Source organism: Providencia sp. PROV252, from assembly GCF_033676005.1.
Classification (GTDB): Bacteria; Pseudomonadota; Gammaproteobacteria; order Enterobacterales; family Enterobacteriaceae; genus Providencia; species Providencia vermicola.
On the sequence record NZ_CP096294.1, the window covers coordinates 4,317,552 to 4,374,184 of the forward strand.

Below are 56,633 nucleotides of genomic sequence, written 5' to 3' on the forward strand. Positions count from 1 at the left end.
GCAATGCTCACGTACTATTGTACGCTGCGCTTGCTGTGCGCTAGCCGCCTTGAATTTCACACTGCTCGCTCATGCCACTCGCTTGTGTGCTTGAAAAACACTTCAAGTTGAGATTTTTGAGAGACTCTCACATTGTTTAAGCGATAAACAATGTGCGTTGTTTTCAATTTTCAGCTTGTTCCAGATTGTTAAAGAGCATAATTGTTAAACCAACTATCTACATAATTGGCTTAATCATTATTGGGGACATCGTCTTTCACTCGATATCGGCGCAATTGGCGTCCCCTAGGGGATTCGAACCCCTGTTACCGCCGTGAAAGGGCGGTGTCCTAGGCCTCTAGACGAAGGGGACACGAAAATCACAAAAACTTTTTGCGCTTTTCATGTAAGCCCTATTCTTGCGAATAAGTCTCCCACGTATAGCCTATTGCTCTACTTTCTATCAGACAATCTGTGTGAGCACTTCACAAAAACACTTCAATGGTAAGGAGGTGATCCAACCGCAGGTTCCCCTACGGTTACCTTGTTACGACTTCACCCCAGTCATGAATCACAAAGTGGTAAGCGCCCTCCCGAAGGTTAAGCTACCTACTTCTTTTGCAACCCACTCCCATGGTGTGACGGGCGGTGTGTACAAGGCCCGGGAACGTATTCACCGTAGCATTCTGATCTACGATTACTAGCGATTCCGACTTCATGGAGTCGAGTTGCAGACTCCAATCCGGACTACGACGTACTTTATGAGTTCCGCTTGCTCTCGCGAGGTCGCTTCTCTTTGTATACGCCATTGTAGCACGTGTGTAGCCCTACTCGTAAGGGCCATGATGACTTGACGTCATCCCCACCTTCCTCCGGTTTATCACCGGCAGTCTCCTTTGAGTTCCCGACCGAATCGCTGGCAACAAAGGATAAGGGTTGCGCTCGTTGCGGGACTTAACCCAACATTTCACAACACGAGCTGACGACAGCCATGCAGCACCTGTCTCAGAGTTCCCGAAGGCACCAAAGCATCTCTGCTAAGTTCTCTGGATGTCAAGAGTAGGTAAGGTTCTTCGCGTTGCATCGAATTAAACCACATGCTCCACCGCTTGTGCGGGCCCCCGTCAATTCATTTGAGTTTTAACCTTGCGGCCGTACTCCCCAGGCGGTCGATTTAACGCGTTAGCTCCGAAAGCCACTCCTCAAGGGAACAACCTTCAAATCGACATCGTTTACAGCGTGGACTACCAGGGTATCTAATCCTGTTTGCTCCCCACGCTTTCGCACCTGAGCGTCAGTCTTTGTCCAGGGGGCCGCCTTCGCCACCGGTATTCCTCCACATCTCTACGCATTTCACCGCTACACATGGAATTCTACCCCCCTCTACAAGACTCTAGCTGACCAGTCTTAGATGCCATTCCCAGGTTAAGCCCGGGGATTTCACATCTAACTTAATCAACCGCCTGCGTGCGCTTTACGCCCAGTAATTCCGATTAACGCTTGCACCCTCCGTATTACCGCGGCTGCTGGCACGGAGTTAGCCGGTGCTTCTTCTGTCGGTAACGTCAATCGTTGATGATATTAGCATCAACGCCTTCCTCCCGACTGAAAGTACTTTACAACCCTAGGGCCTTCTTCATACACGCGGCATGGCTGCATCAGGCTTGCGCCCATTGTGCAATATTCCCCACTGCTGCCTCCCGTAGGAGTCTGGGCCGTGTCTCAGTCCCAGTGTGGCTGATCATCCTCTCAGACCAGCTAGGGATCGTCGCCTAGGTGAGCCATTACCTCACCTACTAGCTAATCCCATATGGGTTCATCCGATAGCGCAAGGACCGAAGTTCCCCTGCTTTGCTCCTTAGAGATTATGCGGTATTAGCTACCGTTTCCAGTAGTTATCCCCCTCTATCGGGCAGATCCCCATACATTACTCACCCGTCCGCCGCTCGTCAGCGAGAAGCAAGCTTCCCCTGTTACCGCTCGACTTGCATGTGTTAGGCCTGCCGCCAGCGTTCAATCTGAGCCATGATCAAACTCTTCAATTAAAAAGCTTGATGCTCAAAGAATGTTTACTGCCGTATGTCTTCTTACGAAAACATATTACCTATTAGTTCATATATATGAATTAACGTGTTAGTCACTCTTCAAGACTTAAAATCAAATATTTTTTTGATAGTGTCCTGTGAGTGCCCACACAGATTGTCTGATAAATTGTTAAAGAGCGTTGCAGCATTTCGTCGTGAAATTTGACCTTCTGGGTCGTTGCTGCGAGGTGACGTATATTACGTTTTTCTTTTAGAAAGTCAAGTGTTTATTTTCAACTTTTTCTTTCTTCACACCGTGTTATCACTTACTTTCTCAAGTTTGGCTTAAGGCTTTTATTTTCTAACCTCACCACCGAAGCGGTTTGCCGTGACAACGGATGCGCATTATAGGGAGGTGGCAGAATTACACAACCTTTTTTTTAAAAAAAAACACTGTTTGAGGATAAAATCACCACCTTGCCTTTTTTAGCCTCACAATGGTTATAAAAAGAGCAATTTTCCACCTATAATTCTTACTTTGACGTACTTATTTAGTACATTAACTCATAATAAGTTAACAAGTTACTTATCATTCTTTCTTTTTCATTTTTATGGCTATTGATATGAATAAACCTTTACGATCTTACTTGGGCATCTATCCTTCACTTGAACCACGAGTTTTTATCGATCCATCTTCAGTGGTTATTGGTGATGTACGATTAGCTAAAGATGTTAGTATTTGGCCTCTTTCCGTTTTACGTGGAGATGTTAACTACATTGCTATTGGTGCTCGTACGAATATTCAAGATGGCTCCGTATTACATGTGACACATAAATCCGCCAGCAATCCAGAGGGAAACCCACTAATCATTGGTGAAGATGTCACTGTTGGGCACAAAGTTATGCTTCATGGTTGCACTATTGGTAATCGAGTATTAGTCGGAATGGGTTCAATCGTAATTGATGGGGCTATAATAGAAGATGATGTCGTGATTGGTGCGAATAGTCTAGTTACTCAAGGTAAGCGTTTGGAATCTGGCTATTTATATATGGGCAGCCCAGCAAAAGCCATCAGGAAACTGACTGATGCTGAACTCGCGCATTTACGTTATTCCGCCAATAATTATGTTGAATGGAAAAATAATTATTTATCTTCTGATAATACGTAAATTCCATTTTCATCATCGAAGCCTTGTGCGATCAAGGCTTCGAACTCTTCTTCTACATCCCATCGATTTTGTTGAAAAAGTACTAATGCCGTTTCTTCTTCACCATATCGTTGAAATAAAAGAGCTTGCGAAATAGTGCATTCCGCAAGTAGACCGCTAATTAACACAGGGAAACACACCACCCCAGATGATTCATCCCATTCTTCCCTATCGGGGAATTGGATCAATTGATTCACCTTTTAATTCCTTATATAAAGCAGACAAAACAGGTGTAATTTCTGGTTGAACACCATGCCATAATTTGAACGAAAATGCGGCTTGCCCAACTAACATCCCAAGTCCATCAGCAATTTTTGTCACCTGATGTTGACGCGCAAACTCAAGGAAAGGTGTTAATGTTGCTTGATAAAACATGTCATAACAAGCAATTTTCTTTGTAAAAACAATTGGGTTAATCGCAGGGATCTCTCCACTAACACCTGATGACGTCGCATTTATAACCAGATCAAAATCTGCTGAGCCGATCTGTTCGAGCGCTTTTCCTCGGATCTTGCCTAATGAGGAGAACTCATTAACTAACGTTTCTACTTTAGAAAACGTTCTATTTGTCAGTGTGATATCACAACCAAACTCTAAAAGCGGTAATAATGCACCTCGTGTTGCTCCACCAGCACCGATGATGAGTACTCGACTATTTGGCTGCACAAATTCTAAACGTTGTAAGTCTAACAGTAACCCCATCCCATCTGTGTTATCACCAAGCAGTCGGTTATCATCAAGCTTCATCACCGTATTGACCGCACCACAAATTTGAGCACGCTCAGTCAACTCAGAAACAACTAAAAAAGCTCGTTCCTTAAATGGCAAGGTGATGTTTGCGCCTTTTCCACCTTGTGAAAAAAAAACGCCCAAACTTTCTTCAAAGTTTTCTATCGGTGCTAAAATTTTTTCATACTCAAGAGTAATCCCCGTTTGTTCTGCAAACATCTTATGTATAAACGGTGATTTACTGTGCTGAATCGGATTTCCAAAGACTGCAAACATTTCCATTAATATTATCCTTTACGATACAATTCGCCTGTCTTGGCATCCCTGATTTCAGATGGGTTCTGGCGGCCACCAACATTTCCATCAAGCACAGGCACCCTGTCATTAAACTGTGCAATAACCTCTTCAGTGGTTCTGCATGGCTCAAACCCGCTTAAATTGGCACTTGTTGATACCAATGGCTTACCATAATGACGACAAAGTTTTTTGACAAGTGCATGGTCGGTAACTCTCACGGCTAGTGTATCAAACCGCCCTGTTAACCATTTAGGTGTTGTCGCTTTAGCTGGAATAACCCATGTCACAGGCCCTGGCCATGTCGCGAACATCGCTTGTTTTTGCTCTTCCGTTAATTGTGCATCATCGATGTAATCTTTTAATTGCTCATAAGTATCAGCTATGAGAATCAATCCTTTTTCCCAAGGACGCTGTTTAAGGTCTAAAAGCTGATGAACTGCCGTCTCGCTATCAGGGTCACAACCTAAACCAAAAACAGCTTCAGTTGGATAGGCGATCACTTTTTCTTGTTTTAACGAAACAATAATACTTTCAATTGCAGGTGTAGATTCATTTGACATAGTTTTAACTCATTATTCTTCTTGTTGCTTACCGCAGCGTTTGCTGGCACAAAATAATCTTACTCCCAGTCCCCCTCTTTTTTCCATCAATAATGGATATTCACAAAACATACATTTACCAACAGTAGGCTTATTATTAAGAATAAACTGACAGTTAGGGTAGTTATCACAGGCATAAAAAGTCTTCCCAAAACGGGATTTTCTTTGGAGTAAATTGCCTTTTTGGCATTGTGGGCAAGGAACTTTTGTTTCATCTGGTTTATCTATGAGCTCAATATGCTCACATTCAGGGTAATGACTACAACCAATGAACATACCAAACCGACCTTGTTTCAATACCAGGTCATGCCCACACTGAGGACAAAGCTGCCCATCTAACACCTTGATAACATGACTTTCAATACTTGGCCTCAATGGGCGCATATAGTGACATTCTGGATAACTAGAGCATCCAAGAAAAGGCCCATGGCTACTATTACGGATCACCAGCAAAGAATTACACTCTGGGCAATATTCGTTTTTATCTGTATCAAAAGGCAATTGTTTCGACATTTTTTTCTCTTACTTTTAATCAATCAATTAACTTAGTCTGATATATCCACCAGAGCAGGAGCGAATCACACCATTAATTTCCATTTCTGTTAATATTGAAACAACTTGAGTAATCGGCATCTGAACTTGAGTCGCAATAGTATCCACTGGTGTAACTTGGTAGCCCACCACATCAAAAATTTTATTTTCAACCAAACTAAGCTTGGGAAGCGTGTCATTGTTCTTATAAGCATCGATGGGACGCTCAGATTGGACCCAATTTAGCCCATCCCTTAAATGCTGTAAAATATCCTCAGCATCCACTAATAAATAAGCGCCTTGTTGCAATAACCAGAGGTTACCACCAAATGCAGGATTGCCAAGAGGTGCAGGAAGCGTAAAAAGGTCACGATTTTGCTCAATAGCATAACGCGCTGTAATTAAGGAGCCACTTTTCATACCCGCTTCTATGACGACTACCACTTTACTTAACCCGCTAATAATTCGATTTCGTCTTGGAAACTGTTTGGGTAATGGTGGAGTATCTGGCCAGTATTCCGATACGAGAGCCCCATTTTCTTTTATTTGTTCAGCAAGCGCGTCATGTTGTTTCGGATAAATATTTTCCAAGCCACTACCCAAAACGGCAATAGTCACGCCATTGTTATCAAGTGCAGCCTTATGGCTTATCCCATCAATGCCTAACGCAAGCCCGCTGGTAATCGCCATCCCATATTGAACAAAATCCTTAACAAACTCCGTCGACCACTTTCTACCATAGTCACTCGCTTGCCGACTTCCAACTAAAGCGATTTGTTGCGTTGCAAGTATTTCTTTTCTTCCTACCACAAAAAGCAAAAGTGGCGGGTGATGGATCTGTTTTAATAAAAAAGGATAAAGAGGGTCTATAAAAGTAATCATTTGATTACTTTTATGCATTAACCATTGTTGTACTTTTTCCAATCGGTGCTTTGGCACATTAAGGAATTGTAGCCTTTGTATTTCGTTTAAACCACAGTGTTGCAAAGCCCTATTACTGATTTTACTAAGTTGTTTTAGCTCATTAATAATGCCTACTGCATGAATGGGTAATAACCGACTTACCAGAGACATTCTTAACCATATTTCTTGGAGGTTCATTTCGTCATCCTGACTGATTAGTAGATATGTTCCTCAGTGAACAAATCATAACCAATACTGTCAATATGCCCGAGAAATGTCTAGAATAAGCATTAATTCCCATTCACTTTTTGGAAACCGCTCGAAAAATTTATGTCAGTCTTAAACGTATTACATTATCCAGACGAGCGCTTACGCACAATTGCTAAGCCAGTCGAAAAAGTTGATGCGCAAATTCAACGCATTGTAGATGATATGTTCGATACCATGTACGAGGAAGAAGGTATTGGGCTCGCTGCTACGCAAGTCGATATCCACCAGCGGATCATTGTTATTGATGTGTCTGAAACACGTGACCAACGTTTAGTGATTATCAATCCTGAATTATTAGATAAATCAGGTGAAACGGGTATCGAAGAAGGATGTCTTTCTATTCCTGAGCAGCAAGGGTTTGTTCCTCGAGCAGAGCAAGTCAAAATCCGTGCATTAGATTATAATGGCGAGCTTTTTGAACTCGAAGCTGATGGTTTATTGGCTATTTGTATCCAACATGAAATGGATCACCTTGTTGGTAAGCTGTTTGTTGATTACTTATCGCCGTTAAAACGCCAACGTATTCGCCAGAAAGTTGAAAAGCTCGATAGGCTTAGAGCGAAAGAGGCAAAAAATAGCTAGTTTAGTGAATAAAAACAGGGAAATTAACGTGTCAGAACCATTAAAAATTATCTTTGCAGGAACGCCTGATTTTGCAGCAAAACATTTAGCTGCTCTTCTTGGAACCCAGCACCAAATCGTTGGCGTTCTTACTCGCCATGATAAACCTGCAGGTAGAGGTAAAAAACTAACGCCGAGCCCTGTAAAAGTTTTAGCGCAGGAACATGACATCCCTGTTTTTCAACCCATATCTCTAAGAGGCGCTGAAAATCAACAGTGGCTCAAAGACAGAAATGCAGATCTCATGATAGTTGTCGCATATGGTTTGATTTTACCCCAAGCTGTTTTAGACATTCCTCGCTTAGGCTGTTTGAATGTACATGGTTCCTTATTGCCTCGTTGGCGTGGAGCGGCACCGATTCAACGCTCAATTTGGGCTGGGGACGCTGAAACAGGGGTGACGATTATGCAGATGGATGCGGGATTAGATACGGGCGACATGCTGTATAAAGCTGTCTGCCCCATCACGCCGAACGACACCAGTGCAACCCTATATGAAAAACTCGCTATCACTGGGCCAGAAGCTTTAATTCATACGGTTAATATGTTATCTACGGGCCAATGTACACCAGAAAAGCAAAATGATGCTCTTGCCAATTACGCAGAAAAACTCTCTAAAGAAGAAGCTCGTATTGATTGGCAACAAGATGCGACTCATATTGAACGTTGTATCCGTGCATTTAATCCATGGCCGATGAGCTATTTTATGGTTCAGGAACAACTGATTAAGGTTTGGCAAGCTGAAGTGATTGAAGATTTACAAGGTAAGCAACCTGGCACAATCATTCGTGCGGATAAAAATGGGATATGCATTGCTACGGGGAATGGCGTATTAAATATCACCCAATTACAACCACCTGGCAAAAAAGCCATGAGTGCGCAGGACATACTAAACTCCCGCCGTGAATGGTTTACCCCAGAGCAAATTCTCGATTAACGAATCTGTAAACTGCCTGAAATATCAGGCAGTTTTATTTTAGTAACTAAAAGACCCATCTTCACTTATGAAAAACACATACAATTTGCGTAGTCTCGCTGCGACTGCAATTAACCAAGTTATCGATAATGGGCAATCATTAAGTACTGTTTTGCCTGATTTGCAACGTAATATCAACGATAAAGATAGAGCATTATTACAAGAGATTTGCTTTGGTGTTCTACGTTATTTACCTAAGCTTGAATGGTTTATTAGCCAATTAATGGAAAAACCGCTCACGGGTAAACAGAGAACCTTGCACTATCTAATTATGGTCGGTATCTATCAGCTACTCTACACACGTATACCAGCACATGCAGCATTAGCTGAAACCGTAAATGGTGCCGTCGCACTCAAACGCCCTCAACTAAAAGGCTTAATCAATGGTGTCTTACGTTCTTTTCAACGCCAACAGGTTCAATTAGAAGAACGGATCGCGAATAACAATAGCCAATACCTTCACCCGAGTTGGTTACTCAAGCGTTTACAAGTTGCTTATCCTAATGATTGGCAAACTATTGTTGAAGCAAATAATCAGCGCCCACCTATGTGGCTAAGAGTCAACTCCCAACATCATACTGCTGAGCAATATCTTGGTCTGTTAGAACAAGCAGAAATAACGGCACACTTGCACTCAACTCATCCCAGTGCTATCCGCTTAGAGGAACCTACCGCAGTCATAAAATTACCAGGCTTCGATGAGGGTTGGTCAACAGTACAAGATGTTTCTGCTCAAGGCTGTGCAGAACGACTTGAACCACAAAATGGTGAAAATATTTTAGATTTATGTGCGGCACCAGGTGGCAAAACAACACATATTTTAGAGCTCGCACCAAAAGCTAATGTACTTGCAGTTGATATTGATGAAACCCGTCTAAAACGAGTAAAAGATAATTTAATTCGTCTTAAGCAACACGCTACTGTCGTGCAAGGAGACGGTACACAGCCCGAAAAATGGGCTGATGGGCAGCAATTTGATCGGATTTTACTTGATGCACCTTGTTCGGCGACTGGAGTTATCCGTCGCCACCCTGATATAAAATGGCTACGTCGTGACTCCGATATCAATGAACTGGCAGAATTACAGGCTAAAATCTTAGAGGCTGTTTGGCCTTATCTAAAAGCAGGTGGTACTTTATTGTATGCGACCTGTTCTGTCATGCCTGAAGAAAACTGTCAGCAAATACAACGGTTCCTTACTAAACATTCCGATGCACATCTAAATGATGGGACAGAGGCAGGACTGCAAATATTGCCAAGTGCTGAAGGTGGTGATGGCTTCTTTTATGCACGTATAATAAAACAAGCACAATAATAAGTCATGAGTTACCTAATATAGGAATATGCAATGAAAATCATTATTCTAGGCGCTGGGCAAGTCGGTGGCACACTTGCTGAAAATTTAGTTGATGAGAACAATGATATTACAGTCGTTGATACCGATGGCGATCGTCTGCGCCAGCTGCAAGATCAATTCGATCTACGTGTCGTCAATGGTCATGGCTCCCATCCACGCGTGCTTCGTGACGCAGGGGCTGAAGATGCTGATATGTTAGTCGCGGTCACTAACTCTGACGAAACAAATATGATTGCTTGCCAAATTGCATATAGCCTATTTAATACGCCGAATAAAATTGCACGGATCAGAGCCACCGAATATATCCGTGAGGCAGATAAGCTTTTTCTTCCTGAGCAGATCCCAATTGACTACCTGATATCACCTGAGCAATTGGTTATCGACTATATCTATAAACTGATTCAATATCCTGGTGCTCTTCAGGTTGTTAATTTTGCGGAAGGTAAAGTCAGTATTGTTGCTGTAAAAGCTTACTATGGTGGTTCACTGGTAGGGAATGCTTTATCTAGCTTACGTGAACATATGCCACATATAGATACGCGAGTTGTTGCGATATTTCGGCAAGATCGCCCTATTCGTCCTCAAGGCTCAACGGTTATTGAAGCAGGTGATGAAGTCTTCTTTGTCGCTTCAACACAACATATTCGCGCAGTAATGAGTGAGCTACAAAGGCTGGAAAAACCCTATAAGCGCTTAATGATTGTGGGTGGAGGAAATGTTGGTGCGGGTCTAGCTCGGCGTTTAGAAAAAGATTATAGCGTTAAGCTTATCGAGCGAAACCAGCAACGCGCGACAGAATTAGCACAACTGCTACATGATACCATCGTATTTTATGGTGATGCATCTGACCAAGAGCTACTCACTGAAGAACATATTGAGCAAATGGATGTGTTTATCGCCCTCACAAATGATGATGAAGCTAATATTATGTCTGCAATGTTAGCGAAAAAAATGGGGGCCAAAAAAGCAATGGTGCTTATCCAGCGTTCAGCCTACGTTGAGCTTGTTCAGGGGGGAGTGATTGATATTGCCGTCTCTCCTCAGCAAGCCACAATCTCTGCTTTATTAAGCCATGTAAGAAAAGCCGATATTGTTAGTGTTTCTTCTTTAAGAAGAGGTGTCGCTGAAGCCATTGAAGCTATTGCACACGGTGATGAAAATACCTCAAAAGTGGTCGGTAAAAAAATATCTGAAATTAAACTTCCTCCAGGAACAATTATTGGCGCAATAGTTCGAGAAGAGGAAGTTATTATAGCTAGCGATTATCATATTATTGAACAAGGTGACCATGTCATTATGTTTATTACAGATAAAAAATACGTTCCTGACGTAGAGAAATTATTCCAGCCAAGCCCGTTCTTTTTATAAAATAATAAAAAGAGCGTAAATATTTGCAGCTTAATAAATCTAGCGACTATAATTTGTTAACCTAACACACTTTGTTTCAATTGAGTTATTTATTAAGGGGTCGTCGATGAGTTTTTTAAAAGATTTTCGCGAATTTGCCATGAAAGGCAATGTAGTAGATATGGCTGTCGGTATTATTATTGGTGCTGCATTTGGTAAGATTGTTTCTTCATTAGTTGCTGATGTCATCATGCCCCCATTAGGCCTACTCATTGGTGGGGTAGACTTTAAATCATTTAGTGTTGTACTAAAAGAAGCACAAGGTGATTTGCCAGCTGTTGTACTTAATTATGGGATGTTTATACAAACTGTATTTGACTTTGTTATTGTAGCTTTTGCGATCTTTATGGCAATTAAAGTAATGAATAAAGTTCGTCGTGAAAAAGAAGCTGCACCAGCTGAACCAACGCCCCCCTCTACTGAAGAAGTTTTATTATCAGAAATTCGTGATTTATTGAAAGAGCAGAATAAAAAATAACTAAAAAGCCAGTGGTAATAAGTAAATAAACCTATTACCACTGGCCTCCCAGTTATTTGCCTTATTATTTTTTCCTTTTCTTGTATAACTTCCTTTTCCTTTTTTATTTTTTTCTACTCGTTGACGAAATAATGGGTCATGAAGTAATGCTTCAATTGCATTATCTTTTATCTCACCACGTTTGTGCTGATATTTACTCATAATATACCTTCTTTAGTTTCAGTTAATAACCTTAATAAACCTTAGATGCACCCCGCTCTAGAATCTCCATAATAGAACAGTATGTTGACGCATGTTCCTCACCACAGCATGCAGAACTCAACATCTTCAGTGAATCACGCATGATAATAAGCTCTTGAATCTTTTTTTCAACTTCTAGTAATCTGATATCGACAATATGTTTAGACTCCTGGCAAGTATGGTGTTCTGGATCAACACGAATAGACAATAGCTCTGATATTGCTTCTAAAGTAAAACCTAATTGCTTTGCATAACGGATAAAACGTAATCTCTGAAGGTCTTGTTCTGTAAATAAACGATAACCACCTTCGGTACGTACTTTGTGCCCCATTAGCCCTTGTTTCTCATAGAAGCGAACTGTATCGGGAGTCACATCGGCTAACTTGGCAATTTCACCTATCTTATACATACTCATAATGCTTTACCTGTAAATAAGGATTGATAGTAGAAAATTCAAGGGAAGAACAAATCATTCGAAGGGTAAGAATAGCAGGTACAAAAAAACCGGGCAAATATACCCGGTTTTCTTGAAAGCTACTGTAGATTACTCTGCAGCTGCTTCTTGAGACTCAACAGCACGGTCAACAAGCTCGATGTAAGCCATCGGAGCGTTGTCGCCTGTACGGAAGCCACACTTAAGAATACGAGTGTAACCACCAGCACGAGCTGCGAAACGAGGTCCCAGTTCATTAAATAATTTTGCAACGATCTCGTTATCACGAGTACGTGCGAATGCCAGACGACGATTAGCTACGCTGTCGGTCTTGGCAAGAGTAATCAGCGGCTCAACGACGCGACGCAGTTCTTTCGCTTTAGGCAGAGTCGTCTTGATGATCTCATGACGAACTAAAGAACCAGCCATGTTACGGAACATAGCTTGGCGGTGGCTGCTGTTGCGGTTCAATTGACGACCACTCTTACGATGGCGCATGACCTTATCCTTCTCAGTAAAACCTTAACCTGTGATCTTAATCATCAGCAATACTTGCTGGTGGCCAATTTTCTAAGCGCATGCCCAGAGAAAGACCACGAGATGCCAAGACGTCCTTAATTTCAGTAAGAGATTTCTTACCAAGGTTAGGCGTTTTAAGCAACTCAACTTCTGTACGCTGTACCAGATCACCGATGTAGTGGATAGCTTCTGCTTTAAGGCAGTTAGCAGAGCGGACAGTCAATTCCAGATCGTCAACTGGGCGCAATAAGATAGGATCGAATTCTGGTTTTTCTTCTTTAACTTCTGGTTGACGTACATCACGTAAATCAACAAAAGCTTCAAGCTGTTCAGCCAGAATGGTCGCTGCACGGCGAATCGCCTCTTCAGGATCGATTGTACCATTAGTTTCCATTTCGATAACTAACTTATCCAAGTCAGTACGTTGCTCAACACGAGCTGCTTCAACATTGTAGGCAATACGCTCTACAGGGCTGTAGCAAGCATCGACTAACAAACGACCAATTGGGCGCTCATCTTCTTCCGAATGAACTCGGGCAGAAGCCGGCACATAACCACGACCACGCTGAACTTTAATACGCATATTAATTGATGCGTTTTCGTCAGTCAGGTGGCAGATGATATGCTGTGGCTTGACGATTTCGACATCACCATCATGGATGATATCGGCTGCAGTCACAGGGCCAATGCCAGATTTATTCAAGGTTAAAATAACTTCATCTTTCCCCTGAACTTTTACCGCCAGCCCTTTCAGGTTGAGGAGAATCTCCAGGATATCTTCCTGTACACCTTCTTTGGTGCTGTACTCATGCAGTACACCATCAATCTCAACCTCTGTCACCGCACAACCCGGCATAGACGAAAGCAGAATACGGCGCAGTGCGTTACCTAGAGTATGGCCAAAGCCACGCTCTAAAGGCTCAAGGGTCACCTTAGCGTGCGTCGAACTCACTTGCTCGATATCTACCAGGCGCGGTTTTAGAAACTCTGTCACAGAACCCTGCATTGTGTCCTCTCTTTGGTGCTAAGCTTTACTTGGAGTAAAGCTCGACGATCAGGTGTTCGTTAATGTCCGCAGACAAGTCAGTACGTTCAGGAATACGTTTGAACACACCTTCCATTTTAGCAGCATCAACTTCCAGCCAAGTTGGCTTCTCACGCTGTTCAGCCAGCTCTAAAGCAGCCTTAATACGAGACTGTTTTTTAGCTTTCTCACGAACGCTGATAACGTCATTCGGGGAAACCTGATAAGAAGCGATATTAACAACACGACCATTTACCATGATAGCTTTATGGCTAACCATTTGACGTGCTTCTGCGCGAGTTGCGCCAAAGCCCATACGATAAACGACGTTATCAAGACGACCTTCCAGCAGAGTCAGCAGGTTTTCACCTGTGTTGCCTTTTAGACGTGTTGCTTCTTTGTAATAGTTACGGAATTGACGTTCCAGAACACCGTAGATACGACGAACTTTTTGTTTTTCACGTAACTGAACACCGTAGTCAGACAGACGCGGTTTACGCGCTCCGTGCTGGCCTGGTGCCTGTTCTAATTTACACTTGGTGTCAATCGCGCGAACACCAGACTTCAGAAAGAGGTCTGTTCCTTCGCGACGGCTCAGCTTGAGCTTAGGACCCAAATATCTAGCCATTTTCTTTCTCCAACAGTCCTAAAAAAAACGAAACGTATTAAACGCGACGTTTTTTCGGTGGGCGACAACCGTTATGAGGGATAGGAGTCACATCAGTAATATTAGTGATGCGGAAACCAGCGGCGTTCAGAGCACGAATTGTTGATTCGCGACCCGGACCCGGTCCCTTAACCATAACTTCCAGGTTTTTGATTCCGTATTCTTTCACAGCTTCTGCGCAACGCTCTGCCGCAACCTGAGCTGCGAACGGAGTGGATTTGCGAGAACCACGGAAACCGGAACCACCGGCAGTTGCCCAACCTAATGCGTTACCCTGACGGTCAGTAATTGTAACGATTGTGTTGTTGAAAGAAGCATGGATATGAGCCACACCGTCTGAGACTTGTTTTCTTACACGCTTACGTGCACGAACTGGTGCCTTTGCCATTATTCAATACCCCGACTTATTTCTTGATCGGCTTACGCGGACCCTTGCGGGTACGAGCGTTAGTCTTAGTACGCTGTCCGCGCACAGGAAGACCACGACGATGACGTAAACCACGGTAACATCCAAGGTCCATCAGACGCTTGATGCTCAGGGTAATTTCACGACGTAGGTCACCTTCTACCACATACTTGGCAACTTCGTCACGCAGCTTGTCGATTTGTTCTTCAGACAGCTCACTGATCTTAACATTTTCAGCAATACCAGTTGCTTCACAGATAGCCTGTGAACGTGTTTTGCCGATTCCGAAAATCGATGTTAAAGCGATTACGGTATGTTTATGATCAGGAATGTTAATGCCTGCTATACGGGCCACTATGCACTCCTAAGTTAAAATATACATTACTGTGCTGAAAAGCCCGTTTTCAGGATACTCAAACAATAATGTATCTTAGATAAAAAAGATTGGCTGGCTAATTTAGCCAGCTCAACCCAACTTTGCAAGAAAAAAATGCTTTTTCTTAACCTTGACGTTGTTTATGTCTTGGTTCAACACTGCAAATTACACGAACGCTACCATGGCGACGGATAACTTTACAGTTACGGCATAATTTCTTGACGGAAGCACGAACTTTCATTTTTACTCTCCGTAACTTCTAGCAAACCATAACCACACTAAGTGATTATTTACCTTTAAGGTTTGCTTTCTTCAATGCAGACTCATACTGACTTGACATCATCAGAGTTTGCACTTGAGCCATAAAGTCCATGATAACGACAACCACAATTAAGAGGGAAGTACCACCAAAGTAGAAAGGTACTTTCATTGCGTCACGCATGAACTCCGGGATTAGGCAGATAAAGGTAATGTATAACGCACCAACTAATGTCAGGCGAGTCATTACCTTATCAATGTACTTGGCCGTTTGCTCTCCCGGACGAATTCCTGGTACAAATGCACCGGACTTCTTCAGGTTATCTGCTGTTTCTCTCGGGTTGAAAACCAACGCCGTATAGAAGAAACAGAAGAAGATGATCGCAGAAGCATAAAGCAACACATATAACGGTTGACCAGGCTGTAAGTACATAGAAATTGTAGTCAGCCAGTCCCAGCCAGTTCCATCACCAAACCAAGATGCTATTGTACCTGGGAATAGTATGATACTGGAAGCAAAAATTGCAGGAATTACACCCGCCATATTCACTTTTAACGGTAAATGTGTACTTTGTGCTGCATAAACACGGCGTCCTTGCTGACGTTTAGCGTAATTAACGACAATACGACGTTGACCACGTTCCATAAACACAACAAAGAAAGTTACCGCGAATACTAACACCGCAACCAACAGCAACAGGAGGAAGTGCAGATCGCCTTGCCGAGCTTGCTCGATGGTATGGCCAATGGCCGGCGGTAATCCCGCAACGATACCAGCGAAGATAATGATTGAAATACCGTTACCGATACCTCTTTCAGTTATCTGTTCGCCTAACCACATAAGGAACATGGTTCCTGTGACTAAGCTAACAACTGCCGTAAAGTAGAACGGAAGGCCTGGATCAATCACTAATCCTTGCATCCCTGGCATATTCGGTAGACCCATTGCAATACCAATAGATTGGAATATTGCTAATACCAGAGTACCCCAACGAGTATATTGGCTTATCTTCCGACGACCTGCTTCTCCTTCCTTCTTAATCTCTGCTAATCGTGGATTAACCACTGATAATAATTGGACAATGATCGATGCCGAAATATACGGCATGATACCCAAAGCAAAGATAGAAGCACGGCTAAGAGCACCACCAGAGAACATGTTAAACATTTCAATGATGGTGCCTTGTTGCTGTTCGAGCAATTTGGCAAGCACAGTGGCATCAATACCAGGGATTGGAATAAAAGAACCAATTCGGAATACAATTAGCGCACCAATTACAAACAAAAGTCTGCGTTTAAGTTCGCCAGCTCCACCTTTGGCACTTTGAAAATCTAATCCTGGTTGTTTAGCCATCTGTCACTTATTCCTCAATTTTACCGCCGGCAGCTTCGATTGCAGCGCGAGCACCTTTAGTAACACGAAGGCCACGTACAGTAACTGCACGGTTCACTTCGCCAGACAGAATAACTTTCGCAAATTCAATCTGGATGCCAACAACGTTCGCGGCTTTCAGTGCGTTCAGATCAATAACATCGCCTTCAACAGCTGCAAAATCAGACAGACGAATCTCTGCAGTGATCATTGCTTTGCGTGAAGTAAAGCCGAATTTCGGCAAACGACGGTATAAAGGCATCTGGCCACCTTCGAAACCACGGCGTACGCCACCGCCAGAACGAGATTTCTGACCTTTGTGACCACGTCCGCCAGTTTTACCCAGACCAGAACCGATACCACGACCTACGCGTTTAGGCGCGTGCTTGGCACCTTCAGCCGGAGACAGAGTATTTAAACGCATCTCTTACTCCTCAACTTTAACCATGTAGGAAACCAAGTTGACCATACCACGAACGGCAGGAGTATCCTCACGTTCTACTGTATGACCAATGCGACGCAGACCTAAACCGACCAGTGTTGCCTTATGCTTAGGCAGACGACCGATTGAACTGCGAACTTGTGTAATTTTAATAGTCTTAGCCATGGCTGATTACCCCAGAATTTCTTCGACGGATTTTCCACGCTTAGCTGCGACCATTTCTGGAGACTTCATGCTGTCTAAAGCATCCAGTGTTGCACGAACCACGTTGATTGGGTTTGTGGAACCGTAGGTTTTAGCCAGTACGTTGCGAACTCCAGCTACTTCTAACACTGCACGCATTGCACCACCGGCAATAATACCAGTACCTTCGTGAGCAGGTTGCATAAACACGCGGGAACCGGTGTGTGTACCTTTCACTGGGTGGAATAATGTGCCGTTGTTAAGAGCAACGGTTTTCATACTGCGACGGGCTTTTTCCATCGCTTTCTGGATTGCTGCCGGAACTTCGCGCGCTTTGCCGTAGCCAAAACCAACGCGACCGTTACCATCACCAACTACAGTCAGTGCGGTAAAGCTGAAAATACGGCCACCTTTAACGGTTTTTGCTACGCGGTTTACCGCGATCAGCTTTTCCTGCAGTTCGCCAGCTTGTTTTTCGATGTGAGACATCTTACACCTCTACCTTAGAACTGAAGGCCAGCTTCACGGGCAGCATCTGCCAGTGCCTGGACTCTACCATGATATTGGAAACCAGAACGGTCAAAAGCAACAACAGTGATGCCTTTTTCCAGTGCGCGTTCAGCAACTAATTTACCAACTGCTGCTGCTGCGTCTTTGTTTCCAGTAAACTTAACTTGTTCATTGATAGCTTTTTCTGTAGTAGAAGCTGCAACCAATGTTTCAGAACCGTTTGGTGCGATAACCTGCGCATAAATATGGCGTGGAGTACGATGTACCACCAGGCGAGTCGCACCCAATTCTTGGATCTTACGGCGTGCGCGGGTCGCACGACGGATACGAGCTGCTTTCTTATCCATAGTGTTACCTTACTTCTTCTTAGCCTCTTTGGTACGCACGATTTCATCGGCGTAACGAACACCTTTACCTTTGTAAGGCTCAGGACGACGGTAAGCACGCAGTTCTGCTGCAACTTGACCAATCACTTGCTTATCCGCACCTTTCAGTACGATTTCAGTTTGTGTTGGACATTCAGCAGTAATGCCTGCTGGCAGTGCGTGTTCAACCGGATGCGAGAAACCTAAAGACAAGCTAACAGCATTGCCTTTGATTGCTGCACGGTAACCAACACCAACCAGTTGAAGCTTTTTAGTGAAGCCATCGGTAACACCAACAACCATTGCATTGCACAGTGAACGAGTAGTACCCGCTTGTGCCCACGCATCTTCAAAACCATCACGTGGTCCGAAAGTTAAATGGCCATCTTCATGTTTAACTTCAACTGCATTATGGATAGTACGAGTAAGCTCGCCGTTTTTACCCTTAATCGAAATAACCTGACCGTTGAGTTTTACCTCTACGCCGGCAGGAATGACGACGGGTGCTTTTGCCACACGAGACATTCTTTCCTCCCGAATTAAGCTACGTAGCAGAGAATCTCGCCACCAAGACCAGCTTGGCGAGCTGCACGATCAGTCATGACACCTTTAGAGGTAGAAACAACAGCGATACCTAGGCCAGCCATAACTTGTGGCAGCTCATCTTTTTTCTTATAGATGCGCAGACTTGGGCGGCTTACACGCTGAATGCTTTCTACAACAGCCTTACCTTGGAAATAACGTAAAGTCAGTTCCAATTCTGGCTTGATGTCGCCTTCAATTTTAAAATCTTCAATATAACCTTCTTCCTTCAGCACTTTGGCAATCGCCACTTTCAGCTTGGAGGAAGGCATGGTGACCGCAACTTTGTTCGCGGCCTGACCGTTACGGATACGGGTCAGCATATCCGCGATGGGATCTTGCATGCTCATCTGTCTTTACTCCCGTGATTCAAATGGAATTACCAACTTGCCTTTTTAAGGCCCGGGATTTCACCGCGCATAGCGGCTTCACGGACTTTAATACGGCTCAGACCAAACTTCCGCAGGAAACCGTGCGGACGCCCTGTTTGACGGCAGCGGTTACGCTGACGAGAAGGACTTGAATCACGTGGCAGTGTTTGCAGCTTGAGAACAGCGTCCCAGCGATCTTCATCAGATGCTTTAACATCAGAGATGATAGCTTTCAATTCAACGCGTTTTGCGAAGAACTTCTCAGCTAATTTAGCACGTTTAACATCACGCGCTTTCATAGATTTCTTAGCCATGAGTACCCTGCCTTACTTGCGGAACGGGAAGTTGAACGCTGCTAACAGTGCGCGACCTTCGTCATCTGATTTCGCAGTAGTGGTGATAGTAATATCTAAACCACGTACACGATCCACTTTATCGTAATCGATTTCAGGGAAGATGATTTGTTCACGAACACCCATGCTGTAGTTACCGCGACCATCGAAAGACTTAGCGGACAAGCCACGGAAGTCACGAATACGTGGTACAGCAATAGAAATCAGACGCTCAAGGAACTCCCACATGCGTTCACCACGCAGGGTTACTTTACAGCCGATTGGATAGCCCTGACGGATTTTGAAGCCTGCAACAGATTTGCGTGCTTTGGTGATCAATGGTTTTTGACCAGAGATAGCTGTTAAATCAGCTGCTGCGTTATCCAGCAGTTTTTTATCAGCAATCGCTTCACCAACACCCATATTCAGGGTGATCTTCTCGACCCGAGGGACTTGCATGACAGAAGAGTAACTAAACTCAGTCATGAGTTTATTAACAACTTCGTCTTTATAGTAATCATGCAGTTTCGCCATCGTATACTCCAAAAATTACTTGATAGTTTCACTGTTAGATTTGAAGAAACGGACTTTTTTGCCGTCTTCGAATCTAAAGCCTACACGGTCTGCCTTACCAGTTGCCGCGTTAAAGATTGCAACGTTAGAAACTTGAATAGCCGTTTCTTTTTCAACGATGCCACCTGGTTGATTCAGAGCCGGAACTGGCTTCTGATGTTTTTTAACCAGATTGATACCTTCAACGATAACTTTACCAGAAGAAAGAACCTGTTTTACTTTACCGCGCTTACCTTTGTCTTTACCAGTTAGCACGATAACTTCGTCATCACGACGGATTTTCGCTGCCATAGTTCGCTCCTTAGAGTACTTCAGGTGCCAGAGAGATAATTTTCATAAACTTCTCATTACGAAGTTCACGAGTTACCGGCCCAAAAATACGCGTACCGATTACTTGCTCGCTGTTATTGTTTAATAACACACAAGCATTACCATCGAAGCGAATGACAGAACCGTCAGGGCGACGTACACCCTTCTTGGTGCGCACCACTACCGCTTTCAGGACATCACCCTTTTTAACTTTACCGCGTGGAATTGCTTCTTTAACAGTAATTTTAATGATGTCGCCTACATGTGCATAGCGACGGTGCGAGCCACCTAGAACCTTGATACACATTACGCGACGTGCACCGGAGTTGTCGGCCACGTTCAGCATAGTCTGTTCTTGGATCATTTTAGTGCTCCGCTAAATGTCAACTACTACTGAGCCACCTCATTATGAAGAGGCCGTTCAAATATACCCATACTACGAGGGCGCGGCATTATAACACCACATCAACGCGATGGACAGAAAAAAATAAACGGCTCAGTCAAAAAGAGCCGTTTATTCATCACGAAAAATCTATTCTATTACAGAACAGCTTTTTCTACAACGCGAACTAAGGCCCAAGACTTAGTCTTAGACAGTGGACGAGTTTCGCGGATTTCTACCACGTCACCAATTCCACATTCATTGTTCTCGTCATGTACGTGCAATTTAGTCGTACGACGGATGAATTTACCATACAGAGGGTGTTTCACCATACGCTCGATAGCAACAACAATAGATTTCTCCATTTTATCGCTAACTACACGACCTTGCAGAGTACGGATTTTATCGCTCATTACGCACCTGCCTTCTCAGTCAGTAAAGTCTTCACACGTGCGATATCGCGACGCACTTGTTTCAACAGATGAGACTGTTGTAGCTGACCGCTTGCAGCTTGCATACGTAAATTAAATTGTTCACGCAGCAGATTCAGCAGTTCAGCATTCAGCTCTTCAACGCTTTTTACGCGCAGCTCTTGTGCTTTCATTACATCACCGTCTTAGTTACAAAGGTGGTTTTGATAGGCAGTTTCGCTGCTGCCAGAGAGAATGCCTCACGAGCCAGCTCTTCAGGCACACCGTCCATTTCGTACAGGACTTTTCCAGGCTGGATTAAGGCAACCCAATATTCTACGTTACCTTTACCTTTACCCATACGAACTTCGAGTGGTTTCTCAGTGATTGGTTTGTCTGGGAACACACGGATCCAGATTTTACCTTGACGCTTAATAGCACGGGTCATAGCACGACGTGCCGCTTCGATCTGACGTGCAGTCAGACGACCACGGCCAACAGCTTTAAGACCGAAAGTGCCGAAGCTAACATCCGTACCTTGCGCTAGACCACGGTTGCGGCCCTTGTGCACCTTACGGAATTTTGTACGCTTTGGTTGTAACATCAGCGACTCTCCTTACTTGCGGCCTTTACGCTGCTGCTTTTTAGGTTGAGCAGCTGGTTTCTCAGCTTGTTCAACAGCAGCCATACCACCCAGAATCTCACCTTTGAAGATCCATACCTTAACGCCGAGAACACCATATGTAGTGTGCGCTTCTGAAGTGTTGTAATCGATATCAGCACGTAATGTGTGCAGTGGCACACGGCCTTCACGATACCACTCGGTACGAGCGATTTCAGCACCGCCTAAACGGCCACTGACTTCAACTTTGATACCTTTAGCGCCCAGACGCATTGCGTTCTGTACTGCACGCTTCATAGCACGACGGAACATAACACGACGTTCCAGCTGTGAAGAGATGCTGTCAGCAACTAATTTTGCGTCTAGTTCTGGTTTACGAACTTCGGCGATATTGATTTGCGCAGGAACACCAGCGATATCCGCTACTGTTTTACGCAGTTTTTCAACGTCTTCACCTTTCTTACCGATAACGATACCTGGGCGAGCAGTGTGAATAGTCACACGGATGCTTTTCGCAGGACGTTCGATAACGATGCGAGAGATTGACGCTTTTGCCAGTTCTTTATTCAAGTACTGACGTACTTTAAAATCGCTGTCTAGGTTGTCAGCGAATTCATTAGTATTCGCATACCAAGTAGAGTTCCAAGGTTTGACAATACCCAGGCGAATACCATTAGGATGTACTTTCTGACCCATTGCTAGTCTCCAGAGTCTCAGCGATCGGACACAACCACAGTAATGTGGCTGGTGCGCTTAAGAATACGATCTGCACGGCCTTTCGCACGCGGCATGATGCGTTTCATAGTTGGACCATCGTCTACGAAAATTTTCGCAACTTTCAGGTCATCAATGTCAGCGCCATCGTTTTGCTCTGCGTTAGCAATTGCAGATTCAAGTACTTTCTTCACTAAACCAGCAGCTTTCTTGTTGGTGTAGGTCAGAATTTCCAGAGCTTGCGACACTTTCTTACCGCGAATCAGGTCGGCGACTAAGCGAACCTTCTGGGCAGAAGAACGAGCGTGGCGATGTATAGCTAAAGTTTCCATCTCTTCCTCCTATCCTTAACGTTTCTTAGCTTTCTTATCTGCCGCATGGCCGCGATAAGTGCGAGTCGGTGCGAATTCACCCAGTTTGTGACCAACCATTTCGTCGGTTACGAAAACTGGAACATGCTGACGACCATTATGGACAGCGATGGTCAATCCGATCATATTAGGAAAGATCGTTGAACGACGGGACCAAGTCTTGAGAGGCTTCTTGTCTCCGCTTTCCACCGCTTTCTCTACCTTCTTCAGCAAGTGCAGGTCAATGAAAGGACCTTTCTTGAGAGAACGTGGCATGGCTTATCCTCTAATTATTTTTTAGAACGATGACGTACGATGAATTGATCAGTACGCTTGTTGCTACGAGTTTTCTTACCTTTGGTCTGAACGCCCCATGGTGTTACTGGGTGTTTACCAAAGTTACGGCCTTCACCACCACCATGTGGATGGTCTACTGGGTTCATCGCAGTACCGCGAACGGTAGGACGAATACCACGCCAGCGGCTAGCACCAGCTTTACCGAGAACACGTAACATATGTTCAGCGTTACCAACTTCACCTAAGGTTGCACGGCAATCTGCTAATACTTTACGCATTTCACCAGAACGCAGACGTAATGTTACATAAGCACCATCACGAGCAACGATTTGAGCGTAAGTACCTGCTGAACGCGCTAACTGACCACCTTTACCTGGTTTCAGTTCAATGTTGTGAACTGTAGAACCAACAGGGATGTTGCGCATTGGCATTGCATTACCAGCTTTGATTGCTGAATCAACACCAGATTGAATCTGGTCGCCAGCTTTCAGGCCTTTTGGTGCAAGAATATAACGACGTTCACCGTCTTTATATAGAACCAGTGCGATGTTCGCAGAACGATTTGGATCATATTCCAAACGCTCAACAACAGCAGGGATACCATCTTTGTTGCGTTTAAAGTCAACTAAACGATAATGCTGCTTATGGCCACCACCGATGTGACGGGTAGTGATACGGCCATTGTTGTTACGACCACCGGATTTGCTGTTTTTTTCTAACAGCGGAGCATAAGGTTTACCCTTATGCAGCTCAGGGTTAACCACTTTAACTACGTGGCGACGGCCCGGAGACGTAGGTTTACATTTAACAACTGCCATTGTTCTTTACTCCTCCGACTTACTCTGCGCCGCTAATGAAGTCCAGATTCTGGCCTTCTTTCAGCGTAACGTAAGCTTTTTTCCAGTCGCTACGACGACCAGTACGCTGACCGTGGCGTTTAGTTTTGCCTTTAACCAGCAAAGTGTTAACACCTTCAACTTCAACTTCAAACAGTTTCTGTACAGCAGCTTTGATTTCTGCTTTAGTTGCATCTTTTGCAACTTTGAGAACGATGGTATTGCTTTTTTCCATCGCTGTAGAAGCTTTTTCAGATACATGCGGCGCGCGCAGTACTTTCAGCAGACGTTCTTCACGGATCATGCCAGCATCTCCTCAACTTGCTTCACAGCATCAGCAGTCATAACCACTTTGTCGAAAGCAATCAGGCTAACTGGGTCGATACCTGCTACATCACGAACGTCAACCTTGTACAGGTTACGTGCTGCTAAGAACAGATTTTCATCTAATTCAGCAGTGATGATCAGAACATCTTGCAGAGCCATATCTTTCAATTTCTGTGCCAGCAACTTAGTTTTAGGTGCTTCAACAGAGAACTGTTCGACAACGATCAGACGATCTTGACGTACCAACTCAGAGAGGATGCTTTTTAAAGCACCACGGTACATCTTTTTATTAACTTTTTGACTGTGGTCCTGTGGTTTAGCTGCGAAGCTAACACCACCAGAGCGCCAGATTGGGCTCTTGATTGAACCAGAACGTGCACGGCCTGTGCCTTTTTGACGCCATGGTTTTTTACCTGAACCAGAAACTTCAGCACGAGTTTTCTGAGCACGAGTACCTTGACGAGCACCAGCTGCATACGCAACAACTACTTGGTGAACAAGCGCTTCATTGAAATCACGCCCGAAGGTAGTTTCGGAAACAGTCAGCGCGCTTTGCGCGTCTTTCATTACCAATTCCATTCCTATCTCCTTGACGTTAAGCCTTGACAGCCGGTTTTACGATCAGGTTGCTACCAGTTGCTCCTGGAACAGCACCTTTGACCAGCAGCAGGTTGCGCTCAGCGTCAACACGTACTACATCTAAGCTTTGAACAGTTACACGTTCATTACCCAGTTGGCCTGCCATTTTCTTGCCTTTGAACACTTTGCCCGGAGTCTGGTTCTGACCGATAGAACCCGGAACACGGTGTGACAAGGAGTTACCGTGAGTAGCATCTTGAGTACGGAAATTCCAGCGTTTAACTGTGCCAGCAAAACCTTTACCTTTAGATGTACCAGTAACGTCGACTTTTTTAACGTCAGCGAAAATTTCAACGCTAATGCTTTGACCTGCAGTAAATTCAGCACCTTCTTCAGTACGGAATTCGCGCAGAATACGGCCAGCTTCAACGCCAGCTTTAGCGAAATGACCTGCTTCAGGTTTAGTTACACGGTTAGCTTTTTTGCTACCAGTAGTAACCTGAATTGCATTGTAACCGTCAGTTTCTGCAGTTTTAACCTGAGTAACGCGGTTATTTTCAATTTCGATAACAGTTACAGGGATAGAAACACCATCTTCAGTGAAGATACGTGTCATTCCCACTTTCTTACCGACTAAACCAATCATTGTTTCAACCTCTCAATCGTTCGACGACCTGATTAACCCAGGCTGATCTGCACGTCAACGCCGGCAGCCAGGTCCAGACGCATCAGAGCATCAACGGTCTTCTCGGTTGGCTCAACGATGTCAACCAGACGTTTGTGAGTGCGAATTTCGTACTGATCACGCGCATCTTTATTAACGTGCGGAGAAATCAGAACGGTAAAACGCTCTTTACGTGTCGGCAGCGGGATAGGACCACGTACCTGCGCACCAGTGCGCTTAGCAGTCTCTACGATTTCCGCAGTTGATTGATCGATTAAACGATGATCAAAAGCTTTAAGGCGGATACGGATTCTTTGGTTCTGCATGAGACCAGAGCTCCAACTATTTTATAAACGTAAATGATTACTCCTCGCACCCATTTCGATTGATGGGGGAGTGTAATCGTCTTAGTGTAACCCCCATATCGGGAGTATTGTCTAAATGAGCAACAAATCGTTGGCTCAATACTGATATTTCAGTCCTAATAAATTAGGGCTTACTCATCAGTAAGCCCGCGCATTATACGTAAATTATTGCGAAACGCAAGCAATCGGGGAAAATATGTGCGAATTTTCTCATGGTCATAACAAAAAAACGCCCAACTCTGATGGATTCAGAAGTTAGGCGCCTATCAAAATCAAAAATCTCACAGAAGATTGAAATCTAAAGTCACTACTCTTCGATCACTTGAGCTTGTAGATAATTTTGAATACCTAAGCGAACAATTAAATCTAACTGTGTTTCTATCCAATCAATATGATTTTCTTCATCCGCTAAAATTTCAATCATCAGATCTCGGCTGACATAATCATGGATAGAATCTGCGTACTTAATTGCCTCTTTTAAGTTTTTTGCGCCATCAAGTTCAAGCTGTAAATCTGACTTAAGCATTTCTTCCACATCCTCACCGATGTTTAACTTACCTAAGTCTTGTAAATTAGGAATACCTTCAAGGAAAAGAATACGCTCTATGTATTTATCGGCATGTTTCATTTCATCGATTGATTCATGATATTCCATCTCATTGAGACGTGTCAGCCCCCAATTTTTAAACATACGTGCATGTAAAAAATATTGGTTAATTGCGACTAGCTCATTGCCCAACAATTTATTAAGGTGGGCTATCATTTTTTTATCGCCTTTCATTTGTACCCTCCATCGCTTCCAGTCTTTTAAGTGTAGTACTGAAATTGATTAGCAGAGTAATTTTTACACAAGCATTTATGTAAAAGGCAATAAAACTAATTGGAAGATAATTTGAAGGGTAAGCGATTATGCAACTTCAATAGCACAAATCTCTTCTAGCTGGATAAGCTCTTGTTGTAAAATCTCTCTTGTTTGCCGAATACACTTTCCACATTCACGACCGACAGGCAATACTTGTCGCAACCCTTTTAATGAGCTGACTTGGTATTTCCTTACCGCATTTCTGATTTGCTTATCTGTAATGGCTTCACAAAGACAAACGTACATATTTTTTAGCCTGTATAAATTATATACGTATATTTTAAATAAAAATGATTCGCATTTCAATTACCATTACAGATTATTTACACAGGCTTCTACATCTATATTTAATTTAAAAATAGTTCTCATTTCGACTCATATTTATTTACCGACACATAAGTTGCAATTCTGCAATAAGCATAACGAATTAATATCTAATAACTAATTTTTCTAAGAGAAATAATTTCTATGGAGAAGTTAAAACATTGGAGAAGGGATACGCGCAGATATAAAAAAGGCACCAATTAAGGTGCCCTTTTCTAACATTTTGTGATGCTATGTATTATGCAATGATTTTTGCAACAACACCCGCACCTACAGTACGGCCACCTTCACGGATTGCGAAACGTAAACCGTCGTCCATCGCGATTGGGTGGATCAGGGTAACGATCATGTTGATGTTATCACCTGGCATTACCATCTCTACGCCTTCTGGCAGTTCGATAGTACCTGTTACGTCAGTTGTACGGAAGTAGAACTGTGGACGGTAACCTTTGAAGAATGGAGTGTGACGACCACCTTCATCTTTGCTCAGAATATAAACTTCTGATTCAAATTTAGTGTGTGGCTTGATTGAACCTGGTTTAGCAAGTACTTGACCACGTTCGATTTCTTCACGCTTAGTACCACGCAGCAGAACACCAACGTTCTCACCCGCACGGCCTTCGTCAAGAAGTTTACGGAACATTTCAACACCAGTACAAGTTGTTTTCGCAGTCTCTTTGATACCAACGATTTCAACTTCTTCACCAACTTTGATGATACCACGCTCAACACGGCCTGTTACTACTGTACCACGACCTGAGATTGAGAATACGTCTTCAATTGGCAGCAGGAATGGACGGTCAATTGCACGCTCTGGTTCTGGGATGTAAGAATCCAGGTAACCTGCTAATTCAACAATTTTCGCTTCCCACTCAGCTTCGCCTTCCAGCGCTTTCAGTGCTGAACCACGAACAACTGGAGTGTCGTCGCCTGGGAAATCGTACTGAGACAGAAGTTCACGAACTTCCATTTCAACTAATTCTAACAGTTCTTCGTCATCAACCATGTCACATTTGTTCAGGAACACGATGATGTAAGGAACGCCAACCTGACGACCTAACAGGATGTGCTCACGAGTTTGTGGCATTGGGCCATCAGTCGCAGCAACAACCAGGATTGCACCGTCCATCTGTGCAGCACCTGTGATCATGTTTTTAACATAGTCGGCGTGTCCTGGGCAGTCTACGTGTGCGTAGTGGCGAGTTGGAGTATCGTACTCTACGTGAGAAGTAGAGATGGTGATACCACGCGCTTTTTCTTCTGGTGCGTTATCGATTTGGTCGAATGCACGAGCAGAACCGCCGTAAGTTTTTGCCAGAACAGTAGTGATAGCTGCTGTCAGAGTAGTTTTACCGTGGTCAACGTGGCCGATAGTACCAACGTTAACGTGCGGTTTTGAACGTTCAAATTTTTCTTTAGACATTAGATTGTCCCTCTAAGACACGGAATCGGTGGTTAAACCACATCAACCAAGCAAGAAATTATTTCGCTTGTTTTTTTCAGGAGACAAATCAGGGAGATAATTGAGAACATAAGGGAAGTGGTGCTGATAGGCAGATTCGAACTGCCGACCTCACCCTTACCAAGGGTGTGCTCTACCAACTGAGCCATATCAGCACATCTTGGAGCGGGCAGCGGGAATCGAACCCGCATCATCAGCTTGGAAGGCTGAGGTAATAGCCATTATACGATGCCCGCAATGAACTCGGCTACCTGAGTTATCAGCTGTTAAACTGTTCCTTGAAGTTTCTATAAAGAAATCTTCTTGGAGATGGTGGTGGGAGAAGGATTCGAACCTTCGAAGTCTGTGACGGCAGATTTACAGTCTGCTCCCTTTGGCCGCTTGGGTATCCCACCTATCCAAATTTTTAATGGTGCCGGCACCAAGAGTCGAACTCGGGACCTACTGATTACAAGTCAGTTGCTCTACCAACTGAGCTATGCCGGCATCAAGTGCTGCGCATTCTAGGAAGAGTGAGCGCATGTTGCAACAAAAAAATTTAATTTTTTGTTCGTTTGCTTACATTTTGTTCGCTTTTTGTGATTTTGTTGATTTTTTAACTATTTTGAGATTAAAACATCAACAGTAGCTGTTAACTATAATCCATTATTATTTAGTCCGTAAAGCCCGATAATCGAATCAAAACATTTCAAATGTTATTTTTTAGTCCCCATCACATTTTTAGGGCTCTGATTAATCGGTTATTTTCCAAGCGATCACACCTATTTTTTTTGTGTAATTCAAAAAAAATTCACAAATATTATAAAAAAACCTACGCCTCCCCCCCATCACTCGCTATGATGCTAGCAAATTTTTTGGATACGGGTGTTTAGGCAACCTGTCCAACCTGCATAAAATAGGCAGATGTTGGTTTATGAAAAAGAACGAAAATTTTATTACTACGCCATATTTAGAATTTGATAGAGAACATTGGGCAACACTCCGTGATTCCGTCCCTTTGACATTAACATCCAGTGAGCTTCTCGAGTTAAAAGGGATTAACGAAGAGCTTTCAATGGAAGATGTTATTGAAATTTATCTACCTTTATCGCGCTTATTGAATTTTTATATTAGTTCTAACTTACGTCGTCAGGCTGTCCTAGAGCAGTTTTTAGGAACTAGTGAAGCAAAAGTGCCTTATATCATCGGTATCGCTGGTAGCGTTGCTGTAGGTAAAAGTACAACAGCACGTTTATTACAAGCACTATTAACCCGTTGGCCTGAGCACCGTAAAGTTGATTTAATTACGACTGATGGCTTTCTTCATCCGAACCAAGTATTAAAAGATCGGAATATTATGAAGAAAAAAGGTTTTCCACAGTCTTATGACATGCGAAAACTGGTTAACTTTGTTTCTCAAATTAAATCAGGCGCGCGAAATGTCCGTGCCCCGGTCTATTCCCATCTAACCTACGACATTGTGCCTGACCAAGAACAAGTTATTGATCAGCCTGATATTTTAATTTTGGAAGGGCTCAATGTGTTACAAAGTGATATGGACTACCCACAAGATCCACACCATGTATTTGTCTCTGACTTTGTTGATTTCTCAATTTATGTTGATGCAGCTCCTGCTTTATTAAAACAATGGTACATCGGTCGTTTTCTTAAGTTTAGGCAAGGCGCATTCTCCGACCCAGATTCATACTTTCATAGTTATTCTAAATTGAGTGAAGAGGAAGCTGTAAATATTGCAGGTTCTATTTGGGATGAAATTAATGGGCTAAATCTCGAAGAGAATATTTTACCTACCAAAGAGCGTGCAAGCTTAATAATGACAAAAGGTGAAAACCATTCAATTCAAAATGTCAGACTAAGGAAATAAAATCTATATTGGCCGAAATTTTTCGGCCAATTATATATTACTCGTTTGGCCGTAATGATATTTCGCCGCCAATATAAGGAATTATGTCGCCATTATCTTTTTGTAGTAACAATGCACCTTGCTCATTAATTCCACGCTCAACACCAGAAATAATATCATTACCTATCAGTAACTTAACTTTTCTATTTAAAAAATTATCAAGTTTAAACCATCTATCCAAAAACGGTTTTAATCCTTCTTTTTCAAATAAAATTAATGAATCTTTTAATGCTTGAATAATATTAGCCGATAATTCATTTCGTTCTATATCTTCAACTTCATCTCTCAAAGATGCCCACTCTTGCGTTATTGCAGTTGTATTTTCAATATTGGTTTTATTCATTCCAATATTAATGCCAATACCAATAATAATATGAGCAGCGTCACCTGTTTTACCCGTTAATTCAACTAAAATACCTGCAAGCTTTTTATCATTCATATACAGATCATTTGGCCACTTTACCTTTACTTTTTCTTTACTTATTTTGTTTAAAGTTTCCGCAATCACTATTCCAACAACAAGGCTCAAACCAACCGCAGCCGCAGGGCCTTGATCTAACTTCCAATACATAGATAAATACAAGTTACAGCCAAAGGGAGAAATCCATTGACGACCTCTTCTGCCTCGACCTGCACTCTGGTACTCTGCAAGGCAAGTATCTCCCGATGTTAAACTTGGAATGCGTTCAAGCATATACTGATTCGTAGAATCAATAACAGGTTCCACAATGATATTGACGCCATTAACGTATTGTTTGATCCTGTCTTTATTCAGTAAATTTATTTGGTGAGGCAGCTTATACCCTTTACTCGTCACCGTTTCGATGTTCAAACCCCATGAGCGTAATGTTTTAATATGTTTATTAATCGCAGCTCGGCTCATGCCAAGTTTGTCGCCGAGTTGCTCGCCCGAGTGTATTTGAGCATCCGATAAAATATCTATCAGCTGTAAAGGGATTGATGTCTCTTTCATTGAATATAATCCATTGCGTTAACCTCACCTTGACGACCAATAAACCGAACTTCAGGTTCTAAAATAATATCAAAACGCTTTGCAACGCTTTGGCTAACGTATTTCGCTAGGTTAACAACATCACCCCCTGTCGCTTCATGTTTATTAATTAAAACAAGCGCCTGCTGAGTGTGAACTGCCGCTCCCCCTATTTCATGCCCTTTCAAACCACACTGGTCAATAAGCCAACCAGCCGCTAATTTCACGCTACCATCGGCTTGGATATATTGAGGACAATTTGGATTTTCTTGCTTAATTTTTGCTGCTTTTTCAGCTGAAATCACAGGATTTTTAAAGAAACTACCAGCATTACCAGTAACTGCAGGATCAGGCAATTTACTTCTTCGAGTCTGGCACACTGCATCAAAAACTTGCTTAGGTGTTACTGTTTCGGGATTAAACTGTGTTAAGTCACCATAGGTAAGTTTAGGCTGCCATTTTTTTGCGAATTTCAGCCCAACGCTAACAATCACATAACCCTGTTGGTACTCATGTTTAAAAATGCTATCACGGTAACCAAATTGGCACTCACTCGCTGCAATACGCGTTTCTTGATTTGTTTCAAGTGACAGAATATCCACATAATCACAAATATCTTTCAGTTCAACACCATAAGCACCGATGTTTTGAATTGGCGCGGACCCCGCACATCCAGGGATTAAAGCAAGATTCTCCGCACCATAGATACCTTTTTGTAGTAATTTTTCCAGTAATAGATGCCAATTTTCACCGGCCTGAACATGCACATACCAATAATCATCAGACTCTGTAATTTCAATACCTTTTAGCTGATTAATGATAACGACACCGTCAAAGTCCTCTACAAATAAAACATTACTCCCCCCACCAAGCAGCAATACTGGTAAATTATCATTTTTCGCTTTCAGCCATTGTTGATGGAGTGATTGTTTATTCTCTACTATAAAAACTGATAATGCTTTTGCATCAATACCAAAGCTGTTGAATGGTTTGAGTTCAGAAGTTGGATTCATTACTACCTTCAGGAAAAATATAACAATAATGAAGTAAGTCTATCAGCCAGACTTAATCGTGGGTAGCAAGAATAATAAAATAAGATAATTTCGGGATCATTATGGAATGATTTACTTACTTTTCATAAGCGTCAGAAAGCAAAAAGCCACCCATTGGGTGGCTTCTTATATTTAAAACCTAGCAGTTCCCTACTCTCACATGGGGAGACCCCACACTACCATCGGCGCTACGGCGTTTCACTACTGAGTTCGGCATGGGGTCAGGTGGGACCACCGCGCTATTGCCGCTAGGTAAATTCTTTTTAAATGCCGATTATATGGTGCTGATACCCAGATTCGAACTGGGGACCTCACCCTTACCAAGGGTGTGCTCTACCAACTGAGCCATATCAGCAATATGGTGCGGTCAGTTAGTACTGACACAACCTTTAAATTTAATGTCTGGCAGTTCCCTACTCTCACATGGGGAGACCCCACACTACCATCGGCGCTACGGCGTTTCACTGCTGAGTTCGGCATGGGGTCAGGTGGGACCACCGCGCTATTGCCGCCAGACAAATTCGGTTTTGTTCCCGTTCAGCGCTTTTCTTCGCTAAACCAGAACATCAATCTTGAACAAGCTGCTGTGTCCTTCACCTTTCGGCTTCTCACGCACATTTGAAAACTATCTCGTCTCTCTAAAAACACCTTCGGTGTTGTCAGGTTAAGCCTCACGGTTCATTAGTATTGGTTAGCTCAACGTATCGCTACGCTTACACACCCAACCTATCAACGTCTTAGTCTTAAACGTTCCTTTAGGACCCTTAAAGGGTCAGGGAAGACTCATCTCAAGGCAAGTTTCCCGCTTAGATGCTTTCAGCGGTTATCTTTTCCGCACTTAGCTACCGGGCAATGCCATTGGCATGACAACCCGAACACCAGTGGTGCGTCCACTCCGGTCCTCTCGTACTAGGAGCAGCCCCTTTCAATCTTCCAACGCCCACGGCAGATAGGGACCGAACTGTCTCACGACGTTCTAAACCCAGCTCGCGTACCACTTTAAACGGCGAACAGCCGTACCCTTGGGACCTACTTCAGCCCCAGGATGTGATGAGCCGACATCGAGGTGCCAAACACCGCCGTCGATATGAACTCTTGGGCGGTATCAGCCTGTTATCCCCGGAGTACCTTTTATCCGTTGAGCGATGGCCCTTCCATTCAGAACCACCGGATCACTAAGACCTACTTTCGTACCTGCTCGAGCCGTCACTCTCGCAGTCAAGCTGGCTTATGCCTTTGCACTAACCGCATGATGTCCGACCATGCTTAGCCAACCTTCGTGCTCCTCCGTTACTCTTTGGGAGGAGACCGCCCCAGTCAAACTACCCACCAGACACTGTCCGCACCCCGGATAACGGGGCAACGTTAGAACATCAAACATTAAAGGGTGGTATTTCAAGGTTGGCTCCACGCAGACTGGCGTCCACGCTTCAAAGCCTCCCACCTATCCTACACATCAAGGCTCAATGTTCAGTGTCAAGCTATAGTAAAGGTTCACGGGGTCTTTCCGTCTTGCCGCGGGTACACTGCATCTTCACAGCGAGTTCAATTTCACTGAGTCTCGGGTGGAGACAGCCTGGCCATCATTACGCCATTCGTGCAGGTCGGAACTTACCCGACAAGGAATTTCGCTACCTTAGGACCGTTATAGTTACGGCCGCCGTTTACTGGGGCTTCGATCAAGAGCTTCTCCTTACGGATAACCCCATCAATTAACCTTCCAGCACCGGGCAGGCGTCACACCGTATACGTCCACTTTCGTGTTTGCACAGTGCTGTGTTTTTAATAAACAGTTGCAGCCAGCTGGTATCTGCGACTGGCTTCAGCTCCATGGGTAAACCACTTCACCTAGCGCCAGCGTGCCTTCTCCCGAAGTTACGGCACCATTTTGCCTAGTTCCTTCACCCGAGTTCTCTCAAGCGCCTGAGTATTCTCTACCTGACCACCTGTGTCGGTTTGGGGTACGATTAATGATAATCTAGAGCTTAGAGGCTTTTCCTGGAAGCGGGGTATGAGCTACTTCGCCACCGTAGTGACTCGTCATCAGACCTCAGCATATAGTGAACCGGATTTGCCTAATTCACCTGCCTACATCCTTAAACCGGGACAACCGTCGCCCGGCCAGCCTAACCTTCTCCGTCCCCCCATCGCAATTATCACCAGTACGGGAATATTAACCCGTTTCCCATCGACTACGCATTTCTGCCTCGCCTTAGGGGTCGACTCACCCTGCCCCGATTAACGTTGGACAGGAACCCTTGGTCTTCCGGCGTGCGGGTTTTTCACCCGCATTATCGTTACTTATGTCAGCATTCGCACTTCTGATACCTCCAGCATACCTCACAGTACACCTTCACAGGCTTACAGAACGCTCCCCTACCCAACAATATCTAAATATCGCTGCCGCAGCTTCGGTGCATAGTTTAGCCCCGTTACATCTTCCGCGCAGGCCGACTCGACCAGTGAGCTATTACGCTTTCTTTAAATGATGGCTGCTTCTAAGCCAACATCCTGGCTGTCTGAGCCTTCCCACTTCGTTTCCCACTTAACTATGACTTTGGGACCTTAGCTGGCGGTCTGGGTTGTTTCCCTCTTCACGACGAACGTTAGCACCCGCCGTGTGTCTCCCGTGATAACATTCTTCGGTATTCGTAGTTTGCATCGAGTTGGTAAGTCGGGATGACCCCCTAGTCGAAACAGTGCTCTACCCCCGAAGATGAGTTCACGAGGCGCTACCTAAATAGCTTTCGGGGAGAACCAGCTATCTCCCGGTTTGATTGGCCTTTCACCCCCAGCCACAAGTCATCCGCTAATTTTTCAACATTAGTCGGTTCGGTCCTCCAGTTAGTGTTACCCAACCTTCAACCTGCCCATGGCTAGATCACCGGGTTTCGGGTCTATACCCTGCAACTCATTCGCCCAGTTAAGACTCGGTTTCCCTACGGCTCCCCTATACGGTTAACCTTGCTACAGAATATAAGTCGCTGACCCATTATACAAAAGGTACGCAGTCACACCCCGAAGGGTGCTCCCACTGCTTGTACGTACACGGTTTCAGGTTCTATTTCACTCCCCTCGCCGGGGTTCTTTTCGCCTTTCCCTCACGGTACTGGTTCACTATCGGTCAATCAGGAGTATTTAGCCTTGGAGGATGGTCCCCCCATATTCAGACAGGATAACACGTGTCCCGCCCTACTCGTCGAGTTCACAACACCAACACCTTCGGATACGGGGCTATCACCCTTTACTGCCAGCCTTTCCAGACTGTTCTCCTGATGCTAATGCTGATTAAGACTCTGGGCTGCTCCCCGTTCGCTCGCCGCTACTAGGGGAATCTCGGTTGATTTCTTTTCCTCGAGGTACTGAGATGTTTCAGTTCCCTCGGTTCGCCTCGTTTGACTATGTATTCATCAAACGATAGTGCAACGAATTGCACTGGGTTTCCCCATTCGGATATCGTCGGTTATAACGGTTCATATCACCTTACCGACGCTTTTCGCAGATTAGCACGTCCTTCATCGCCTCTGATTGCCTAGGCATCCACCGTGTACGCTTAGTCGCTTAACCTCACAACCCGAAGGTGTCTTCTGATAACGAGTGACTGTGCTTCATGATTTCGGCGTTAGTCCGTGCGCGCAATGCTCACGTACCTTAAGTACGCTGCGCTTGCTGTGCGCGGGCTGCCTTGAACTCATTTCGCTCGTCGACTCGATAGGTCAAAATACACTATTCAAGTTGAGATTTTTGAGAGACTCTCACATTGTTTAAGCGATAAACAATGTGCGTTGTTTTCAACTTTCAGCTTGTTCCAGATTGTTAAAGAGCATAATTATTCGCAATAGACTATTTGACTAATCTATTCTGAATAATCAGAAAAATTTATGGTGGAGCTAAGCGGGATCGAACCGCTGACCTCCTGCGTGCAAGGCAGGCGCTCTCCCAGCTGAGCTATAGCCCCATAAAGGTATTTTCAGTATCAATAATAGACAATTAATTGTCTGCTTTTCGCTTTTAGTATGCTTAAAGTTACCAATTTTGTTTAGTCTAGGCGCGGATTGGCGAAGTTTACTTTTGGGTAAACGAGCTAATCTGCAACAACGAATAAACAAAATTTGGTAGGCCTGAGTGGACTTGAACCACCGACCTCACCCTTATCAGGGGTGCGCTCTAACCACCTGAGCTACAAGCCTATCGATACCGCACTTTAATTTCATCAGACAATCTGTGTGAGCACTTCACAAAAACACTTCAATGGTAAGGAGGTGATCCAACCGCAGGTTCCCCTACGGTTACCTTGTTACGACTTCACCCCAGTCATGAATCACAAAGTGGTAAGCGCCCTCCCGAAGGTTAAGCTACCTACTTCTTTTGCAACCCACTCCCATGGTGTGACGGGCGGTGTGTACAAGGCCCGGGAACGTATTCACCGTAGCATTCTGATCTACGATTACTAGCGATTCCGACTTCATGGAGTCGAGTTGCAGACTCCAATCCGGACTACGACGTACTTTATGAGTTCCGCTTGCTCTCGCGAGGTCGCTTCTCTTTGTATACGCCATTGTAGCACGTGTGTAGCCCTACTCGTAAGGGCCATGATGACTTGACGTCATCCCCACCTTCCTCCGGTTTATCACCGGCAGTCTCCTTTGAGTTCCCGACCGAATCGCTGGCAACAAAGGATAAGGGTTGCGCTCGTTGCGGGACTTAACCCAACATTTCACAACACGAGCTGACGACAGCCATGCAGCACCTGTCTCAGAGTTCCCGAAGGCACCAAAGCATCTCTGCTAAGTTCTCTGGATGTCAAGAGTAGGTAAGGTTCTTCGCGTTGCATCGAATTAAACCACATGCTCCACCGCTTGTGCGGGCCCCCGTCAATTCATTTGAGTTTTAACCTTGCGGCCGTACTCCCCAGGCGGTCGATTTAACGCGTTAGCTCCGAAAGCCACTCCTCAAGGGAACAACCTTCAAATCGACATCGTTTACAGCGTGGACTACCAGGGTATCTAATCCTGTTTGCTCCCCACGCTTTCGCACCTGAGCGTCAGTCTTTGTCCAGGGGGCCGCCTTCGCCACCGGTATTCCTCCACATCTCTACGCATTTCACCGCTACACATGGAATTCTACCCCCCTCTACAAGACTCTAGCTGACCAGTCTTAGATGCCATTCCCAGGTTAAGCCCGGGGATTTCACATCTAACTTAATCAACCGCCTGCGTGCGCTTTACGCCCAGTAATTCCGATTAACGCTTGCACCCTCCGTATTACCGCGGCTGCTGGCACGGAGTTAGCCGGTGCTTCTTCTGTCGGTAACGTCAATCGTTGATGATATTAGCATCAACGCCTTCCTCCCGACTGAAAGTACTTTACAACCCTAGGGCCTTCTTCATACACGCGGCATGGCTGCATCAGGCTTGCGCCCATTGTGCAATATTCCCCACTGCTGCCTCCCGTAGGAGTCTGGGCCGTGTCTCAGTCCCAGTGTGGCTGATCATCCTCTCAGACCAGCTAGGGATCGTCGCCTAGGTGAGCCATTACCTCACCTACTAGCTAATCCCATATGGGTTCATCCGATAGCGCAAGGACCGAAGTTCCCCTGCTTTGCTCCTTAGAGATTATGCGGTATTAGCTACCGTTTCCAGTAGTTATCCCCCTCTATCGGGCAGATCCCCATACATTACTCACCCGTCCGCCGCTCGTCAGCGAGAAGCAAGCTTCCCCTGTTACCGCTCGACTTGCATGTGTTAGGCCTGCCGCCAGCGTTCAATCTGAGCCATGATCAAACTCTTCAATTAAAAAGCTTGATGCTCAAAGAATGTTTACTGTCGTATGTCTTCTTACGAAAACATATTACCTATTAGTTCATATATATGAATTAACGTGTTAGTCACTCTTCAAGACTTAAAATCAAATATTTTTTTGATAGTGTCCTGTGAGTGCCCACACAGATTGTCTGATAAATTGTTAAAGAGCGTTGCAGCATTTCGTCGTGAAATTTGACCTTCTGGGTCGTTGCTGCGAGGTGACGTATATTACGTTTTTCTTTTAGAAAGTCAAGTGTTTATTTTCAACTTTTTCTTTCTTCACCTCTGTTATCACTGGGTTTCCCCTTTTCGCCGAATCGGTTTGTCGTGACAACGGATGCGCATTATAGGGAGTCAGAAAAATCTGGCAACCCCTTTTTTGCATTTTTTTTTCGTTCGCTCAGCTTTTCAGCAAATTTAAGTTAAAGCGCTAGTTTTTCCAGCGAAATAAACCCTTCAGTTTCAAGTACAGGCCTTAAATCTTGCACAGCATCATTCATTAAGAGGCAATAAGCGAAGTCTTCTTCGTTAGAATCATGAATTTCTGCCTGATTGTTTATCAGCCAAACGGCTCTTCTAGCGATAGCAGAACCTGAATCTATAAACCTTGTTCCATCTGGTAAGACTTTTTCGAGTTCTTCTATTAATAGAGGGAAATGGGTACAGCCTAAAATAACCGTGTCTGGCGGTTCAGGCATTCTGATCCACGACCTTACCGTTTGAGCCACTTCATCTAACGGTAAAGTTTCCCCATGTAACTTTCTTTCTGCCAATTGGACTAATTCAGCAGAGCCCAGCGAAACCACTTTGCAGTCCGTAGCGAAACGGTCAATTAATTCTTTCGTGTACTCGCGATTCACAGTGCCTTTCGTGGCTAATAAACCGACCACGCCATTACGCGTGAGTTTAGTAGCAGGCTTGATTGCAGGAACCACACCGACTACAGGGAAAGTAAAGTGCGCTCTTAGATTAGGCAAACTGACGGTACTTGCAGTATTACATGCAATGATCGCAATTGTTAAAGGATGCTTTGCTGCTATTGCATTAACAATTTGATAGACCCTATCAATAATAAACTCTTCACTTTTTTCACCATACGGAAAAGCTTCGTTATCGAATGCATATATATAGTGCGCATTCGGGATCAGTTTTTTAACTTCGCGATAGACAGATAACCCGCCCACTCCTGAGTCAAACACAAGAATGGTCGGGCGAACAGATAAGGTGTTATCAGAAGTTGTAACTTCCGGTAAGGAAATATTCTCTTCCAGCGGTGCGATAACCATACGCGGTCTCATAGTCTTTATCGAACATATTAGCTATTTTACCACGAATTGTGAGATGTGAAGTGATTGGATATGCAGCTGTGAGATCCCAAAGGCTAACGCCGCCTACTTTTGTGCGTTGCCCATTCCCCATTTTGTCATACCGAGAGCCTATATACTGGTAAGTGACCCCCATATCAACGTCATAAATATCCCAATCAAGTTGATATTTGACTTGTTGCTTAGCCCTTCTCAGTAAAACCTCATTTGTTTCTTTATCTCTAGGATCGATATATTGATAAGTAACTTGATGATGGAAAATTCCCGTATCTAGTTCACCAACCCATTCAAGTCCTTTAATTTCAGCCTTTCCAATATTTTCATAACTAGCGATTGGATAACCATTGTCATATGAAATCAAGTTATTAATATCATTATGATATGTGTTTAACTGCCAAAATAATGGGCCAGTTTTACCTTCAACACCGATTTCCCATTGCTTGCTCTCTTCTGGTTTTAAATTTGGATTACCAATAGTAGACCAGCTAGGAGAAACCACATGTGCATACAATTGGCTCAGATTTGGTGCTTTATAGGCTGTTGCATATGAACCAACCAGTTTATAGCCTTCGTAGAATTCCCAGCTTAATCCTGATTGCCAAGTTGTATGCCAATTAAATTCTGAATGGTGATCTGAACGAACCGCAGCTTCAGCTACAACAGAGTTGACTAGTGCGTATTGACCCGTTAAATAAACTCCAGTGTTATTTAACGTTTGTTTCTCGCTGATCATTGTATAGCTACTTGGTTCAACACTCTGACGTTGATAGTCAATACCAGCACTGATATTACCTTTCTCTAGATGGTAGCTGTTGCCCCATTGGAGATTATATTGCTTCGATTCATCTAAATTCGAAAATTTCCCATACTGCCCATATTTTGGATCATAGTTATAATCTTTTGTTGTACCGTAGCTGCCCATCAGTATGGTTGAATATTTATCATTATGATATTTCAAGCCTGTTTCATAGGTGCGGCTATATAATTTTCGAGTATCAACTTGAGAGTTTGTATGTTTATCATAATAAGCTTCATAATCAGTTCTATTGTCATACCCATATGCTCTCGCATAAGCGGTGATATCTGATGAAAACTGATGTTCAACACCTAACCATAATGCCTTACTCAAAAAACCATCTTTGTCTGGCTGCTTCCTATCACCACTAAACCCTTTCGCCTCTATATCAAACCCCTTTGTATACGTATAAGCGCCCGCCGCGGTTACTGTGGTATTTTCACCAATTTTTTGCTGGGTCGAGCCGTTATAGTTTTGATAGCCATGCGAACCAATACCCGCATTTAATGTTGTTCCATCGTTATCACTGCGAGTAATAATATTCACTACGCCACCAATAGCATCAGAACCATAAACAGCGGAACGCGCACCACGGATATATTCGATACGTTGAACTAATGAGATTGGAATTTGGCTCATATCTGATGAACCCGAAATACCTGCTTGATTTAAACGGACACCATCAATTAGCACTAGAACATGGCGAGACTCTGTTCCCCTAATAAAAAGGGAACTTTGCTGCCCCATTCCCCCATTTTGCGCAATATCCACTCCTGGTAAACGCCTTAACACATCAATCACGGTATTTGACTGCCAATGATCAATATCTTCACGAGTGACCACTGTCACGGGCGCTAATATAGAAGAAATTGGTTGTTCGAAACGATTGGCTGATACGACAACTTCGTCAGCTTTATTATTTGCACTTGCCAGAGAAGAAACACCGCATAACACTGCCACAGCAGCGGCCGATAACGGCAGCAACTTGTTATTATTCATTATGATTACACTCGGAAAATCAATTAAATTAAAATTCCGCGAAGTTGAATAAAAGGTTCGCGCTGATATTCAACAAAGCGATAAGACGTGTGGCAGGTATCGGACTCATAAGTTCCAAAGCGTTATTTCTATAATAAAAGAAACAGAAAAATGCTTGTATATATCCTAAATAATTCAAGTTACATGTAGGCGGCAGGCGAAGACATCCCTAGGAGCATACTGAAGTATGTGACTAGGGTAGCTGAGCGATGCTAACACCCATGTAGCTTGAAGAATAACGGGGATACCTTAATTACCGTTGCGCGTCAGTCTTGGATTTCAACCAAATTCCCTCAACCACACACTGTTATCGTAAGTTGAATAGTTATGAGTGTCTACGGATCGATAATGAAAACTGGACATCTTCGCCGCATTCCCTACAATTTCGCCCCTGATATGAATTTTTTACTGTTTTATGGGGCCAAGTATGCCAAACACGTTGCACACCAAAGACTACGAACTGCAACTCGCAGAGAAAACTGACCGTTTAAAGGCTATGATGGCCCCGTTTAACGCACCTGAACCTGAAATTTTTTCATCTCCAACCTCGCATTACCGGATGCGGGCAGAGTTCAGAGTTTGGCATGATAATGATGATTTGTTTCATATCATGTTTGATAAAGAGACCAAAGAACGTATCCGTGTTGACCAATTCCCAGTGGCGAGTCAATTAATTAATGACATGATGGCTGAATTGCTACCATTAATTAAACAGAATGAATTACTACGCCATAAGTTATTCCAAATCGACTATTTGTCGACACTGAGCAACAAACTGATCGTTTCACTGCTTTACCATAAAAAATTAGGTGATGAATGGACCGCTGAGGCGAAAAGTTTAAAAGCCACATTGGTGGAAAAAGGCTTTGACCTGCAGTTAATCGGCCGCGCCTCAAAAACTAAAATCATGCTTGATAATGATTATGTAGATGAAGTGCTACCTGTAAATGGTAAGGATATGGTTTATCGCCAAGTTGAAAATAGCTTCACGCAGCCGAATGCACAGGTCAATATTAAAATGCTGGAATGGGCAATTGCCGCGACGCAAAATTCAACGGGTGACTTATTAGAATTGTATTGCGGAAATGGAAACTTTTCCTTGGCATTAGCACAAAACTTTGAACGTGTTTTAGCCACTGAAATTGCTAAACCTTCCGTTGCTGCAGCGCAATATAATATAGAAGCAAACAACATTAATAATGTGCAAATTATCCGAATGTCTGCTGAAGATTTTACCCAAGCAATGCAAGGGGCACGTGAATTTAGACGTTTGGAAGGTATTACACTAACGGATTACCAATGTAATACGATTTTTGTTGACCCACCACGTAGTGGTTTAGATGATAAAACCGTAGAACTTGTCCAGGGATACGACCATATTTTGTATATTTCCTGTAACCCAGAAACCCTTTGCGATAATTTAGTTGAGCTGACAAAAACGCATAAAATTGAGAAGCTAGCCTTGTTCGACCAATTCCCTTATACCCATCATATGGAAAGTGGTGTTTTATTAACGCGTCGCTAATTTTTAAATATATTCATAATCCATATAAGAACGCCGCAATATCCTGCGGCGTTTTAGTCTAAATACGTTTTTTAAACTTCGTTTTCAGTTTCTTGTTCAAGTGCTAGCTCAGCTTTTTCTTTCTTACGCGCTTTCCAGCTTGCATACATCCATAACGCTAGAATCACGATAAACGTCGCTGGAATAAAGTTAGAACCAATTTCAGGGTTCTGAACGCGTAAAATCGCGGCATAACCAAAGATCCCAATGAAAAAGCTGCCTGCAACAAATTTAGGGAGTCCGATTGGCATCGCTTGGTGTAAGTAGCGTTGGTGTAAACAATACGCAGCCAATACTAAGGTCAAAATTGGAAAAAATGAAAAGTCGACTAGCGAGTTGAACAACGTTGAAAAGGTTCCATGGGTTGCAAGTCCGATAACAAAGGCGAGCAATAGTGTACTTCTTTCATAACTTTTTTGATCCGTCATTGATTCTCCTTATTATTTAGTAAGGTCTGGGTCAGTTTGATTTTGTTTTTCCTGTTCACGGCGGTACCAATAGTAGGCGCCTTTAGCAATCATTCTTAACTGTAATACCAGCCGTTCTTCAAGATGTCTGCGTTTTTCTTCGTCAATATCAAGCGCTTCTGCGCCTGCACTAAAGACTATCGTTACCATCGCTTCAGCCTGCATCTCAGTAAAATGGCGAGGCATGCGACTTTCAAGTTCAAGGTAATCAGCTAATTCCGCAATAAAATGTTGAATTTCCCTTGCAACGGCAGCACGAAATTCAGCTGATGTGCCTGAACGCTCACGCAATAATAACCTAAAGGCATTGGGGTTATTACCAATAAACTCCATAAAAGTTGAGACTGATGTGCGGATCACACTCCCACCTTTTGCGATACGCTGCCTCGCTTGTCGCATCAGTTGACGTAACATCAAGCCACTTTCATCGACCATTGTTAGGCCGAGTTCATCAACGTCTTTGAAATGACGATAAAATGACGTTGGTGCAATGCCTGCTTCTCGAGCAACTTCACGTAAACTTAAGCTCGTAAAACTCCGTTCAGCGCTTAATTGGCTAAATGCGGCTTCGACGAGTGAACGCCGAGTTTTTTCTTTTTGTTTTGCTCTAACGCCAATAGTGTTACTCACGGTGATCCTAATTTCTATGTCATTAAATATTAATGAACGCATTATTGAAGGTTAATAATAAGCAAGAGTTCACCTTCTAGCATACCTGAAATTTCTTAATCTGGTTTAGAGAAAAATCGACTCTTACTGCAAATTAGCAATTTTCAGAATTTCGCATATTACCGACACCGCTTTCTTATATAGAGAAATGTTCTCACTTCCTTCTACCCTACCTGAACCCTAAAAAATAGATTCACCAAAAATGCACTTTATTTTTTGCTTTTCCCGGATGTGCTTTCTTCTCGAATTTCAGATTGAAGTAAATCAGTGAAAGAGATTCACGACGTTTTAATTAGAAAGACAAAGGGAACGGGAAATTAGGCGAAATAACCAACTAATGATAACATCTTGTTGTCATTTTGTTTTAGAGCAGGTCTTACCTCATGCAACTTACCCATTTTGATGCAATAGTTATTGGTTCTGGTCCTGGTGGCGAAGGCGCCGCGATGGGGCTGGTAAAACAAGGAAAAAACGTTGCTGTTATAGAACGTTATAATAATGTCGGCGGAGGCTGTACCCACTGGGGAACCATTCCCTCTAAAGCCCTCCGTCATGCTGTTAGTCGTATTATCGAATTCAATCAAAACCCCCTTTATAGCGATAACTCCCGTAGCTTAAGCTCCTCTTTCTCTGAAATTCTGCAACATGCGGAAACGGTCATTAGCCAACAAACTCGCATGCGCCAAGGGTTTTATGAGCGAAACGGTTGCCAGATGTTTTCGGGTGAAGCCACGTTTATTGATGATCAACATGTTAGTGTACGTTACGCCGATGGTAGCTGTGATGTTTTAAGTGCCGATAAGATAGTAATAGCAACGGGTTCACGCCCTTATTGCCCTTCGGATGTCGATTTCAACCATTCGCGAATTTATAACAGCGATACAATCCTCAACCTTACCCATGAACCTCGCCATGTCATTATTTATGGTGCAGGTGTTATTGGTTGTGAATACGCCTCAATCTTTCGCGGATTAGGTGTGAAAGTAGACTTAATCAATACGCGAGATCATTTATTAGCCTTCCTCGACCAAGAAATGTCTGATGCATTGTCTTACCATTTTTGGAATAGTGGCGTTGTCATTCGCCATAATGAAGAATATGAAAAAATCGAAGGTGTCGATGATGGTGTTATTGTTCACTTGAAATCTGGCAAGAAAGTGAAAGCTGACTGCCTATTATATGCCAACGGAAGAACGGGTAATACAGATGGCTTAGGCCTTGCAAATGTTGGCATTGACGCGGATGGCCGTGGTCTTGTTAAGGTGAATAAAGCTTACCGCACAACGAATGAACATATCTATGCTGTCGGTGATGTGATTGGTTACCCAAGTCTCGCTTCTGCGGCTTATGACCAAGGCCGAATTGCAGCACGTGCAATCGGTGGTAGTCTTGGTGATGCGCATTTAGTGGAAGATATTCCAACGGGCATTTATACCATTCCTGAAATAAGCTCTGTGGGTAAAACCGAACAAGAACTTACTGCAATGAAAGTGCCTTATGAGGTCGGCCGTGCACAATTCAAACATTTAGCACGTGCGCAAATTGCGGGAATGAATGTCGGTAGTTTGAAAATCTTATTTCATCGTGAAACATTGCAAATATTAGGTATTCACTGTTTCGGCGAAAGAGCGGCTGAAATTATACATATCGGCCAAGCGATTATGGAACAAAAAGGTGAAGGCAATACTATCGAATATTTTGTGAATACGACGTTCAATTACCCAACGATGGCAGAGGCTTTTCGCGTTGCAGCATTAAATGGTTTAAATCGACTATTTTAATTGCCTGTCTTGATGGTTGCCTCTTTTTGGCAACCATCATATCAATCTACTAAACGTTTATTTTAGCGCTTTATTCCTAAACTCTGTTTTTATAATAATTATCCATTGAGTTATAAATAGTTTCAGCTAATTGTTCATAGCGACCACGTAAAGGTGAACCTGGGCGATATACCAGAACAATTGTCCGCTTAGGTTCAGGCTCAATACAATTTAAGTAACACACGCCATCACGACACGCTTCATTTGGCACCGCCAAATCAGGTAAAAGTGTAATGCCACTTCCCGCTGCAACCATATTTCTTAATGTCTCTAAACTGGTTGCCCTAAAATGCGTATCTTCTTTTGCACCTGCTTGAAAACAAAAACCCATTGCTTGGTCACGTAAGCAATGCCCATCTTCTAACATTAATAATTTTTCACCTGACAGCTCCCCCATTTCAATGGTGTCACGGTCATGCCATGGATGGCTTTCATAAATAGCCAGTTTCATTGGTTCTTCAAATAAAGGCACAACAATAAATGGCGCTGTTTCTTTCACATCAGCCAAAATTGCACAATCTAATTTGCCGCTATCTAATTGAGCTAATAGTTGCTGAGTTTGAGCTTCATGTAAGTAAATTTCTAACTTAGGATGAGCTTGGTGTAATTGTGGGATGATATGAGGTAATAAGTAAGGTGCGACCGTTGGTATTAAGCCTATATGCAGTGGGCCAGACATACTTTCCCCTTGCAGAGCAGCCATTTCTTGCAACACTTTTATTTCTCGCAAAATAGTTCGAGCCTGTTCAACAAGTAATAAACCTTGCTGGGTAAAAAGAACTTTACGGCTCGTTCTTTCTAATAACATGACGCCGAGCTCTTCTTCTAATTTACGAATTTGACCGCTTAATGTTGGTTGGCTGACATGACAAGAATCCGCGGCGCGTCTAAAGTGTTTATGTTCGGCGAGTGCAACGAGGTACTCTAAATCTCGAATATTCATATTTCTTTTCCTTTCGTGAATTCTTTGTCAAACCAAAGATAGATAATACCAATCACTATATCGATATTGTTCTGTTTTATCTATTAATAAATTAATAAATATCGCCATACTTCACTTTTCATACAATTTCATGCAATAAAATGAAATAATTTGCAATATTTAGAAATAAAATTGTATCCCATGTTTTTGATTGGTGATATTGATGACAACTCAAAAATAATTAAATTTATTAACCATACAGTTTTCGAGATAAAGACCCAAATAGATGAAATATTCGTGTTTTTATAATATGTAACTCGTATCTTTTATTCTTAAATCGTACAAAACAATTAAATTATTTTTGTCGAAAAAAAGCAACCATTGGCTTACTAGAAGTATTTATTAGATGGACACGCTAATATGAAGACTGAGTATATCGATATTAATAAACTGGCATATACAACTAAAGCCTCAATACTTTCAAATCACCTTGGAAGTTATGAATTCGAATGGCTGCGAAGTGATCATAAAGAAGGGCTCGTTAAAATTAGATATCAATAAACTAAAAAGAGTGTTTCGAAAGGGCTCTAATAAAGAGCCCTTCAGACTGCTGACAAACCGATTAGGTTTGACTGCAGGTTGGATAGGTTTTGAAAATAAATTAGGAAAATCAATTTATTGATTTTCGGCTGATAACACAAAACAGGAAAAACCACGTTTTTATCCTGCTTTGTCAACAACCTCAAGGGCTCTTTATTAGAGCCCTTTCTCAGATTGAGGGTCACCATAAACCTTATTGTTTTATTTAGTATCCCTCTAAACGTTAATAAATTACCTAGATAAAGTTATATTTATTTTCATGGTTGAAATATTTTGTTATATTTTCTTTCACTCACCGTTAAACTTTGTAAGATTTTATATAAAAATAAATGTAAAATCACGATTCCTTTCTGTTAAATCCCCACAAAAAGTTATTACACGCTTATAACCCTACTCCGTTCGCTAGAAGATCAAACCAACCAAAAGCACACCAAGAAAGCATAAAACCATAAAATTATGCAAAAATAGCAATTAATTAGAATTTTACACCACTTAAAATCCAAAGAACAATTTAATAAACTAATGTAATCACGTTAGTTATCTTTATATTTTTAAACATTTCATTTTTTTGATTTACACATTTCTGGCATTTTTTTAATTATAATTCCTTCCCTCAAAACATCAGGGAATATTAATCACGAATTATTATTTTAATCTATATAAGACATCTTCAATTTAAACATACAGCAAGTTGATTCACTAAAAATCAATGACGGAATACTATTATGAAAAATTCACTATTAATGTTAAAAAAATCATGTATTTGCTCATTAACCAGCTTATTTCTTGTAGCCGCTTTTACATCAATGAATGTGAATGCCAGCAATGATGAACACACCGGTATTATTCAATTTTCGGGTGCCATTGTATTTCCATCATGCTTCAATGAAATCAATGAAAAAAATATCAAAATGAAATGTTTGAATAGCCAATCGGATATGGTTACTAATAAAATAGACTTAAATGATGTGACAAATATCCAAGGGTGGAAAGTCATCAATGATGGTAGGGGTGAGTATTCATATAATTGGGTAAATGAGGATAAACAGATGGGGATGCTGACGATTAAATATATTTAATCAGAAACACGTTATGGGAATAGGGGTAGTCATACTACCCCCCATTTTAATATTCAACTCGCTATCACAGCCCCAATCGACTCTTCGCTTCCACTATCGCTTTCGCCACTTGTTTCTGAGATACCCCACCTTTTGCAAGCCGTTTATCTAAACATGATTGCAGCGAGAGAACCTCATATACATCTAATTGAATTGTTTCACTGAATTTCTGCAGATCGCTTAACGCCATTTCCTCTAACGCTTTACCTTGTGCTATTGCAGTCACCACCGCTTCACCCACAATATGGTGTGCTTCACGGAATGGAACACCTTTCGCCACTAGATAATCCGCCAGCTCCGTTGCATTTGCATAACCTTGTTTTGCTGCCTCTTCACAACGCGGACGACGAATTTGAATACCATCAAGAACCAGCGCAGCCATGTGTATGCAATCTAACCAAGTATCTAATGCATCAAACAGGCCTTCTTTGTCTTCTTGCATATCTTTGTTATATGCAAGGGGCAATCCTTTGAGTGTCATCATCATGCCAGTAAGAGCGCCTTGGACACGACCACATTTTCCACGGATCAATTCCAGTGCATCAGGGTTTTTCTTTTGTGGCATTAATGAAGAACCTGACGTTACTTTGTCAGATAACTCAACAAAACCCGCCTCCCCACTATTAAAGAAAATTAAATCCTCAGCGAAACGAGATAAATGCACCATACCAATGCTGGCATCAGATAGCAGTTCGAGAACGTGGTCTCTATCAGAAACGGTATCAAGGCTGTTACGCGTTGCCGATGAAAAACCTAACCAAGAAGCCAACTGCTCACGGTCAATATCGTACGCTGTGCCCGCTAATGCCCCGCAACCTAATGGACTAACATCCAAACGTTTTAAGGTATCTTTTAAGCGGCTTTCATCACGCGCTAACATTTCACCATAGGCTAAACACCAATGAGCAAATGTCACTGGTTGCGCTCGTTGTAAATGGGTATAGCCTGGCATCACGGCATCTTGATTATTTTCTGCAGTGATCACTAACGCTTTCTGTAGCTCAGTGACTGCTTCAAGTAATAATGCGACTTGGTCTTTACACCACAGTTTTAAATCTGTCGCCACTTGGTCATTACGGCTACGTCCTGTATGCAGCTTTTTACCCAAATCACCAACTTTATCAATCAGCTTACCTTCAACCCAACTGTGAATATCTTCCGCATCGCTTTGCAAAATAATGTCAGGGTTATCTTGAACTTCTTTTAATAATGTATTTAACGCTTGTTCTAAAGATTGCTGTTCGCTCTCTGTCAACACCCCGACGGTGACCAATGATTTTGACCATGCGACTGAACCGATAATATCTTGTTGCGCCAAGCGATAATCGAAACGCAATGAATCATTAAATTGTTTAAACCGCTGATCTGCCTGCTGACTAAAACGTCCACCCCAAAGTGCCATAACGGATCCCTACCTGATTGATAAAATAAGTTTTTAACACCCGACAGCTGTGTAACTGCCGGGTTACTGCGATTAGCTTTATTTTGCTTTGTTTTGTTCTTTCAGCGCACGAATACGTGAGGACAGGGAATAAAGACGGATAAACCCACCAGCGTGGCTGTGGTCGTAAACTTCATCTTCACCAAATGTCGCAAATTCTTCAGAGTACAAACTCTTATCCGCTTTTTTCTGAATCGCTGTTACTTGGCCTTTATACAGTTTCAGTACCACTTCACCCGTGACGTCTTGTGCTAAGGACTCTGCCGCTGCTTGTAATGAATGACGTAATGGCGCGAACCAACGGCCATCATAGACCACATACGACATTTCTAAACCTAGCTGCTCACGCCATTTGTAGCTGTCACGGTCTAATACTAATTGCTCAATCCCACGCAGTGCAGCCATCATAATGGTGCCTCCTGGGGTTTCATAGCAACCACGAGATTTCATACCGACTAAACGGTTTTCAACGATGTCGATACGGCCAACACCGTGTTTCGCACCCAGCGTGTTCAGTGCTTCTAAACACCCTAGAGGAGACAATGCCTTACCGTTAACAGAAACCACTTCGCCTTGTTTCACACCAACAGTCACCAGTTCCGCTTCATCTGGCGCATCTTGCGGATCAACAGTCCATACCCAGCAATCTTGGTTGGCTGCATTCCATGTGCTTTCTAATACGCCACCTTCAGTGGAAATATGCCATGCGTTTTCATCACGGCTATAGATTTTTTCAAGACTCGCTGTTGTCGGGATGTTACGCTCTTTCAGGTAATCGAGCAGCGCTTCACGAGAACGCAAATCCCACTCACGCCATGGTGCAACCACTTGCAGTTGCGGCGCTAACGCCGTATAGGTGCTTTCGAAACGCACTTGGTCGTTTCCTTTACCCGTTGCACCGTGAGCAACGGCATCCGCACCCACTTTTAATGCGATTTCAACTTGTGCTTTCGCAATAATTGGGCGAGCCATTGATGTGCCTAATAAATAGCTACCTTCATATAACGCACCCGTTTTTAATACTGGATAGATATATTCTTTGATGAACTCTTCACGTAAATCAACGACATAGCATTCTGATGCGCCTGATTGCAGTGCTTTTTTCTCAACACCAACGAGATCTTCCCTGTCTTGTCCCACATCGGCAACGAATGCAACCACTTCACAACCGTCATAGTTTTCTTTCAACCATGGAATAATTGCCGAGGTATCTAAACCACCAGAGTATGCTAATACAATCTTTTTAATGCCCTTTTTCATAACGTACCTATCCGCTCAATTAATTTTTTATGTGTATGGCTCGATTACGATGCCAAGATCCGAGTTCCGATTGCTGTACCATTAAACAGCTCAGGAAGTTGTTCTGCGTGACGCCAACTTGCAATATCGACGGAGCGTTGTAGTGCGTTAGCTGCGTCTAATGCAGCATTCACCTTAACAATCATTCCATCTGTAATAATTCCTTGGTCGATGAGTTTCTGCGCTTTTTGCGTGGTCATCTCATCAATTTTTTGGCCTTTACCATCTAAAATGCCACTGACATCCGACAATAAAACCAGATCGGCATTGAGTGCTTGGGCTACAGCGGTTGCGGCTTGGTCTGCATTCACATTCATCAGCTCACCTTGTGCAGTGATCCCAATAGAACTGATGATTGGCAAATAACCCGCACTAAGCAGCAATTTTAATAGTTTGGCGTCACCTGGTTTTGCATTCCCAACATGACCCAGTTCGTCATTTAACTGTGTGACAACCGCACTTTGTCCGTCACCGAGTGATAACCCCACCGCGGGCAACTGGTGTTTGATGCTCCATGCCAGTAAGGTTTTATTTGCCGTACCCGCTAAAGCCCCCGTAATAATGTCAATTTGATCCGCGGGTGTGACACGCAGTCCTTGCTTTTTCACCACAGGAAGTTGCAGTTTCTGCATTAATTCATCAACTAGACAGCCTCCACCATGGACAATTACCAGCTCACGCTTATGCGTTTGGCGGTAAGTTTGAATGGCAGTAAAAAGTTTTTCTAACGCTTCGGTACTATCGAGTAACACACCGCCCAATTTAATCACTAAGGGTTGCATGGGTTGTCCTTATTAAAGTAATGACTGAGTTTCATTGAAACCAAAACGAATATTCATGCACTGTACAGCCTGTGCAGCGGCACCTTTTAGTAGGTTATCTTCTGTACCGACTAAAATCAGGTGTTCCCCTTTCAATACATAACCGATATCACAAAACGGTGTGCCGACCACCGATTTCAATGCAGGAACGCCTTTATCATATAAACGCACCAATGGTTTGTTTTGATATGCTTCTTTAAACGTTTCGCCAATTTTCTCTGCCGTAACACCTGCTTTCACCTTGCATGTAATAGTGGCAAGGATCCCCCTTGAGAAGTTGCCCAGATGCGGCGTGAAAATCACTTCTTGCCCTAAATGTGTGGAGATTTCAGGTTGATGGCGATGAGTGAAAATACCGTATGGCTGCAAGCTCACTTCACAGAAGCTATTTGTCATTGAGGCCTTACGCCCTGCCCCTGACACACCACTGGTTGCATTGATAACAGGCCACATGTTGTTGTCTAATAATTTTGCGTCAATTAACGGCTTTAACGCGAGCTGTGAAACGGTTGGGTAACAGCCCGGCACTGCAACTAATTGAGCTTGACGAATTTTATCGGCTTGCCATTCTGCCAAACCGTAAACTGCTTGCATTAACCATTCGGTATTTGTATGTTCAAAGCCATAGTATTGCGTGTAGAACGCAGGATCTTGAACGCGGTAAGCACCCGACAAATCGAATACCACACAGCCTGCCTCAAGGAATTGCGGAGCGATATCGTGGCTTACTTCGTGCGCCGTGGCGAGGAAAACAACATCAATACCTTTTGCCGCCTCAGCCACATCAGTTAATGGCTGTACAGGAAGGTCAATAATGCCTTTATACTGAGGATATAAATCAGAAAAACATTTATTTGCATCGGCACTTTGCTTCGATACCATCAACCCTTGAAGGTTAATTTCAGGATGACGTTGCAAATAAGCGGCTAATTCTGCTCCAGTATAGCCACTAGCCCCGATAATGAGTGTGTTCAACATGTGCTTTCTACCTTGTACTCGTGACTCAAACAGTTTAATGTGTATTTTTATTCAAATAAAGTGCATGAATATTGATACTATTATGGATTAAGGCTGTCAACAGTGAATATTAAATTACCTGCATTTATTGAGATTTATCGTCAATTAATTGCCACTCCATCGATTAGTGCAACTGATTCTCATTTGGATCAAAGCAATAAAGCCCTTGTGGAACTCCTTGGTGGATGGTTAGAGACTCTGGGGTTTTCGGTCAATATTCAGCCCGTACCGGAAACACGTGATAAATATAACCTGCTGGCTTCCATTGGAGAGGGTAATGGCGGCCTGATGCTATGTGGGCATACCGATACTGTGCCTTTTGATGATGGACGTTGGAGTAAAAACCCTTTCGAGCTTACTGAACATGATGGTAAGCTTTACGGTCTTGGTACTGCTGACATGAAAGGCTTTTTTGCTTTTATTGTCGATGCATTGCGCGATATGGATCTTGCCAAACTCAAGCGCCCTCTGCATATCCTTGCGACTGCCGATGAAGAAACCTCGATGGCAGGAGCCCGTTACTTTGCAGCGAATACAGCACTGCGCCCTGATTTTGCCATTATCGGTGAGCCAACCTCATTACAACCGATACGTGCACATAAAGGCCATTTATCTAACGCTATCCGCATTACGGGGCAATCGGGACATTCAAGTGACCCTGAGCGTGGTGTAAATGCCATTGAGCTAATGCATGAGTCGATTTCTCATTTAATGACGCTGCGTAACACATTGAAAGAGCGTTTTAATAACCCAGCTTTCGTGATCCCTTATCCCACCATGAACTTTGGTCATATTCATGGCGGTGATGCGGCGAACCGTATTTGTGGTTGCTGTGAATTACATATGGATATTCGCCCATTACCAGGGCTGACATTGCAAGATTTGGATGAGCTATTGAATGATGCCCTCGAACCTGTGCGGGCAAGATGGCCAGGTCGTTTGGCGATTGAGTCAATGCACCCACCGATCCCAGGTTATGAATGCCCGACAGACCACAAAATGGTCGCCGTGATTGAGCAGTTACTGGGTCAAAAAGCGGATACCGTGAACTACTGTACCGAAGCGCCATTTATTCAAGAACTTTGCCCTACTTTAGTCCTCGGCCCAGGTTCTATTGAACAAGCTCATCAACCCGATGAATTTATCGATATGCGCTTTATCGAACCTACTCGCCAATTAATTAGCCAAATGATTGAGCATTTCTGTTTCACCGAATAAATCTAACTAGCCACTCATATAAACGCGACGCTGAAAAGGGTCGCGTCAAACTGCTGACAAACCGATTAGGTTTGACTGCAGGTTGGATTGGTTTTGAAAATAAACGAGAAAAATCAATTCATTGATTTTTGGCTGATAACACAAAGCAGGAAAAACCACGCTTTTATCCTGCTTTGTCAACAACCTCACGCGACGCTGAAAAGAGTCGCGTTTTTTTATCATGAATTTTTTTCCTGTTCTGACTGAAAAAACATCAGCGACATAATTTAATTTAAGTATTGACTATTGATACCGATCTGGTAATTTCTATTTAGACGTCTAAACGTATAGATGCATACATGGATATAATAATTTACAAAGATAATAGTTAGTCTGCTAATTGCGAGGTTACAGGGTATGAGTTTTTTTCACGCGAATCAGCGCGAGGCGCTAAATCAAAATTTAGCTGAATTAGATGGCCAAATTAATGTTTCATTCGAATTTTTCCCACCTCGCAGTGAAGAGATGGAGCAGACGCTTTGGAAATCCATCGATCGGCTCAAAAACCTGAAACCTAAATTTGTCTCTGTTACCTATGGCGCTAACTCAGGCGAACGGGACAGAACCCATAGCATCATTAAAGATATCAAAGACAAAACTGGCTTAGTAGCTGCACCACACTTAACCTGTATTGACGCAAGTAAAGATGAATTAAAATCTATCGCTCGTGACTATTGGAATAATGGTATTCGCCATATCGTTGCCTTACGAGGTGATTTTCCCGATAGCAGCCATAAACCTGATATGTATGCGACAGATTTGGTTGAGTTATTAAAAGGCGAGGCCGATTTTGATATTTCAGTCGCGGCTTACCCTGAAGTTCACCCTGAAGCCAAAAGCGCACAAGCTGACTTAATTAACCTGAAAAAGAAAATTGATGCAGGGGCTAATCGCGCTATCACCCAGTTTTTCTTTGATGTCGAAAGCTATTTACGTTTTCGTGACCGCTGCGTAGCAACGGGTATTGATGTGGAAATAGTGCCAGGAATTTTGCCTGTGTCCAATTTCCGCCAATTAGAGCGTTTTGCCAAACTGACCAACGTGCGCATCCCTGCGTGGATGAGCAGAATGTATGAAGGGTTAGATGATGACCCAGAAAGCCGCAACCTTGTTGGGGCATCCATCGCGATGGACATGGTGAAGATCCTCAGCCGCGAAGGCGTGAAAGATTTTCATTTTTACACACTGAACCGTTCTGAGCTCACCTATGCCATCTGCCATACTTTAGGGGTTAGGCCTTAATCCCTCATTGTCGTGATGCGTTTTTGATAATACATCACGGCATTGCTTGCTTTATGAAAGCGTTCTAATTCCACTTAGTTATACTCATTGAACATGATGAGCAAAGCTCAATCACTCAGCGAGTATTTATCCTTAAAAAGTACCGTACCTTACTACGATATGCCACCTTGGAAAGAGGGCGTTGCTGAAGGCTTAATCAAGCACGCAAAAAAATACGGTACTGAAGATGCCATGACGTCTAAAATCAGTGGCTACACACTTGATGGCGATATTAGGGCTTCCTATTTAAATGCGGCCCAGTATATTCCACCAACCCCAAACCAATTAAATTAGCTAAAGAAGAAGCAACTAATAAGGAGATTGCTAGTTTAAAATCCAACGATGAAATCCGTGAATTCATTACACCAAAAAATGAATGGGAAAAATGGGATCAATGGAAAGCAAATCAATAAAAAGTAAAAAGGTTACCTTAATAGGTAACCTTTCAATTCTCAGCTAAATCGGTAACTCGCTACTAACCTGTATTACGCATCCCTGCCGCAACACCAGCAATAGTCACCATCAGTGCTTGTTCAACACGTGGATCTGGGTGTTCTTGTTGGCGAGAACGGTGCAGTAATTCTGCCTGCAACACGTTAAGTGGATCGGTATATACGTTACGCAGGGCGATAGACTCGGCAATCCACGGTAAATCCGCCATAAGTGCTTCGTCTTTCGATACCGCCAGCACACTCTTAATATCATCCGATAACTGGTCACGCAGTTTTTGCCCCAATGGCCACAAACGCTCTTCCACTAAACGGTGATCATAGTATTCCGCCAGCCACAGGTCAGCTTTGGCATACACCATCTCTAACATCGCAATTCGGGTATTAAAGAACGGCCATTGCTGCCACATTTCATCAAGCACAGATTGCTTGCCCTCTTGCTCAATTACATGTTTCAGTGCCGC

Annotated in this window: 63 protein-coding genes, 8 tRNA genes, 5 rRNA genes and 1 riboswitch (1 of these 77 only partly in view); of the genes, 13 read left to right on the plus strand and 63 right to left on the minus strand. The window is 43.2% G+C overall.

Features of this window, described 5'->3' with window-relative positions; translation table 11 throughout:
- Positions 1-276: 276 nt before the first annotated feature.
- A tRNA-Glu gene (locus M1F05_RS19940) sits at positions 277-352 on the minus strand.
- Between the two features lie 132 nt (positions 353-484).
- Positions 485-2,024 (minus strand): 16S ribosomal RNA (locus tag M1F05_RS19945).
- 602 nt (positions 2,025-2,626) lie between these two features.
- Between M1F05_RS19945 and M1F05_RS19950 the strand changes: the two genes are divergently transcribed.
- Complete coding sequence (locus M1F05_RS19950) at positions 2,627-3,172, plus strand: gamma carbonic anhydrase family protein (RefSeq protein WP_206086934.1); 546 nt, start codon at positions 2,627-2,629, stop codon at positions 3,170-3,172.
- Here M1F05_RS19950 and M1F05_RS19955 read toward each other — a convergent pair.
- The 5 genes from M1F05_RS19955 to dprA are packed head-to-tail and all read right to left on the minus strand — an operon-like array spanning position 3,148 to position 6,468.
- A complete protein-coding gene (locus M1F05_RS19955; protein WP_206086933.1) occupies positions 3,148-3,408 on the minus strand; it encodes a DUF1488 domain-containing protein in 261 nt (86 codons plus the stop codon). The genes M1F05_RS19950 and M1F05_RS19955 overlap by 25 nt on opposite strands.
- Positions 3,380-4,222: a shikimate dehydrogenase gene (aroE, locus tag M1F05_RS19960; RefSeq protein ID WP_206086932.1), complete on the minus strand. Its 843-nt coding sequence runs from the start codon at positions 4,220-4,222 to the stop codon at positions 3,380-3,382. Before aroE ends, M1F05_RS19955 begins: the two co-directional genes overlap by 29 nt.
- A 5-nt stretch (positions 4,223-4,227) precedes the next feature.
- On the minus strand, positions 4,228-4,797 hold the full coding sequence (gene tsaC, locus M1F05_RS19965; protein ID WP_206086931.1) for an L-threonylcarbamoyladenylate synthase type 1 TsaC: 570 nt from the start codon (positions 4,795-4,797) through the stop codon (positions 4,228-4,230).
- Positions 4,798-4,809: 12 nt separating this feature from the next.
- On the minus strand, positions 4,810-5,349 hold the full coding sequence (locus M1F05_RS19970) for a type I DNA topoisomerase (RefSeq protein WP_206086930.1): 540 nt from the start codon (positions 5,347-5,349) through the stop codon (positions 4,810-4,812).
- Positions 5,350-5,376: 27 nt separating this feature from the next.
- Positions 5,377-6,468, minus strand: a complete 1,092-nt coding sequence (gene dprA, locus M1F05_RS19975; RefSeq protein WP_206086929.1) for a DNA-processing protein DprA — start codon at positions 6,466-6,468, stop codon at positions 5,377-5,379.
- Between the two features lie 132 nt (positions 6,469-6,600).
- Here dprA and def point away from each other — a divergent pair, with 132 nt between their 5' ends.
- From def to mscL, 5 genes are all read left to right on the plus strand, one after another.
- Positions 6,601-7,122 (plus strand): peptide deformylase, encoded by a 522-nt coding sequence (gene def / locus M1F05_RS19980; protein WP_206086928.1) that lies wholly within the window; start codon positions 6,601-6,603, stop codon positions 7,120-7,122.
- A 28-nt stretch (positions 7,123-7,150) separates the two neighbouring features.
- On the plus strand, positions 7,151-8,098 hold the full coding sequence (gene fmt / locus M1F05_RS19985) for a methionyl-tRNA formyltransferase (RefSeq protein WP_206086927.1): 948 nt from the start codon (positions 7,151-7,153) through the stop codon (positions 8,096-8,098).
- A 67-nt stretch (positions 8,099-8,165) separates the two neighbouring features.
- Positions 8,166-9,452 (plus strand): 16S rRNA (cytosine(967)-C(5))-methyltransferase RsmB, encoded by a 1,287-nt coding sequence (gene rsmB / locus M1F05_RS19990; protein WP_206086926.1) that lies wholly within the window; start codon positions 8,166-8,168, stop codon positions 9,450-9,452.
- Between the two features lie 33 nt (positions 9,453-9,485).
- Complete coding sequence (gene trkA / locus M1F05_RS19995) at positions 9,486-10,862, plus strand: Trk system potassium transporter TrkA (RefSeq protein WP_206086925.1); 1,377 nt, start codon at positions 9,486-9,488, stop codon at positions 10,860-10,862.
- A gap of 106 nt (positions 10,863-10,968) precedes the next feature.
- Positions 10,969-11,379, plus strand: coding sequence for a large-conductance mechanosensitive channel protein MscL (gene mscL, locus M1F05_RS20000; protein WP_206086924.1), 411 nt, complete (start codon positions 10,969-10,971; stop codon positions 11,377-11,379).
- Here mscL and M1F05_RS20005 read toward each other — a convergent pair whose 3' ends face one another.
- From M1F05_RS20005 to M1F05_RS20185, 37 genes are all read right to left on the minus strand, one after another.
- Positions 11,380-11,580 (minus strand): alternative ribosome-rescue factor A, encoded by a 201-nt coding sequence (locus tag M1F05_RS20005; protein ID WP_047756676.1) that lies wholly within the window; start codon positions 11,578-11,580, stop codon positions 11,380-11,382.
- A gap of 31 nt (positions 11,581-11,611) precedes the next feature.
- Entirely contained in the window at positions 11,612-12,028 is a 417-nt protein-coding gene (gene zntR / locus M1F05_RS20010) for a Zn(2+)-responsive transcriptional regulator (protein ID WP_272516391.1), read from the minus strand.
- Positions 12,029-12,163: 135 nt separating this feature from the next.
- Positions 12,164-12,550 carry a 50S ribosomal protein L17 gene (gene rplQ, locus M1F05_RS20015; protein ID WP_014657271.1) on the minus strand — a complete coding sequence of 129 codons (387 nt, stop codon included), beginning with the start codon at positions 12,548-12,550 and terminating at the stop codon, positions 12,164-12,166.
- A gap of 37 nt (positions 12,551-12,587) precedes the next feature.
- Positions 12,588-13,577 (minus strand): DNA-directed RNA polymerase subunit alpha, encoded by a 990-nt coding sequence (locus M1F05_RS20020; RefSeq protein WP_206086923.1) that lies wholly within the window; start codon positions 13,575-13,577, stop codon positions 12,588-12,590.
- Between the two features lie 25 nt (positions 13,578-13,602).
- Positions 13,603-14,223 (minus strand): 30S ribosomal protein S4, encoded by a 621-nt coding sequence (rpsD, locus tag M1F05_RS20025; RefSeq protein WP_004265487.1) that lies wholly within the window; start codon positions 14,221-14,223, stop codon positions 13,603-13,605.
- Between the two features lie 37 nt (positions 14,224-14,260).
- Complete coding sequence (gene rpsK / locus M1F05_RS20030; RefSeq protein ID WP_004388621.1) at positions 14,261-14,650, minus strand: 30S ribosomal protein S11; 390 nt, start codon at positions 14,648-14,650, stop codon at positions 14,261-14,263.
- Between the two features lie 16 nt (positions 14,651-14,666).
- Positions 14,667-15,023: a 30S ribosomal protein S13 gene (gene rpsM / locus M1F05_RS20035; RefSeq protein ID WP_004907144.1), complete on the minus strand. Its 357-nt coding sequence runs from the start codon at positions 15,021-15,023 to the stop codon at positions 14,667-14,669.
- Between the two features lie 145 nt (positions 15,024-15,168).
- Positions 15,169-15,285 (minus strand): 50S ribosomal protein L36, encoded by a 117-nt coding sequence (gene rpmJ / locus M1F05_RS20040; protein ID WP_206086922.1) that lies wholly within the window; start codon positions 15,283-15,285, stop codon positions 15,169-15,171.
- 45 nt (positions 15,286-15,330) lie between these two features.
- Positions 15,331-16,656, minus strand: coding sequence for a preprotein translocase subunit SecY (gene secY / locus M1F05_RS20045; RefSeq protein WP_206086921.1), 1,326 nt, complete (start codon positions 16,654-16,656; stop codon positions 15,331-15,333).
- Positions 16,657-16,663: 7 nt separating this feature from the next.
- Complete coding sequence (gene rplO, locus M1F05_RS20050) at positions 16,664-17,098, minus strand: 50S ribosomal protein L15 (RefSeq protein WP_206086920.1); 435 nt, start codon at positions 17,096-17,098, stop codon at positions 16,664-16,666.
- A 3-nt stretch (positions 17,099-17,101) separates the two neighbouring features.
- A complete protein-coding gene (gene rpmD, locus M1F05_RS20055) occupies positions 17,102-17,281 on the minus strand; it encodes a 50S ribosomal protein L30 (protein ID WP_004265475.1) in 180 nt (59 codons plus the stop codon).
- A gap of 6 nt (positions 17,282-17,287) precedes the next feature.
- On the minus strand, positions 17,288-17,788 hold the full coding sequence (rpsE, locus tag M1F05_RS20060; RefSeq protein ID WP_006657022.1) for a 30S ribosomal protein S5: 501 nt from the start codon (positions 17,786-17,788) through the stop codon (positions 17,288-17,290).
- A gap of 14 nt (positions 17,789-17,802) precedes the next feature.
- Positions 17,803-18,156, minus strand: a complete 354-nt coding sequence (rplR, locus tag M1F05_RS20065) for a 50S ribosomal protein L18 (RefSeq protein ID WP_006657021.1) — start codon at positions 18,154-18,156, stop codon at positions 17,803-17,805.
- 9 nt (positions 18,157-18,165) lie between these two features.
- The gene (gene rplF, locus M1F05_RS20070; protein ID WP_206086919.1) at positions 18,166-18,699 is read right to left on the minus strand and encodes a 50S ribosomal protein L6; all 534 of its coding nucleotides are present in this window, start codon (positions 18,697-18,699) and stop codon (positions 18,166-18,168) included.
- Positions 18,700-18,713: 14 nt separating this feature from the next.
- Entirely contained in the window at positions 18,714-19,106 is a 393-nt protein-coding gene (gene rpsH / locus M1F05_RS20075) for a 30S ribosomal protein S8 (RefSeq protein ID WP_004907134.1), read from the minus strand.
- A gap of 29 nt (positions 19,107-19,135) precedes the next feature.
- Positions 19,136-19,441: a 30S ribosomal protein S14 gene (rpsN, locus tag M1F05_RS20080; protein WP_004265458.1), complete on the minus strand. Its 306-nt coding sequence runs from the start codon at positions 19,439-19,441 to the stop codon at positions 19,136-19,138.
- 12 nt (positions 19,442-19,453) lie between these two features.
- Positions 19,454-19,993 carry a 50S ribosomal protein L5 gene (gene rplE / locus M1F05_RS20085; RefSeq protein ID WP_206086918.1) on the minus strand — a complete coding sequence of 180 codons (540 nt, stop codon included), beginning with the start codon at positions 19,991-19,993 and terminating at the stop codon, positions 19,454-19,456.
- A 15-nt stretch (positions 19,994-20,008) separates the two neighbouring features.
- Positions 20,009-20,323 carry a 50S ribosomal protein L24 gene (gene rplX / locus M1F05_RS20090; RefSeq protein ID WP_047756683.1) on the minus strand — a complete coding sequence of 105 codons (315 nt, stop codon included), beginning with the start codon at positions 20,321-20,323 and terminating at the stop codon, positions 20,009-20,011.
- 10 nt (positions 20,324-20,333) lie between these two features.
- On the minus strand, positions 20,334-20,705 hold the full coding sequence (rplN, locus tag M1F05_RS20095; RefSeq protein WP_004265449.1) for a 50S ribosomal protein L14: 372 nt from the start codon (positions 20,703-20,705) through the stop codon (positions 20,334-20,336).
- Positions 20,706-20,881: 176 nt separating this feature from the next.
- A complete protein-coding gene (rpsQ, locus tag M1F05_RS20100) occupies positions 20,882-21,136 on the minus strand; it encodes a 30S ribosomal protein S17 (protein WP_042847566.1) in 255 nt (84 codons plus the stop codon).
- Positions 21,136-21,327: a 50S ribosomal protein L29 gene (gene rpmC, locus M1F05_RS20105; RefSeq protein ID WP_206086917.1), complete on the minus strand. Its 192-nt coding sequence runs from the start codon at positions 21,325-21,327 to the stop codon at positions 21,136-21,138. Before rpmC ends, rpsQ begins: the two co-directional genes overlap by 1 nt.
- Complete coding sequence (rplP, locus tag M1F05_RS20110) at positions 21,327-21,737, minus strand: 50S ribosomal protein L16 (protein WP_004265436.1); 411 nt, start codon at positions 21,735-21,737, stop codon at positions 21,327-21,329. Before rplP ends, rpmC begins: the two co-directional genes overlap by 1 nt.
- A 12-nt stretch (positions 21,738-21,749) precedes the next feature.
- On the minus strand, positions 21,750-22,451 hold the full coding sequence (gene rpsC, locus M1F05_RS20115; RefSeq protein WP_004907131.1) for a 30S ribosomal protein S3: 702 nt from the start codon (positions 22,449-22,451) through the stop codon (positions 21,750-21,752).
- A 17-nt stretch (positions 22,452-22,468) separates the two neighbouring features.
- The gene (gene rplV, locus M1F05_RS20120) at positions 22,469-22,801 is read right to left on the minus strand and encodes a 50S ribosomal protein L22 (RefSeq protein ID WP_206086916.1); all 333 of its coding nucleotides are present in this window, start codon (positions 22,799-22,801) and stop codon (positions 22,469-22,471) included.
- Between the two features lie 15 nt (positions 22,802-22,816).
- Complete coding sequence (rpsS, locus tag M1F05_RS20125) at positions 22,817-23,095, minus strand: 30S ribosomal protein S19 (RefSeq protein ID WP_004265426.1); 279 nt, start codon at positions 23,093-23,095, stop codon at positions 22,817-22,819.
- Between the two features lie 14 nt (positions 23,096-23,109).
- Complete coding sequence (gene rplB / locus M1F05_RS20130; RefSeq protein ID WP_206086915.1) at positions 23,110-23,934, minus strand: 50S ribosomal protein L2; 825 nt, start codon at positions 23,932-23,934, stop codon at positions 23,110-23,112.
- Positions 23,935-23,953: 19 nt separating this feature from the next.
- Complete coding sequence (gene rplW, locus M1F05_RS20135; RefSeq protein WP_206086914.1) at positions 23,954-24,256, minus strand: 50S ribosomal protein L23; 303 nt, start codon at positions 24,254-24,256, stop codon at positions 23,954-23,956.
- Positions 24,253-24,858, minus strand: coding sequence for a 50S ribosomal protein L4 (rplD, locus tag M1F05_RS20140; protein ID WP_206086913.1), 606 nt, complete (start codon positions 24,856-24,858; stop codon positions 24,253-24,255). Before rplD ends, rplW begins: the two co-directional genes overlap by 4 nt.
- A gap of 16 nt (positions 24,859-24,874) precedes the next feature.
- The gene (gene rplC / locus M1F05_RS20145) at positions 24,875-25,504 is read right to left on the minus strand and encodes a 50S ribosomal protein L3 (RefSeq protein ID WP_206086912.1); all 630 of its coding nucleotides are present in this window, start codon (positions 25,502-25,504) and stop codon (positions 24,875-24,877) included.
- A 32-nt stretch (positions 25,505-25,536) separates the two neighbouring features.
- On the minus strand, positions 25,537-25,848 hold the full coding sequence (rpsJ, locus tag M1F05_RS20150; protein ID WP_001181005.1) for a 30S ribosomal protein S10: 312 nt from the start codon (positions 25,846-25,848) through the stop codon (positions 25,537-25,539).
- Between the two features lie 346 nt (positions 25,849-26,194).
- Positions 26,195-26,668 (minus strand): bacterioferritin, encoded by a 474-nt coding sequence (gene bfr, locus M1F05_RS20155; RefSeq protein ID WP_206086911.1) that lies wholly within the window; start codon positions 26,666-26,668, stop codon positions 26,195-26,197.
- 126 nt (positions 26,669-26,794) lie between these two features.
- A complete protein-coding gene (bfd, locus tag M1F05_RS20160) occupies positions 26,795-26,995 on the minus strand; it encodes a bacterioferritin-associated ferredoxin (protein WP_206086910.1) in 201 nt (66 codons plus the stop codon).
- Positions 26,996-27,311: 316 nt separating this feature from the next.
- Entirely contained in the window at positions 27,312-28,496 is a 1,185-nt protein-coding gene (gene tuf, locus M1F05_RS20165) for an elongation factor Tu (RefSeq protein WP_318825957.1), read from the minus strand.
- Between the two features lie 118 nt (positions 28,497-28,614).
- Positions 28,615-28,690 (minus strand) — tRNA-Thr (locus tag M1F05_RS20170).
- 6 nt (positions 28,691-28,696) lie between these two features.
- Positions 28,697-28,771, minus strand: a tRNA-Gly gene (locus M1F05_RS20175).
- Between the two features lie 74 nt (positions 28,772-28,845).
- Positions 28,846-28,930, minus strand: a tRNA-Tyr gene (locus M1F05_RS20180).
- A gap of 15 nt (positions 28,931-28,945) precedes the next feature.
- Positions 28,946-29,021 (minus strand) — tRNA-Thr (locus M1F05_RS20185).
- A 427-nt stretch (positions 29,022-29,448) separates the two neighbouring features.
- On the opposite strand from M1F05_RS20185, the gene coaA reads away from it, so the two are divergent.
- Positions 29,449-30,399 carry a type I pantothenate kinase gene (coaA, locus tag M1F05_RS20190; RefSeq protein ID WP_206086982.1) on the plus strand — a complete coding sequence of 317 codons (951 nt, stop codon included), beginning with the start codon at positions 29,449-29,451 and terminating at the stop codon, positions 30,397-30,399.
- Between the two features lie 37 nt (positions 30,400-30,436).
- Here coaA and birA read toward each other — a convergent pair whose 3' ends face one another.
- The 11 genes from birA to btuB all read right to left on the minus strand — a co-directional run bounded on the left by birA (position 30,437) and on the right by btuB (position 41,405).
- Positions 30,437-31,411 carry a bifunctional biotin--[acetyl-CoA-carboxylase] ligase/biotin operon repressor BirA gene (gene birA, locus M1F05_RS20195; RefSeq protein WP_206086981.1) on the minus strand — a complete coding sequence of 325 codons (975 nt, stop codon included), beginning with the start codon at positions 31,409-31,411 and terminating at the stop codon, positions 30,437-30,439.
- Positions 31,408-32,442: a UDP-N-acetylmuramate dehydrogenase gene (murB, locus tag M1F05_RS20200; protein ID WP_206086980.1), complete on the minus strand. Its 1,035-nt coding sequence runs from the start codon at positions 32,440-32,442 to the stop codon at positions 31,408-31,410. Before murB ends, birA begins: the two co-directional genes overlap by 4 nt.
- 176 nt (positions 32,443-32,618) lie before the next feature.
- Positions 32,619-32,734, minus strand: a 5S ribosomal RNA gene (rrf, locus tag M1F05_RS20205).
- 26 nt (positions 32,735-32,760) lie between these two features.
- Positions 32,761-32,836: transfer RNA gene (locus tag M1F05_RS20210), tRNA-Thr, on the minus strand.
- A gap of 45 nt (positions 32,837-32,881) precedes the next feature.
- Positions 32,882-32,997: ribosomal RNA gene (gene rrf, locus M1F05_RS20215) — 5S ribosomal RNA — on the minus strand.
- Between the two features lie 144 nt (positions 32,998-33,141).
- Positions 33,142-36,048: ribosomal RNA gene (locus M1F05_RS20220) — 23S ribosomal RNA — on the minus strand.
- Positions 36,049-36,363: 315 nt separating this feature from the next.
- Positions 36,364-36,439: transfer RNA gene (locus M1F05_RS20225), tRNA-Ala, on the minus strand.
- A gap of 155 nt (positions 36,440-36,594) precedes the next feature.
- Positions 36,595-36,671: transfer RNA gene (locus M1F05_RS20230), tRNA-Ile, on the minus strand.
- A 65-nt stretch (positions 36,672-36,736) separates the two neighbouring features.
- Positions 36,737-38,276, minus strand: a 16S ribosomal RNA gene (locus M1F05_RS20235).
- Together the 16S, 23S and 5S rRNA genes with 3 tRNA genes alongside form the textbook arrangement of a ribosomal RNA operon.
- Before the next feature lie 431 nt (positions 38,277-38,707).
- Entirely contained in the window at positions 38,708-39,571 is an 864-nt protein-coding gene (gene murI / locus M1F05_RS20240; RefSeq protein ID WP_206085993.1) for a glutamate racemase, read from the minus strand.
- Positions 39,516-41,405, minus strand: coding sequence for a TonB-dependent vitamin B12 receptor BtuB (btuB, locus tag M1F05_RS20245; protein ID WP_206085992.1), 1,890 nt, complete (start codon positions 41,403-41,405; stop codon positions 39,516-39,518). Before btuB ends, murI begins: the two co-directional genes overlap by 56 nt.
- Positions 41,406-41,478: 73 nt before the next feature.
- Positions 41,479-41,761: riboswitch (cobalamin riboswitch) on the minus strand.
- A gap of 110 nt (positions 41,762-41,871) precedes the next feature.
- Here btuB and trmA point away from each other — a divergent pair.
- Positions 41,872-42,969: a tRNA (uridine(54)-C5)-methyltransferase TrmA gene (gene trmA / locus M1F05_RS20250; protein WP_206085991.1), complete on the plus strand. Its 1,098-nt coding sequence runs from the start codon at positions 41,872-41,874 to the stop codon at positions 42,967-42,969.
- Positions 42,970-43,040: 71 nt separating this feature from the next.
- Here trmA and M1F05_RS20255 read toward each other — a convergent pair whose 3' ends face one another.
- On the minus strand, positions 43,041-43,436 hold the full coding sequence (locus M1F05_RS20255) for a YijD family membrane protein (protein WP_206085990.1): 396 nt from the start codon (positions 43,434-43,436) through the stop codon (positions 43,041-43,043).
- 12 nt (positions 43,437-43,448) lie between these two features.
- The gene (fabR, locus tag M1F05_RS20260) at positions 43,449-44,105 is read right to left on the minus strand and encodes an HTH-type transcriptional repressor FabR (protein WP_206085989.1); all 657 of its coding nucleotides are present in this window, start codon (positions 44,103-44,105) and stop codon (positions 43,449-43,451) included.
- Positions 44,106-44,527: 422 nt separating this feature from the next.
- Between fabR and sthA the strand changes: the two genes are divergently transcribed.
- Positions 44,528-45,925 (plus strand): Si-specific NAD(P)(+) transhydrogenase, encoded by a 1,398-nt coding sequence (gene sthA, locus M1F05_RS20265; RefSeq protein ID WP_206085988.1) that lies wholly within the window; start codon positions 44,528-44,530, stop codon positions 45,923-45,925.
- A gap of 76 nt (positions 45,926-46,001) precedes the next feature.
- Here sthA and oxyR read toward each other — a convergent pair whose 3' ends face one another.
- Complete coding sequence (oxyR, locus tag M1F05_RS20270; RefSeq protein ID WP_047756880.1) at positions 46,002-46,907, minus strand: DNA-binding transcriptional regulator OxyR; 906 nt, start codon at positions 46,905-46,907, stop codon at positions 46,002-46,004.
- Between the two features lie 1,304 nt (positions 46,908-48,211).
- Here oxyR and M1F05_RS20275 point away from each other — a divergent pair.
- Positions 48,212-48,565 carry a hypothetical protein gene (locus tag M1F05_RS20275; protein WP_206085987.1) on the plus strand — a complete coding sequence of 118 codons (354 nt, stop codon included), beginning with the start codon at positions 48,212-48,214 and terminating at the stop codon, positions 48,563-48,565.
- Between the two features lie 64 nt (positions 48,566-48,629).
- Here M1F05_RS20275 and argH read toward each other — a convergent pair whose 3' ends face one another.
- The 4 genes from argH to argC form a co-directional block, all read right to left on the minus strand.
- A complete protein-coding gene (gene argH / locus M1F05_RS20280; RefSeq protein WP_206085986.1) occupies positions 48,630-50,006 on the minus strand; it encodes an argininosuccinate lyase in 1,377 nt (458 codons plus the stop codon).
- Between the two features lie 78 nt (positions 50,007-50,084).
- The gene (locus M1F05_RS20285) at positions 50,085-51,305 is read right to left on the minus strand and encodes an argininosuccinate synthase (RefSeq protein WP_206085985.1); all 1,221 of its coding nucleotides are present in this window, start codon (positions 51,303-51,305) and stop codon (positions 50,085-50,087) included.
- Between the two features lie 44 nt (positions 51,306-51,349).
- Positions 51,350-52,126 carry an acetylglutamate kinase gene (argB, locus tag M1F05_RS20290; protein WP_206085984.1) on the minus strand — a complete coding sequence of 259 codons (777 nt, stop codon included), beginning with the start codon at positions 52,124-52,126 and terminating at the stop codon, positions 51,350-51,352.
- 12 nt (positions 52,127-52,138) lie between these two features.
- Positions 52,139-53,143, minus strand: a complete 1,005-nt coding sequence (gene argC / locus M1F05_RS20295; protein WP_206085983.1) for an N-acetyl-gamma-glutamyl-phosphate reductase — start codon at positions 53,141-53,143, stop codon at positions 52,139-52,141.
- Positions 53,144-53,245: 102 nt separating this feature from the next.
- On the opposite strand from argC, the gene argE reads away from it, so the two are divergent.
- From argE to M1F05_RS20310, 3 genes are all read left to right on the plus strand, one after another.
- Positions 53,246-54,400 carry an acetylornithine deacetylase gene (gene argE, locus M1F05_RS20300; protein WP_206085982.1) on the plus strand — a complete coding sequence of 385 codons (1,155 nt, stop codon included), beginning with the start codon at positions 53,246-53,248 and terminating at the stop codon, positions 54,398-54,400.
- A gap of 396 nt (positions 54,401-54,796) precedes the next feature.
- Complete coding sequence (metF, locus tag M1F05_RS20305; RefSeq protein WP_206085981.1) at positions 54,797-55,681, plus strand: methylenetetrahydrofolate reductase; 885 nt, start codon at positions 54,797-54,799, stop codon at positions 55,679-55,681.
- Between the two features lie 96 nt (positions 55,682-55,777).
- A complete protein-coding gene (locus M1F05_RS20310) occupies positions 55,778-56,014 on the plus strand; it encodes a hypothetical protein (RefSeq protein WP_206085980.1) in 237 nt (78 codons plus the stop codon).
- A gap of 181 nt (positions 56,015-56,195) precedes the next feature.
- Here the strand turns inward: M1F05_RS20310 and ppc are convergent, their stop codons facing one another.
- Positions 56,196-56,633, minus strand: the final stretch of a protein-coding gene (ppc, locus tag M1F05_RS20315) for a phosphoenolpyruvate carboxylase (RefSeq protein WP_206085979.1). 2,202 nt of this gene lie beyond the right edge of the window; the window shows 438 of its 2,640 coding nt (coding positions 2,203-2,640); the start codon falls outside the window, past its right edge — the gene reads right to left on this strand; the stop codon is at positions 56,196-56,198.

Coding starts and splice junctions, on each gene's coding strand:
- M1F05_RS19950 (WP_206086934.1), top strand. CDS start 2,627: ATGAATAAACCTTTACGATCTTACTTGGGCATCTATCCTTCACTTGAA.
- aroE (WP_206086932.1), bottom strand. CDS start 4,222: ATGGAAATGTTTGCAGTCTTTGGAAATCCGATTCAGCACAGTAAATCA.
- tsaC (WP_206086931.1), bottom strand. CDS start 4,797: ATGTCAAATGAATCTACACCTGCAATTGAAAGTATTATTGTTTCGTTA.
- M1F05_RS19970 (WP_206086930.1), bottom strand. CDS start 5,349: ATGTCGAAACAATTGCCTTTTGATACAGATAAAAACGAATATTGCCCA.
- dprA (WP_206086929.1), bottom strand. CDS start 6,468: ATGAACCTCCAAGAAATATGGTTAAGAATGTCTCTGGTAAGTCGGTTA.
- def (WP_206086928.1), top strand. CDS start 6,601: ATGTCAGTCTTAAACGTATTACATTATCCAGACGAGCGCTTACGCACA.
- rsmB (WP_206086926.1), top strand. CDS start 8,166: ATGAAAAACACATACAATTTGCGTAGTCTCGCTGCGACTGCAATTAAC.
- trkA (WP_206086925.1), top strand. CDS start 9,486: ATGAAAATCATTATTCTAGGCGCTGGGCAAGTCGGTGGCACACTTGCT.
- mscL (WP_206086924.1), top strand. CDS start 10,969: ATGAGTTTTTTAAAAGATTTTCGCGAATTTGCCATGAAAGGCAATGTA.
- M1F05_RS20005 (WP_047756676.1), bottom strand. CDS start 11,580: ATGAGTAAATATCAGCACAAACGTGGTGAGATAAAAGATAATGCAATT.
- zntR (WP_272516391.1), bottom strand. CDS start 12,028: ATGTATAAGATAGGTGAAATTGCCAAGTTAGCCGATGTGACTCCCGAT.
- rplQ (WP_014657271.1), bottom strand. CDS start 12,550: ATGCGCCATCGTAAGAGTGGTCGTCAATTGAACCGCAACAGCAGCCAC.
- M1F05_RS20020 (WP_206086923.1), bottom strand. CDS start 13,577: ATGCAGGGTTCTGTGACAGAGTTTCTAAAACCGCGCCTGGTAGATATC.
- rpsD (WP_004265487.1), bottom strand. CDS start 14,223: ATGGCTAGATATTTGGGTCCTAAGCTCAAGCTGAGCCGTCGCGAAGGA.
- rpsK (WP_004388621.1), bottom strand. CDS start 14,650: ATGGCAAAGGCACCAGTTCGTGCACGTAAGCGTGTAAGAAAACAAGTC.
- rpmJ (WP_206086922.1), bottom strand. CDS start 15,285: ATGAAAGTTCGTGCTTCCGTCAAGAAATTATGCCGTAACTGTAAAGTT.
- secY (WP_206086921.1), bottom strand. CDS start 16,656: ATGGCTAAACAACCAGGATTAGATTTTCAAAGTGCCAAAGGTGGAGCT.
- rplO (WP_206086920.1), bottom strand. CDS start 17,098: ATGCGTTTAAATACTCTGTCTCCGGCTGAAGGTGCCAAGCACGCGCCT.
- rpmD (WP_004265475.1), bottom strand. CDS start 17,281: ATGGCTAAGACTATTAAAATTACACAAGTTCGCAGTTCAATCGGTCGT.
- rpsE (WP_006657022.1), bottom strand. CDS start 17,788: ATGTCTCACATCGAAAAACAAGCTGGCGAACTGCAGGAAAAGCTGATC.
- rplR (WP_006657021.1), bottom strand. CDS start 18,156: ATGGATAAGAAAGCAGCTCGTATCCGTCGTGCGACCCGCGCACGCCGT.
- rplF (WP_206086919.1), bottom strand. CDS start 18,699: ATGTCTCGTGTGGCAAAAGCACCCGTCGTCATTCCTGCCGGCGTAGAG.
- rpsH (WP_004907134.1), bottom strand. CDS start 19,106: ATGAGCATGCAAGATCCCATCGCGGATATGCTGACCCGTATCCGTAAC.
- rpsN (WP_004265458.1), bottom strand. CDS start 19,441: ATGGCTAAGAAATCTATGAAAGCGCGTGATGTTAAACGTGCTAAATTA.
- rplE (WP_206086918.1), bottom strand. CDS start 19,993: ATGGCGAAACTGCATGATTACTATAAAGACGAAGTTGTTAATAAACTC.
- rplX (WP_047756683.1), bottom strand. CDS start 20,323: ATGGCAGCGAAAATCCGTCGTGATGACGAAGTTATCGTGCTAACTGGT.
- rplN (WP_004265449.1), bottom strand. CDS start 20,705: ATGATCCAAGAACAGACTATGCTGAACGTGGCCGACAACTCCGGTGCA.
- rpsQ (WP_042847566.1), bottom strand. CDS start 21,136: ATGAGCGATAAAATCCGTACTCTGCAAGGTCGTGTAGTTAGCGATAAA.
- rpmC (WP_206086917.1), bottom strand. CDS start 21,327: ATGAAAGCACAAGAGCTGCGCGTAAAAAGCGTTGAAGAGCTGAATGCT.
- rplP (WP_004265436.1), bottom strand. CDS start 21,737: ATGTTACAACCAAAGCGTACAAAATTCCGTAAGGTGCACAAGGGCCGC.
- rpsC (WP_004907131.1), bottom strand. CDS start 22,451: ATGGGTCAGAAAGTACATCCTAATGGTATTCGCCTGGGTATTGTCAAA.
- rplV (WP_206086916.1), bottom strand. CDS start 22,801: ATGGAAACTTTAGCTATACATCGCCACGCTCGTTCTTCTGCCCAGAAG.
- rpsS (WP_004265426.1), bottom strand. CDS start 23,095: ATGCCACGTTCTCTCAAGAAAGGTCCTTTCATTGACCTGCACTTGCTG.
- rplB (WP_206086915.1), bottom strand. CDS start 23,934: ATGGCAGTTGTTAAATGTAAACCTACGTCTCCGGGCCGTCGCCACGTA.
- rplW (WP_206086914.1), bottom strand. CDS start 24,256: ATGATCCGTGAAGAACGTCTGCTGAAAGTACTGCGCGCGCCGCATGTA.
- rplD (WP_206086913.1), bottom strand. CDS start 24,858: ATGGAATTGGTAATGAAAGACGCGCAAAGCGCGCTGACTGTTTCCGAA.
- rplC (WP_206086912.1), bottom strand. CDS start 25,504: ATGATTGGTTTAGTCGGTAAGAAAGTGGGAATGACACGTATCTTCACT.
- rpsJ (WP_001181005.1), bottom strand. CDS start 25,848: ATGCAGAACCAAAGAATCCGTATCCGCCTTAAAGCTTTTGATCATCGT.
- bfr (WP_206086911.1), bottom strand. CDS start 26,668: ATGAAAGGCGATAAAAAAATGATAGCCCACCTTAATAAATTGTTGGGC.
- bfd (WP_206086910.1), bottom strand. CDS start 26,995: ATGTACGTTTGTCTTTGTGAAGCCATTACAGATAAGCAAATCAGAAAT.
- tuf (WP_318825957.1), bottom strand. CDS start 28,496: ATGTCTAAAGAAAAATTTGAACGTTCAAAACCGCACGTTAACGTTGGT.
- coaA (WP_206086982.1), top strand. CDS start 29,449: ATGAAAAAGAACGAAAATTTTATTACTACGCCATATTTAGAATTTGAT.
- birA (WP_206086981.1), bottom strand. CDS start 31,411: ATGAAAGAGACATCAATCCCTTTACAGCTGATAGATATTTTATCGGAT.
- murB (WP_206086980.1), bottom strand. CDS start 32,442: ATGAATCCAACTTCTGAACTCAAACCATTCAACAGCTTTGGTATTGAT.
- murI (WP_206085993.1), bottom strand. CDS start 39,571: ATGGTTATCGCACCGCTGGAAGAGAATATTTCCTTACCGGAAGTTACA.
- btuB (WP_206085992.1), bottom strand. CDS start 41,405: ATGAATAATAACAAGTTGCTGCCGTTATCGGCCGCTGCTGTGGCAGTG.
- trmA (WP_206085991.1), top strand. CDS start 41,872: ATGCCAAACACGTTGCACACCAAAGACTACGAACTGCAACTCGCAGAG.
- M1F05_RS20255 (WP_206085990.1), bottom strand. CDS start 43,436: ATGACGGATCAAAAAAGTTATGAAAGAAGTACACTATTGCTCGCCTTT.
- sthA (WP_206085988.1), top strand. CDS start 44,528: ATGCAACTTACCCATTTTGATGCAATAGTTATTGGTTCTGGTCCTGGT.
- oxyR (WP_047756880.1), bottom strand. CDS start 46,907: ATGAATATTCGAGATTTAGAGTACCTCGTTGCACTCGCCGAACATAAA.
- M1F05_RS20275 (WP_206085987.1), top strand. CDS start 48,212: ATGAAAAATTCACTATTAATGTTAAAAAAATCATGTATTTGCTCATTA.
- argH (WP_206085986.1), bottom strand. CDS start 50,006: ATGGCACTTTGGGGTGGACGTTTTAGTCAGCAGGCAGATCAGCGGTTT.
- M1F05_RS20285 (WP_206085985.1), bottom strand. CDS start 51,305: ATGAAAAAGGGCATTAAAAAGATTGTATTAGCATACTCTGGTGGTTTA.
- argB (WP_206085984.1), bottom strand. CDS start 52,126: ATGCAACCCTTAGTGATTAAATTGGGCGGTGTGTTACTCGATAGTACC.
- argC (WP_206085983.1), bottom strand. CDS start 53,143: ATGTTGAACACACTCATTATCGGGGCTAGTGGCTATACTGGAGCAGAA.
- metF (WP_206085981.1), top strand. CDS start 54,797: ATGAGTTTTTTTCACGCGAATCAGCGCGAGGCGCTAAATCAAAATTTA.
- M1F05_RS20310 (WP_206085980.1), top strand. CDS start 55,778: ATGAGCAAAGCTCAATCACTCAGCGAGTATTTATCCTTAAAAAGTACC.